Genomic DNA, 56,318 nt, shown 5'->3' on the forward strand with positions numbered 1-56,318 from the left:
CGCACGAGCGCAAGAAGGCGAGCCGCAAGAAGGACGCGGCCTGATTTCCTGCGGTGTGCCCTGCGCGGCATGCCTTCCCCGAGACGCGATGACGCTGCCCCGCTAGCCGAAAGGCTTGCGGGTGCGGTTGCTGCGCCCTAGTCCTCCGGCCCGAACAGGTTCCCGGAGTCGTCCATGAAGCGTACCTTCGCCGCTCTTGCTGCAACTATCGCCAGCCTTGCGCTCGCCACGCCCCTCGCAGCGGACGACCATGCCTCCGCCCGCCCCGTAGCCGAGCAGATCGGCGCCGGTGGCCGGCCCATCGGCGCGGACTGGTCGCGCAGCCCGGTCCATGCGCAGCACGGCATGGCGGCAACCGCGCATCCGCTGGCGACCCAGATCGCGCTCGATATCCTCAAGGCGGGCGGCAATGCGGTCGATGCAGCGATAGCGGCCAATGCCGCGCTGGGCTTGATGGAGCCGACCGGCAACGGGATCGGCGGCGACATCTTCGTGATCATCTACGATCCCAAGACCGACAAGCTCTATGGCCTCAATGGTTCGGGCCATTCGCCGAAGAACCAGACGCTCGAACAGCTCAAGGAAAAGCTCGGCGGAGCGGACAGCCTCCCGGCCTTCGGCCCCCTGCCGATCACTATCCCCGGCACGGTCGATGGCTGGTTCGAAATGCACAACCGCTTCGGCCAATTGCCGATGGCCGATGTGCTGGCGCCGACCATCAAATACGCGCGCGAGGGGCATCCCGTTGCACCCGTCATCGGAATGTATCTGGCGAGTGCGCTACGCAATTTCGAGCGCAATTCCAGCAAGTTCGATTTCAGCAATGCCCGCGCCACCTGGTTCGCCAATGGTGCGCCCGAGGCTGGCGAGATCTTCAAGAATCCCGACCTTGCCAATACGCTCGAGCGGATCGCGCAGAACGGCCGTGACGAATTCTATCGCGGCGAAAGCACGAAGATCATGGTCGACTACCTGCAGCGCCAGGGATCGGCCTTCACGCTGGAGGATTTCGCCGAGCATCGCAGCGAATGGGTCGACCCCGCCTGCGTGCATTATCGCAAGGGCTATGAGCTTTGCGAACTGCCGCCCAACACGCAGGGCTTTGCCGCGCTGCAGATGGTCAATATCCTCAAGAATGTCGATCTGGCGCAATGGGAACGCGGCAGCCCCGAAGTGATCCATTACATCACCGAAGCCAAGCGGATCGCCTATGCCGATGTCGCGAAATTCTACGCCGATCCGGACTATGCGCCCTTCCCGATGGAATTGCTGAGCGACGAATATGGCAAGGCGCGCTTCGAGCTGATCGATCCGGACAAAGCCACGCCCGAATTCGGGCCGGGCGAGCCCAAGCTGGAGGGGCCGGGCGACACGACCTACATGACCGTGGTCGATGGCGACGGGCTGATGGTCAGCCTGATCCAGTCGAACTATCGCGGGATGGGCGGCGGGCTTACGCCTGACGGCATGGGCTTCATGTTCCAGGATCGCGGCGAACTCTACAGCCTCGATCCCGCGCATGCCAACGCCTATGCGCCGGGCAAGCGCCCGTTCCACACCATCATCCCGGCCTTCGTGAAGAAAGACGGCAAGCCCTATATGACGTTGGGCCTTATGGGCGGCGGGATGCAGCCGCAGGGCCATGTGCAGGTGCTGATCAACCTCGTCGATTACGGCATGAATTTGCAGGAAGCGGGCGACGCCGCGCGGCTCAACCACGATGGCGGCCGCCAGCCGACCGAAGCCACCAGCGGCCCCTCGGCCGATCCGCTCGGCACTTTGTTCGTCGAGCCGGGCATCCCGGCAGCGACTGTCGAAGCGCTGAAGAAAATGGGCCACAAGGTCGAAGTCATCGACAATGGCATCATGTTCGGCGGGTATCAGGCGATCGCGCGCGACCCTGAAACCGGCGTGCTGACCGGCGCGACCGAGATGCGCAAGGACGGGCAGGCACAGGGATACTGAGGCGGTAGCCCCCGCTATCGCAGTAGCCAGCGTGGCTGCGGCCTGATAATTCCCGACCGATGCAGACCGGAACCCTGATCGCGCTCGCGCTCTACTTCGCCCTCATGCTCGCGATCGGCTTCTATGCCTGGCGCCGCTCGACTGCCGATAGCGAGGGATATTTGCTCGCCGGGCGCAACCTCCCCCCTGCGGTGGCCGCGCTCAGTGCAGGCGCTTCGGACATGTCGGGCTGGTTGCTGCTGGGGTTGCCGGGCGCGCTCTATGCCGCAGGGCTGGTCGAGGCATGGATCGGGATCGGCCTGTTCGTGGGCGCGCTGGTCAATTGGATCGTGGTTGCGCCGCGCCTGCGCGAACAGACCGAGACGCTCGGCAATGCGCTCACTATCCCCGAATTCCTCGCCAACCGCTTCCCCGACAAGGCGATCGCCTTGCGGCTCGTGTCGGCGGTGGTGATCGTCGTCTTCTTCGCGGTCTATACCTCGGCCGGGCTGGTGGGCGGCGGCAAGCTGTTCGCGACGACTTTCGCCGGATTGTTCGGCGATATCGGCATGAGCGACTACATGCTGGGCATCTGGATCACAGCGGGCGTGGTGCTGGCCTATACGATGGTGGGCGGCTTCCTGGCGGTGAGCCTGACCGATTTCGTGCAGGGCCTGATCATGGTGACGGCGCTGGTGGTGATGCCTCTGGTCGTGATGTTCGGACCCGGCGGAACCGCCGGTGCCTCGCTCGTCGCGGTGCCGCAGGAAGGCTTCCTCAGCCTCACCCACGGGCTGACCTTCATCGGGTTCCTCTCGGCGGTGACATGGGGCCTCGGCTATTTCGGCCAGCCGCATATCATCGTGCGCTTCATGGCTGTGCGGAGCGTGGCGGACGTCCCCACGGCACGGAATATCGGCATGAGCTGGATGGCGGTTTGCCTCATCGGCGCGATCGGGATCGGGCTCGCAGGCCGGGCCTATGTCGAACGCAACGGGCTGGTGCTCGAAGATCCCGAAACCATCTTCATCGTGCTTGCCAATTTGCTCTTCACACCCTTGGTGACCGGCTTCCTGCTTGCCGCCCTGTTGGCCGCAATCATGAGCACGATCAGCTCGCAGCTGCTGGTCGCTTCATCCTCGCTGACCGAGGATTTCTACCGCCTGTTCCTGCGCAAGAACTGCAGCGAGCGCGAAGCGGTGAACGTGGGCCGCATTTGCGTGGCGCTGGTCGCGCTCGCCGCCATCGTGATCGCGAGCGACCCCGACAGCCAGGTGCTGGGGCTGGTGTCGAACGCATGGGCCGGATTTGGCGCCGCCTTCGGCCCGCTGATCGTGCTGGCGCTGACATGGGGCCGGATGACCGGTGCGGGCGCGGTGGCGGGCCTGGTGACGGGCGCGAGTGTCGTGATCGGCTGGATTGCGCTGGGCTGGAACGCAGTCTTCATGGGCGGCCCCGGGGTTTACGAGATCATTCCGGGTTTCATCGCGGCATGGATCGCCATCGTTGCAGTGAGCCGGATGACATCGAAGGAGAGTTGAAATGGCGCGTGTGACCGGCTTGGGCGGCGTGTTCTATGTCGTGAAGGACCCGGAGGCGACGCGCGCCTGGTATCGCGAGAAGCTGGGGATCGACGGCCCCTATGGCCCACAGCTCGCCTGGGCCGATGAGCCCAAGGCCAATCCCTATTCGCTGATCAGCCAGTTCGCCGACGATACCTATGTGAAGCCCGGCAAGGGCGGCTTCATGATCAATTTGCGGGTCGACGACCTCGACGGCTTCGTCAAAGTCCTGAAGAAGCGCGGGGTGAAGATCCTAGACAGCATTGACGAGGGCTATGGCAAATTCGCCTGGCTGCTCGACCCTGACGGGGTGAAGATCGAGTTGTGGGAACAGGTGGCAGACGAACTGCCCGAATAATGCGCCGGGCCCGCGCTTCGCGGGCAGCATCTTTACCTTTTATTAAGCACGATTTCGCACACTCCGCGGCATGTTTCGACGCGCGATCTTCCTTGCTCTCGCAACCGCCACGCTGGCAGCTTGCGGCGCGGTGCCCAGCGGGCCCACGCGCAGCCCGCAATCGGCACCCCGCCCCGTCGCGATCAGCCCTGACGCGCAGATGTGCCTTGCGGGCCTGAGCGACGCGGGTTCGCGCTTTTCGCCCTTGCCTGACCGCTTTGACGGGCCGGGATGCGCGGTGACCGGCGCGGTGCAGCTTTCCGCCGTTCGCGGCGACCGGACACAATTGGGAATCAGCAATATCGGCCCGGTCGAATGCGCCACAGCTCAGGCCTTTGCCGCATGGGCCCGCTTTGGCGTCGACCGTGCCGCACGGCAGATCCTCGGCAGCCCGATCGAACGGATCGAGACCATGGGGAGCTATGTCTGCCGCAATGTCGCCGGCACTGAGCGCCGCTCGGCGCATTCCCGCGCCGAAGCAATCGATATCGCCGCTTTCATCCTCGCCGACGGGCGCCGCATCAGCGTGTTGGGCGACTGGTCCGGAGACAGCCGCGAGGAACGCGAATTCCTGCGTGTCGTGCATCAAAGCGCGTGCAAGCGTTTCGGCACGGTGCTGGGGCCGGACTACAACGCGGCGCATCGCGACCATCTGCATCTCGAAATCGGCGGCGGAAGCTTCTGCCGCTAAAGCTGGCCTAGAGCCGCGCTTCGATTTTCAGTCGCACTGCATCGGCGGGGTGCGTGGCACCCAGTTTGGTCATCATGTTGGCGCGGTGGATTTCGACCGTGCGCGGGCTGATCTCCAGTTCGCGTGCGATGGTCTTGTTGCTGCTGCCCTGCGCCAGCCAGTCCAGAACTTCGCGCTCTCGATTGGAGAGGTTGGCAATGCGACTGCGGGCTTCGATCATGCGCCTGCGCGCCTCGCAATAGGCTTCGATTTCATCGGAAACGCGCGCCAGGCACTCTTCAAGCCCCGTTGGATCGAACGGCAACGTAAGATAATCGAGCGCGCCTGACTTGATTGCCGTGACGATCTGGTCCGACCGGGGTTCTTCATCGACCGCGATGAGAGGGAGCGAAACGCCCAGCGCCGCCAGCCGTTCGAGTATCGCGCCAACGCTCCTCTCGCCTTCCCCGTCGCGCGCGATTATGATCCCGCTGCGCGGCGGATGGTCGGCCAATTCTTCGAGCGTGCCATAGACTTCGCAATGATGGCCCAGGCCGAATGCTAGGCGAGAGAACTCGGCGCGAGAGCGGCTCGATGGTTCGATATAGTGGAGCGTTGGTTTCGTTGCCATGCACCGATTCTGGGCAAAAAATAGAACTCAATCACGTCTGATCGGGTCCGAATTCGTACCAATATCCCTGAAAACCTGAAATTTATCATAATTTCATTTGCAAATACTCATCCATTATCGACCAGATATAGACAATTTTCCTTCCTGTATTTTCACAGATCGCCCAGAAATCCCGAAAGCGGATAAACCCCAGGACGCAAACAGGCAGCCAGAGCCGATCTTCAACTGGACTGAAATCGGCCAAAGCGCCGTTGCGGTCACGGCATTTGTGCCCCATATGTTCGCACATGGCGGAATTGGTGATCAGGCGCGGGCTGGAAGAACCCGACACCAGCGGCGAGTTTATCCCGCACAAGCCTGCACGCCCGGAAAAGGCCGATGGCGGAAGGCCGTTCAAGCTGATTTCGGACTATGAGCCCAGCGGCGACCAGCCGACCGCGATCGCCGAACTGGTCGGTGCGGCAAGCGAAGGCGAACAGACGCAGGTGCTGCTGGGCGTAACCGGCAGCGGCAAGACCTTCACCATGGCCAAGGTGATCGAGCAAATGCAGCGGCCCGCGCTGGTGCTGGCGCCGAACAAGATCCTCGCCGCGCAGCTCTATGGCGAATTCAAGAGCTTCTTCCCGGAGAATGCGGTCGAGTATTTCGTATCCTATTACGACTACTACCAGCCCGAAGCCTACGTCCCGCGCAGCGATACATACATCGAGAAGGAAAGCTCGGTGAACGAAGCGATCGACCGGATGCGCCACTCGGCCACGCGCGCCTTGCTCGAACGTGATGACGTGATCATCGTCGCATCGGTGAGCTGCCTCTATGGCATCGGCTCGGTCGAGACCTATTCGGCCATGGTGTTCGACATCAAGGCAGGCAGCACGGTCGACCAGCGCGAACTGATCCGCAAGCTCGTTGCCCTGCAATACAAACGCAACGACACCGCCTTCGCGCGCGGCAGCTTCCGCGTGCGCGGAGACAATCTGGAGCTGTTCCCCAGCCACTATGAAGACATGGCCTGGCGCATCAGCTTCTTCGGCGACGAGATCGAGGAGATCGCCGAATTCGACCCGCTCACCGGCAAGAAGGGCGCGACTCTCGAAAAAGTTCGCGTCTATGCGAACTCGCACTATGTCACCCCCGGCCCGACGATGAAGCAGGCCACCGAAGCAATCAAATTCGAACTGCAGGAACGGCTCAAGGAACTGCATGAAGAGGGTCGGCTGCTCGAAGCGCAACGACTGGAGCAGCGCACCAATTTCGATCTCGAGATGATTGCCGCAACCGGCAGTTGTGCAGGGATCGAGAATTACTCGCGCTTCCTCACCGGGCGCCTGCCGGGCGAGCCGCCGCCGACCCTGTTCGAATATCTGCCGGAAAATGCACTGCTGTTCGTCGACGAAAGCCACCAGACGGTGCCGCAGATCGGCGCGATGGCTCGCGGCGACCATCGGCGCAAAATCACGCTGGCCGAATATGGCTTCCGCCTGCCGAGCTGCATCGACAACCGCCCGCTGCGCTTCAACGAATGGGATGCGATGCGCCCGCAGACCATCGCCGTTTCAGCGACGCCCGGCGGCTGGGAAATGGAGCAGACCGGCGGCGTCTTCGCCGAGCAGGTTATCCGCCCTACCGGCTTGATCGATCCGCCGGTCGAAATCCGCCCGGTCGAGGACCAGGTGCAGGACTGCATCGAGGAGTGCAAGAAAACCGCCAAGCTCGGCTACCGCACTCTCGTCACCACCCTGACCAAACGCATGGCGGAGGATTTGACCGAGTTCATGCATGAAGCGGGCGTCAAGGTGCGCTACATGCACTCGGACGTGGAGACGCTCGAACGCATCGAACTGATCCGCGATCTGCGCCTTGGCGTTTATGATGTGCTGGTGGGGATCAACCTGCTGCGCGAAGGGCTCGACATCCCCGAATGCGGCCTGGTCTGCATCCTCGACGCCGACAAGGAAGGCTTCTTGCGCTCCGAAACTTCGCTCATCCAGACGATTGGCCGCGCCGCGCGCAATGTCGATGGCCGCGTGATCCTCTATGCCGATCGCGTCACCGGCAGCATGGAGCGCGCCATGGCAGAGACCGAGCGCCGCCGCGAAAAGCAGCGCGAGTATAACGAAGCGCACGGCATCACTCCGCAGACTATCAAGCGCGCGATCGCCGATATCGTGGCGCATACCGCATCGCAGGACGGGGTGACAGTCGACACGGGCGACGAAGAGCGCAACAACCTCGTCGGGCACAATTTGCGCTCCTACATCGAGGATCTCGAGAAGCGCATGCGTGCCGCCGCCGCCGATCTCGAATTCGAGGAAGCCGGGCGATTGCGCGACGAGATTCGCAGGCTCGAAAACGAAGAGCTGGGGCTGTCGGACGGCGAGAAATTCGCGCCGATCAGAGGCAAGTCGACCGAAGGGCGGCCGGGCACGCGCAAGATGCGCTACGGCAAAACGCAGCGAAAAATGCGCTGACGCGAGCTCGCGATTGCGTCGCGGTCCGGCTTGAAATAGCTAGAGTCGCATGATCAACAAAAAGATGCTCGCGGCGCTTGCAGCCGCTTCGCTCGTCCCGCTCCCTGCCGCTGTGCATGCCGAGAAGGAGGCTGACGCGAAGAGCGCTCCCGGCGCCTACACGCCGAACTCGGCATCCAAGCGCTTCACCGGCAATTTCGGCGGCAAGAGCGTCAGCTACACCGCGACGATCCAGGAGCAGGTGCTCAAGGATGACAAGGGCACGCCCAAGGCGGCGATCGTCACGACGTCTTATGTCGCGGAACCGCGCAATCCCAATCGGCCGGTAACCTTCCTGTTCAACGGCGGGCCGGGTTCGGCCTCGCTCTGGCTGCAAATGGGCGCTTTCGGACCCAAGCGTGTCGCTATCCCCTCCGATGCGCGCGATGACAGCGGCCCGCCCTACCCGCTGCTCGACAATCCAGATTCGATCCTCGACGTTACCGACCTCGTCTTCATCGATCCGGTCGGCACGGGCTGGTCGCACACGATCGGCGATACCGATCCCAAGGACTATTGGGGCGTGACGCAGGACGCCAAGTCGGTCGCACAGGTGATCCGCCAGTGGCTGTCCGAGAACGGCCGCTGGAACAGCCCCAAGTTCCTCGGCGGCGAAAGCTACGGCACCACGCGCTCAGCCGCGGTCGTGAACGAGCTTGAGGGCGGGTATAACGACGTCGCGCTCAACGGCGTGATCCTGATTTCGACCGTGCTCGACTTCGGTGCGGGAGCGGATACCGAAGGAAACGAGCTCAGCTACATCACAAACCTGCCGAGCTATGCCGCAACCGCGCTCTATCATGGCAAGGCCAGTGCGCCTTCGGTCGAAGCGTTCGTCGAGGACGCGCGCCGTTTCGCGATCGGCGCCTATGGCGCATTCCTGCTCAAGGGGCAGATGGCCAGCACCGAGGAACGCACCGCTGTCCGCAAGGAACTTGCCCGCTTCACCGGCCTGTCCGAGCAATATCTCGAGAATGCCGACCTGCGCGTGACGCCCTATCGCTTCTACAAGGAGCTGCTGCGCGATCGCGGGCTCACCGTCGGCCGGCTCGACAGCCGCTACACCGGCAAGGACTATGACAATGCCGGCGAAGGGCCGGACAACGATCCGAGCTTCTACGGCATCGACGGCGGCTACACCGCCGCCGCCAACAGCTATTTCCGCGACACGATCGGCTATTCGACCGAGCGCAATTACTCGACGATCGGCGGGGTCCGCGACTGGGATTGGCGCCTGCGGGGCGGGCGGGACACCAATGCCTATCTCAACGTTGCGCCCTATCTGGGCAAGGCGATGCGCGAGAATTCGGGGCTGCGCCTCCTGGTGGCGCAAGGCTGGTACGATTTCGCCACGCCCTTCTTCGCGGCGGAATACTCGCTGACCCGCACCGGCATTCCGCAGGACCGCGTCAAGTTCACTTACTATGATTCGGGCCACATGATGTATGTGCGCGACGAAGACCGGCAGAAGCTGTCGGCCGACGTCCGCGAGTTCATCCAGTCGCGCTGATTATTCGGCAGCTTCCTTGACCGGAGGCTCGGGATAGCTGGCCATCTGCCAGAGCACTTCGTCTGGCAGGGCCAGCACCTGCTTGTAACGGTCGAGGTCCATCGCCTGGTGCGGCTTCGCCGGGTCATAGGGCGGCTGCGGCACCGCCCCACCCTCGCCCGCATAGGCCTTGGGTGCGGAATAGGCGGCCATGTCATCCGCATCGATCCCGACCTTGGCTGCGGCACTGGCGTCAAGCCAGCGCGCAGGCTCGATCGCGCTGTCCGACCATGCCACTTCGAGCGTCAGATTTTCCGGCCCGGCGAAATAGATCGACTGGCACATGCCGTGGTCGATCGGGCCATAGACGTTCACTCCGCGGCTGCGGATGCGGTCGCGCAGCGCGATCAGGTCTTCGCGGCTGTCGGCCTTGAACGCCAGGTGCTGCATCGTGCCCGGCGCGGCATTGCCCCCGCCCCAACCCGCATGGGTCTGGCCGATTACCGTTTCCACGCCCGCAGTCTCGGGCAGCTGGACCAGGCTGAACTGGCAATCTTCGGACAGTTCGAGGAAGGCATGGATACCGCCCGGCACGCCATGCATATCGAAGATCGCGACCAACCGGCACCCCAGCACATCGCTGAAGAATTCGATCTGGCTCTTCATGTCCCCGGTCATCACCGCCAGATGATGAATACCGGTGGGATGCACATTTACGCTCATTGCGCTTCTCCTCGCCCTCGGTCTAACCCCGTGTCAGCGGGAGGATGCCTGACATGATGCCAATTCGCCAGCCCTATGGTGTAGTCTACAAGGAAGAAAGCGGCTTCAAGGACGTCTATGGCGGAACTTCCGGCATGGTTTTCGTCGAATGCATGCGGATTGCCGCAAGCGAAGAGCCTGCCAAAAGAGCCATCGTGTTTAGCCATCCGATCGGCGGCGGATCCTTCCTGCCGCTGGTGAGCGCGCTGGCCCGCGCCGGGCAGGACGTGATCTATGTGAACACGCGCTATCGGGGGAACGACAGCGCGCTGGTCATGGAAAAGTGCATCTCCGACCTCGGTGCGGCGATCAAGAACGCCAAGGCGCGCTTCGGCTATGAGAAGATCGTGCTGGGCGGCTGGTCGGGCGGCGGGTCGCTCTCGTTATTCTACCAGGACCAGGCGGAGAACCCTACGATCACCCACACGCCCGCGGGCGATCCCTTTGACATTGCCGCGCTCAAATTGCCGCCGGTCGACGGCATCATGCTGCTCGCAGCGCATATCAGCCGCGCGATCACGCTCACCGAGTGGATCGACCCGTCGATCACCGACGAGACGCGCCCGTTCGAGCGCGATCCCGAACTCAATATCTACGATCCGGCCAATCCGAACCAGCCGCCCTATACGGAGGAATTCGTTGCCCGTTTCCGCGCGGCGCAGGTGGCGCGCAACCGCCGCATCACCGACTGGGTAAAGGGCCAGTTGGAGGAGCTGAAGGCGTCGGGCCAGCCCAATGCCGAACGCGGCTTCGTGGTCCACGGAACCATGGCCGATGTGCGCTGGACCGATCCCACGCAAGACGCATCCGACCGGCGCCCGCATGAATGCTATCTCGGCGATCCCAAGGTCGCCAATGACGGGCCGGTCGCGCTGGCGCGTTTCTGCACGCTCAGGAGCTGGCTCTCGCAATGGGGCCATGACACCACCAATGCCGACGGGCTGGGCAATGCATCACGGATTTCCTGCCCGGTGCTGGTGATCAACAACACCGCCGATCTTGCCTGCACCCCCAGCCATGCGCAGCGGCTGTTCGATGCGGTGGGCCATGCAGACAAGGAATATCACGACGTCGTGGGGGCGGATCATTACTACATCGAACGGCCCGACCTTTTGCCGCAAGCGGTCGAAATCTGTTCCGAATGGCTTTCGCGAAAGTTCGATTGATGCGCCATTTCCTGCTGCTCTTGCCTGTGCTGGCGCTGGCCGGATGCAAGCCGCCGCCGACCGATGCCGATATCGCCGCGAGCGAAGCGGCTGCACCGGTGAGCCCGTCCGAGCCGATCGACTCGCCCGAAACCGAAGGCGCGGTGTGGGCGGACAGCCAAACGGCGGGCCGCATCCTCTATGGCATTCCCGGCGAGCCGCCGCTGATGGCGCTGGCATGCGGTGAAGCCAACGGGCAGCCGAGCATTCGCCTGACCCGCTTCGCTATCGCCGACGAGGGGGCACTGGCCTTCGCCGCTCTGATCGGCAACGGCCATGTCTCGCGCATTCCGGTCGATGCGACCGAAGTTGACGGCGCATCGATCTGGCAAGGTGACATCCCCGCCTCTGACCCGAAGCTCGAAGTGCTTACCGGGTCGCGCGAAGTGGGGGTGACGATCCCGGGCGCCGGCAGGCTGGTACTCAACCGCAGTTCGCGCCCGGGCGAGCTAATCGAGGCTTGCCGCGCTGCAGCCGAACCCATCGATCAGGCTAACGAGAGCGCTGCGCCCGATCAATAAGCATGTCGGCGGTGAGCACCTGCGGTAGCTGCTCGGCCTCGGCGCCGGGCTCGTACCACAGATAGAGCGGCACGCCCGCGGCACCCTGTTCGGTCAGGAAGGTGCTGATTTCCGCGTCCCTTCGGGTCCAGTCGCCCACCATCGGGATCACACCCGCCTTGTCGAAGGCAGCCTTGGTTGCCTCGCGCTCGATTGCGACGCCTTCATTGACCTTGCAGGTCACGCACCAGTCGGCCGTGAACCACACGAACACCGGCTTGCCGCTGGCGCGCGCTTCGGCGAGTGTAGCCGCGCTGAACTCGCGCGGAGCAAGGATCGATTGCGCAGTGCCCGATTCCTGTTCTGCATAACTCGACGGCAGCGCAAATGCGCCGAAGATCAGGAAGGGCGCAGCGATCAGCCCGAAGGCGGGCCAGGCCATCTTGCCGCGCTTCTGCAGCCGCCCCGTCACCATCAGCGCCATGATTACGCCAGCGGTCGTAACCAGCGCGAACATGGCGAAGCCTTGGCCGCCGAGCCGCGCGGTGAGCCACACCAGCGCCAGCGCGGTTAGCCCCATCGGCAACGCCATCGCCTTGCGGAAGCGGTCCATCCACGGGCCGGGCCGGGGCAACATTCCCCGCAACGCGGGTACGAAGCCGATCAGGAGGAAGGGCAGCGCCAGTCCCAGCCCCAGCGCGGCGAACAGCAGCAGCGCTTGCACGGGCGGCAGCAACAGCGCCGCACCCAGCGCCACGGCCATGAACGGCCCGGTGCAAGGCGTCGCGACAAAGGCCGCAAGTAGGCCGGTGGCAAAGGCGCTGGCAGGTTCCCCGCTGCGGGTGAACGAGAGCGAAGGCAGTTCGAAAAGCCCCGCGAAATTGGCGGTGATTGCAGCAGCCAGCACCAGCAGGAACACCACGACTCCCGGTTCCTGAAGCTGGAAGGCCCAGCCGACCTGAGTGCCCGCCGCACGCAGCGCCAGCATGGTCGCGCCCAGCGCCATGCAAGCGAGCACGACACCGGCGGTATAGGCAATGCCCTCGCGCCGGGCCTGCGCCTGGCTTTCGCCCGCGCGCGCAAGGCTGAGCGCCTTGATGCTGAGGATCGGGAAGACGCAAGGCATCACGTTGAGCAGCAACCCGCCCAGCAGCGCGCCGATCAGCAGCGCCCACACCGGAGGCGCGGCATCGCCCTGCCCCGAAACCAGCGTGCCGCCGCCGGGCACTTCGCCCGGCAGCGCTTCGAAACGAATGCCATTGCCCCCTCCAAGCGCAAGGATGCCTTCGACGGCTTCAGGCTCGGCCCCGCCCTTGAGCTGGATTTCGGCGACCAGCATGTCGCCATTGCGGCGGAAAACCTGTGCGGCGGCATAATCGACCAGTCGCTCGGTCCGCATGAACACATGCGGCGCATCGAGCTGCATCGCAGCGGGAATGGGAATGGCCAGCCGCAGCAGATTTCCTGCGATCTCATAGCGTCCCTTGCGGTCAAGCGGCGGAGCGATCGCCGCGCGCCAGATCGGAAAGCGCTCATCCGCTATGAAGAACGCGGGATCGGTCTGCACCAGCGCTGTCATGCGCGCCTGTTCTGGAACGCAGATCGCATCGGTGCATGCCAGCCATTGCCCCTCGACCGCGATCGGGACCGGGCCCGACGCTGCAAAGCCTTCGGGCACCGACACCGGCACGAGGACCGAATAGGCGCCTTTGTAGACATGATTCATCAGCCCGCTGATGCGCAGGGTCTGCGGCACAGGGTAAAGCGGCTCGCCAGCCTGCCAGCCTTCGGGCAATGCCCAGTTCAGCTGCATGCCCAGCCCCGCATCGCCCGGATTGGACCAATAGCCGTGCCATTCGTCCGACACTGGCTCGAAATGGATCGCAAGGGTCAGGGTTTCGCCCGCCCGCGCGGGTTCTTCCGCATGCAGGCTGGCGACCAGATTATTGTCCTGCGCGCGCAGCGGCACCGCAAGCGCGACAATCAGCAGCAGGATGAAAGCCTTGAATATGCGTAACGTGCTTGCGCGCATGGTGGCGCTCGCTCTAGGGCTCTTCGCCATGAGCGACAAGCGTGACCTTTTGATCATCGGCGGCGGGCTGGTCGGCATGACGCTGGCCTTGGCCGCCGCGCGCCGCGGTTTTTCGAGCCATGTGGTCGACAGCACCGACCCTGCGGAACTCACCGCCCAGGGGTTTGACGGACGCGCCTCGGCCATCTCCACCGCGAGCTGGAACCTGTTCACCAATATCGGCATCGCCGGTGCGCTCGAGCCCTATGGCTGCCCGATCGATTCGATCGCGGTGAGCGACCAGCTCAAGCCGGGCCGGATCGACTTCACGCCCGCGCCACATGACGGGACGCTGGGGCGGATGTTCGCCAACCGCCAACTGCGGCTCGCATTGTTCGAAGCCGCCGCGAAAGAACCGCTGATCGGCTGGCACGCGCCCGCCAATGTCGTGTCGCGCGAACGCGGCGAATTCGGCGTTTCCGCCACGCTGGCCGACGGCACAGTACTCGAAGCCGCGCTGATGGTGGGCGCCGAAGGCCGCCGCTCACCCACCCGCGAGGAAGAAGGGCTCAAGATGGCCAAGTGGGACTATCACCACCGCGCCATCATCGTCGGGCTCACGCACAGCAAGCCGCATGACAATGTGGCGTGGGAGATTTTCTATCCCGACGGCCCGTTTGCGCTGCTGCCCATGCTCGACGATCCCGACGGAACGCACCACACCGCACTGGTCTGGACCGTCTCCGAAAAGGATGCCGCCGGCGTGCTCAAGCTGTCGGCCCGGGCATTCCTCGACGAAGTGATCAAGCGCATGGGCGACCTGCTGGGCGATGTGACGCTGAACAGTCCGCGCTCATCCTATCCGCTGAGCCTGCAGCACACCGTCCGGATCACCGGCGAGCGGCTGGTGCTGGTGGGCGATTCCGCACACGGCATGCACCCGATCGCGGGCCAGGGGCTCAACCTCGGGCTGCGCGATGTCGGCGCGCTGGTCGAAGTGATGGAGGAAGCGCGCCGCCTGGGCCTCGATATCGGCGATGCGCAGGCGCTCAAGCGCTTCGAAAACTGGCGCGCGCTCGATTCGCTGATGGTGATGAGCGCAACCGACGGGCTGACCCGGCTGTTCGGCCTGAAGGGCAAGGCGGCATCGGCGGTGCGCCGCCTCGGCATGGCCGGGGTCCAGCGCATGCCCGTGCTGAAGCAATGGTTCATGGACGAAGCGCGCGGCGTATCGGGCGACGCGCCGCAATTGCTACGCGCCTGAGCCAAGCGTCAGTTGCCCGGCGAATCGACCGGGCTGCGCTGTTCTACCGGATTGCCCGCACCGTCGCGCAAGCGGCCCGGATCGAGCACTGCGGCGGTTTCGATCGTCTCAAGCGCATCCATCGCAGCGGAATAGCGCTGCGCATCGGCGATCCATGCCTCGGCCTTGTCCGCACCCGGCAGGTTCTGCACTTCGGCAATCGCGGAATCGATCCGGCCGCTTTCGAGGAACTGGCGCGCGCGCTCAAGCCGCCGCTCGGGCTGCGGCGAAGGGGTGCTCTCGCGCCGCACGACGAAAAGCTGGCCCAGTTCGCGGCGCAAATCGCTCCATGAGCGGACACCCTTTTGCTCGCGCAGTTCGGGGGCCAGCCCGTCGAGCCGGGCAAGCAGCACGTCGAGCGTGATCGGATCGCGCGAGAAAGTGATGATGGTCCGCACAGCATTGGGCCAGCTGTCGCCAAATCGCAGCCGCAACTGGTCGGCAAGATAGCCCAGCTCCGCTCCGCGTTCGACCGCGCGGCGGGTAGCAAAGGCGATCAGCAGCCCTTCGGCGCGCGCGGCATTACCCGCTGCAGCCTGGGCCTGGAGGTCGAGCCGCGCCAGCCGCTGCTCGGCGGCGGCCAGTCGCTGGTCGAGCCCGCCCTGCTGCTCCGCCACGCGCTCGACCGCTTGCGCCGCGCCTGCGGCTGCGACGCTGGCGGCAGCGGCTTCGCTGGCGATGGCGGTGGGGGTCGGTTCGGGCACGCCGGAACCGTCATCGAGTGCGGGAATATCGGCATCGGCACCGGCTTCCGGCGCAGCCAGTTCGGTTGGCGTTTGCTCTTCGCCGTCAGGCCAGAAGTAATAGGCGACCAGCGCCGCGCCGAGCAGGAACGATGCCACGACTGCGAACATTATGGGCCGCATCGAGGGCCCTTTGCGGCGACTGCCAAACCTTGATTCCATACCCGTCCGTTCCGCGACCTAGTGGCGGCACCCCACCCCTTTATGTTTTGTTCCGCCTCATTGGCACATGTCCTGCGCCAAGGCCAGCAACTCGGCATCGGAGGGGCTGGCAGCCGCGCGAACGTCGCGCCAGCCGCTTCCCACCATGCCCAGCACGCGCGGTCCGATGGCCGCCAGCGCAATCCTGTCCCGCTCCAGTCCCAGCCTGTCGCATTCGGAAGCGAAATGAGCGGCCGCCCCCGCCGAATGCAGCAAGACGACCGCGCCATTACTCAGCCTGTCAGCAAAATCCTCTGAAATATATGTATTTTGCACGCGATAGACGACACGGGTTATCACATTCACGCCATCGGGCAGATCAATCGGCACATGGTCTTCTCCGGCCAGTCGCAGCAAATTGCGATAGGGCGGACTAAGCACATCGATCAGCGACTGCAGCCCGCCCGAACCGGTTTCGGCGACCGAAAATCCGGCGAGCCTCGCGGCATTGGCGGTGGCCTCGCCCACGGCCAGCACAGGCAGGTGTGAAAGCGATTCCAGCTTCTCCCCGCCGAAACGAATTGCATTCGCGCTTCCCACCAGCAGGGCATCGACCGATTTGAGATCGGGCAAGGTCCAGCCCGACGGCCCGACCGCCGAGAGGGGATATCCTGCAATCGGAAGGCCGCGCGCGGCGCCGGCGGCGATGGTCGAGGAAAGCCCCGGCTCGGGCCGGATGGCAAAAACCTGCATCAAGTGCCGTGATGCCCGAAGTGCGGCGCCATGTTCGAAGTGAGGCGCGCAAGGAGGCCCGCCCCCATCGCCGCAACCCAGTCCAGCTCGCCAGCAGGGCCGCTCGCGCATTCCTCGATCCGGTCCGCGCCGTCGGGGCTGAACAGCGCGCAGCGCAGTGTCAGCTGTCCGCCGTCCGCTTCGGTCAGCATGGCGATCGGGCTGTGGCAATTTCCGCCCAGCGCGTTGAGCAGGGCGCGCTCGGTCATCACCGCGTGGCGGCTGGGTGCGTGATCGATCGCGGCAAGCAGCTCGCGTGCGGCGCTGTCCTCCGCGCGGCACTCGATCCCGATTGCGCCCTGCGCCGGAGCCGGAAGCCATTGCTCGGGATCGAGCCGCGCGCCCACGCTATCTTCGCCCAGCCGGTCGAGCCCGGCGGCGGCCAGCAAGGTGCAATCGGCCTCGCCATTTGCGAGCTTGCCGAGCCGGGTCGCGACATTGCCGCGAAAGGTCACCACCTTGCAGTCCGGCCGCGCATGAAGCAGCTGCGCCGCGCGGCGCGGCGCGCTGGTCCCCACCGTCGCCCCATGCGGAATTTCTTCGATGCTGGCTGCCCCGACCAGCCGGTCCGCCGTGTCTGCGCGCGGCAATATCGCTGCGATTGCCAGCGTGGGCGGGCGCAGCGTCTCGACATCCTTCATCGAATGGACCGCGGCATCGATCCGGCCTTCATGCAGCCATTGGTCGAGTTCCTTGGTCCACAACGCCTTTCCGCCGATTTCGGCAAGCGGGCGGTCGAGCACCTTGTCGCCGCTGGCGACCACCGGGACCAGTTCGACCGCCGCCTGATCCCATCCATGCGCCGCGCACAGCCGGTCGCGCGTCTCATGCGCCTGCGCCGTCGCCAATGGCGAATTGCGCGTGCCCAGTCGCAAAATCGGCGCGTCGGGATAATGAGTTGCGGGCGAAGCCTGTGTCATGGCGGTGCTTGCTCTAACCCCGCAAACCTCTAAGGGAAAGCGGCATGAGCACAAAGCCCCGCATAGTCTTGGGCATAGAATCCAGCTGCGATGAAACCGCCGTGGCACTGGTCGCGAGCGACCGGACGATCCGTGCGCAACGGATCGCGTCGCAGCATGCCGAGCACGCGCCATATGGCGGGGTGGTACCGGAAATTGCCGCGCGCGCGCATGCCGAACGGCTCGCCCCTATGCTCGAAGCGGTGATGGAGGAAGCGGGCGTCACGCTGGCCGATTGCGACGCGATTGCCGCCACGGCCGGCCCTGGCCTGATCGGTGGAGTGATGGTCGGGCTGGTTGCCGCCAAGGCGCTGGCGATGGCATCCGACACGCCGCTGATGGCGATCAACCATCTGGAGGGCCACGCGCTGAGCCCGCGCCTGGCCGATCCTGAACTCGAATTCCCCTACCTCCTCCTGCTGGTGTCGGGCGGGCATTGCCAGATCCTGCTGGTGGAAGGCGTGGGGCGCTATCGCCGCCTTGCCACGACGATCGACGATGCGCTGGGCGAAGCCTTCGACAAGACTGCGAAGATATTGGGGCTCGGCTATCCGGGCGGCCCGGCGGTCGAGAAGCTGGCGCAATCGGGCGATCCGCGCGCGGTGCCGCTGCCACGCCCGCTGGCCGGATCGAGCGAACCGCATTTCTCCTTCGCGGGCCTCAAGAGCGCGGTGCTGCGCGCCAAGGAAAGCGGGGCGCATGCCGATGCCGATATTGCTGCGAGCTTCCAGCAAGCCGCGGTCGATTGCCTCACCGATCGCCTTTCGCATGCGCTCGCACGGATCGATCCGGTCCCGAATTTGGTGGTGGCAGGCGGCGTCGCGGCCAACCGCACGATCCGCACCGCGCTGGAACGGCTTGCATCGGGCCTCGCGATGGGCTTCACCGCTCCGCCTATGGCACTGTGTACCGATAATGCCGCGATGATCGCCTGGGCAGGCTGCGAACGCCTGCAACTGGGCCAGTTCGACCCGCTCGACGTGTCTGCGCGCCCGCGCTGGCCGCTCGATCCGGATGCGGCGCCGGTGCGCGGCGCGGGGGTGAAGGCATGAGCGCGCATCGCCCGGTCGGTGTGCTCGGCGCCGGCGCCTGGGGCACTGCACTCGCGCAGATGCTGAGCAGTGACGGGCGCGATGTGCTGCTGTGGGCGCTTGAGCCCGAGGTTGCGGACGAGATCAACCGCAGCCATCGCAATACGCCCTATCTGCCCTCGGCTTCTCTCAACCCGACAATCCGCGCGACCGGCGATCTTGCCGAATTCGCAGGGGTAGAGATCGTGCTCGCGGTCACGCCCGCACAGCACCTTGGCAGCGTGCTGGCGAAGATGGCCAGCGCCCCGCGCGATCTCGTGCTGTGCAGCAAGGGGATCGAGGCGGGCAGCGGCCGGTTGATGAACGATGTCGCCAAGGAAGCCCTGCCCGGCAGCGATGTCGCCGTGCTTTCCGGCCCGACTTTCGCGCATGAAGTCGCAGCAGGCCTGCCTACAGCCGTCACGCTCGCCTGCAGCGGCGGACGCGCGCAATGGGATCGGCTGGCTCCCGCCATCGCCCGGCCCGCCTTCCGCCCCTATTTCTCCGAAGACGTGACCGGCGCCGAGATCGGCGGATCGATCAAGAACGTGCTCGCGATCGCTTGCGGCGTGGTGGAAGGGCTCAGGCTCGGCCAGAACGCGCGGGCCGCGCTGATCGCGCGCGGCTATGCCGAAATGCTGCGTTTCGGCGAAGCCATGGGAGCAGAGCCCGAGACGCTCGCCGGCCTGTGCGGCTTGGGCGATTTGGTGCTGACCTGCAGCTCCACCTCGAGCCGCAATTTCTCGCTCGGCAAGGCGCTGGGCCAAGGCGGCGACGCGGCAACGCTGATGGCCGACCGGCGCACCGTAGCGGAAGGCGCGCATACCGCGCCGGTGCTGCACGAGCTCGCTGAAAAGCGCGGCATCGCCATGCCGATCGTCAGTGCGGTCAACATGCTGCTGGGCGGTGCTGCGCCCGCGCGAGTGGTCGAGAAGCTGCTGGCCCGCCCGCTGACCGCCGAGCGGGACGAATCTGCGTGAGCGCCTCGGCCACTCCCGAAAAACCGGCGCAAGGCGACCAGGGCGATATCGCTGCCCTCGCCAAGGGCGGCCGCACCAATTTCTTCGGCTTCCTGCTGCGGCTTGCCGCGCGACTGCCGTTCCTGTTCATCGCCGGGCGGCTTTACGGAGCCGATGCGCTGGGCCGCTTCGCCAGCGCACTGGTGGTGATCGAACTGATCGCGCTAATCTGCTCGATGGGCGAGAAGCGCGGGCTGGCGCAGCGCCTCACCGACGGGGATGATGAGCCGGTCAACCTTGTGCTCGACGGGATGCTGCTGGCGCTGATGCTGTCGACCGTGGCGGCAGTGGTGCTGTGGTTCTTCCCCGCACCGATGTTCCCCTCGGGCAATTACACCGCACTCGACAAGCTGCTGGTGATCGCCATCCCGGCCTATGCGCTGACCGAGATCCTGCTGGCGGCGCAAGCCTATCGCTTCGATATCGCCACCACTGTGCGCGCCCGCGCGGTGATCGAACCGTGGACGATCTCGATCATGGCAGGGGTGTTTTTTTACACCGCCTGGTCCGACAGCGGGCTGGCGCTGGCCTATATCGCCTCGATCTTCGCCGGGCTGGCGGCGGCGGCATGGCCCTTCTTCCGGACCTATGGACTACCCAAGGGATGGAGGCCGAACCCGGCCAAGATGGCTCGCCTGAGCGCCCGGGCATTCCCGCTGGCGGTGGCCGATGCGGTCGAATGGGGTACGCGGCGGCTCGACATCTTCATACTCGGCTTTTTTGCGGCACCGGTCGCGGTCGGCATCTATTACGTCGCGCAACAGGTCGCGAGCCTGCCGCAGAAGCTAAAGACCAGCTTCGAGCCGATCCTTGGCCCGGTCATCACGCGCAACCTCAAGGAAAAGAACTATGGCGCGATCGCCGCGCAGGTGCGGCAGGTCGGCTTCTGGATCATCGCCGCGCAGGCCGGGATCGCGCTGGCGCTGGGCATTCCGGGCGAAGCGGTGATGGGGCTGGTCGGCCCCAACTTCGTCGGCGGCACCGGCGCACTCGCTTTCCTGCTGCTGGCCGAAGTGGTGGCCGCGACCGCCGTCGTGTCCGAAGCCGCGCTGGTTTACGTCGCGCGCAAGCGCAACCTCGCGATCTCGCTCGGCACGATCGCGCTGCAGGCCGCGCTGACGGTGGGCGCGATGCTGCTGGTCGAGCGGCTGGGTTATGGCGAGCCGTTCAAGGCGGCGGGCGCGGCGATCGCGCTGATGCTCGCGCTCGGCAGCGCCAGCCTGGTCAAGGCATGGCTGCTCGCGCGCATCCTGGGCTATCCGGTAGGCAACTGGCGCTGGCCGCTGGTATGGGCGGTCGCCCCGGCAGTGCTGGTCGGCTATCTCGCCACGCTCATGCCCGAATGGGCCGAGCTGATCATCGGCATTCCGCTGATCCTCTGCACCTATGGCTGGGTGATCTGGCGCCGCGGCTTCGGCCCCGAGGATCGCGTGCTGTTCCGCCGCAATATCGGCGGCGACAAGCCCGATAGCTAAACTTGGCTTCCCTGCGGGCGCGCTGCTATGGGCCGCTCGCCTGAATTCGAGCGAATGGAACACGCATGGCTGAAACGATCCAAACCTATTGGCCCTATCTGCTTGCCACCCTTGCTGTCGTGCTGGCGGTGGGCTGGTTCCTGTTCCTCTCGAACCGCAAGACTTCGGTCGTCACCGACCGGCGCGACGTGCTCGACGAAGGCGCCGCTCCGGCCCAGCGCAACCAGGCCCTGATCGACGCGCCCCGCAGCGCAGCCGATCCGGCGACCGCCGAACTGCCGAAATCGCAGCCAGCGACTTCGGGCGACGACCTGACCCGCATCAAGGGACTCGGCCCCCGGATCGCGACCATGCTGAACGAAATGGGCGTGGCCCGATTCGCCGATATTGCCCGCTGGGACGATGCCGAGATCGACAGAATCGACGCGCAACTCGGCAAATTCCAGGGTCGCATCCGCCGCGACGCCTGGGTCGAGCAAGCCAAGTTCCTGAGTCAAGGCGACGAATCCGGCTTCGTGGCAAAGTTCGGCCAGAACGGCTGAATCCCTGCCGGATTTGGCCGATTCCTGTGTTAAGCTCGCTGGCTTGGAAAGGGTCGGGGAAAGGAGCTGCGCATGCCACAGCCATGCATCCTTGTGGCCGAAGACGAATGGATTATCGCCGCTGACCTGTGCGAAACGGTCGAAGAGGCCGGCTTTCATGTCGAAGGCCCGCATTGCGATGTTTCCTCCGCCATGCGCGCATTCAAGAAGCACAGGCCCGATGTCGCGATCCTCGACGTGCAGTTGAGTGACGGCACGGCCTATGCGCTGGCGCGCAAGCTGGCCGACGAACATGTGCCGATCATCTTCCATTCGGGCCGTTACACGCGCGACGAAGTGCTCGACAAATTCCCCGGCGCGACCACGCTGGCCAAGCCCTGCCCGCCGGCCCAGATCATCGCCGCAGTGAACGAGGTGCTGCACACCGCCTGACGATTCCCGCCGCGATCTGCCCTGCACGCGCCAATCCCCTTTCGGACTTGGCCAGCGCCCGCTACTGAGCCCTTGCTGCTTTGCCTCAACCCTGCAAAGTGGGACAGCAAACTAGTTACGGGAGATACTTGTGGCGGGCATGGTTCCCTTCAATTGGGAAGATCCTTTCGACCTCGAAAGCCAGTTGACCGAAGACGAACGCATGATCCGCGACGCGGCGCATGGCTTCGCGCAGAGCGAGCTGCAGCCGCGCGTGATCAAGGCATTCGCTGAAGAGATCGACGCGCCCGAACTGTTCCCGCTGTTCGGCCAGGCCGGCCTGCTGGGCGCAACCATCCCCGAGGAATATGGCGGCGCTGGCGCCTCTTACGTCGCCTATGGCCTGATTGCGCGCGAGATCGAACGGGTCGACTCGGGCTATCGCTCGATGGCTTCGGTCCAGTCGAGCCTCGTGATGTTCCCGATCTATGGCTATGGCTCCGAAGAACAGCGCCGCAAATATCTGCCCGGCCTCGCTTCGGGCCAGTTGATCGGCTGTTTCGGCCTGACCGAACCCGATGCCGGTTCGGACCCTGCAGGCATGAAGACCGTCGCCCGCAAGGATGGCGACGGCTACGTCATCAGCGGATCAAAGACCTGGATTTCCAACGCCCCCTTCGCCGATGTCTTCGTGGTCTGGGCCAAGAGCGAGGAGCACGGCGGCGGCATTCGCGGCTTCGTGCTCGAAAAGGGCATGAAGGGGCTTTCCGCGCCCAAGATCGAAGGCAAGATCTCGCTGCGCGCCAGCACCACCGGCATGATCATGATGGACGATGTGAAGGTTGGCGCCGATGCGCTGCTGCCCAATGTCCAGGGGCTGAAGGGCCCGTTCGGCTGTCTCAACCGTGCGCGCTACGGAATCAGCTGGGGCGCGATGGGCGCTGCCGAATTCTGCATGCATGCCGCGCGGCAGTATGGCCTCGATCGCAAGCAGTTCGGCCGCCCGCTGGCCGCGACGCAGCTGTTCCAGAAGAAGCTCGCCGACATGCTCACCGACATCGCGCTGGGCCTGCAGGGTTCGCTGCGCGTTGGCCGATTGATGGACGAAGGCCGCTTCGCACCCGACATGATCAGCGTGGTCAAGCGCAACAATGTCGGCAAGGCGCTCGAGATCGCCCGGCAAGCGCGCGACATGCATGGCGGCAACGGGATCAGCGAAGAATACCAGGTGATCCGCCACATGGTGAACCTCGAAACGGTCAATACTTACGAGGGCACGCATGACGTCCATGCGCTGATCCTTGGCCGCGGCATCACGGGCATCCCGGCGTTCTGAACCGTGAACCGGGGTCGCAAACCAGCGCTTTCCTACCTGCCGCTCCGCTGGCATGGTTCGCCCATGCAGCAATTCCTGCCGCCCGCTGACCGCACCCTGCCGATGGCAGGCTTCGGCGGGGCAGGTTTTTTACTTCAAGACAGTGTCGCATGTGTCGCACGGCCGCAGCGGGGGGCATGCGCATGAAGCTCTACGGATATTACCGCAGCTCGACCAGCTATCGCCTGCGCATCGCGCTCGAGCTGAAAGGCATCGCCTACGAATATGTCCCGGTGAACCTGCTCACTTCCGAGCAGAAGGGCGAGGCATTTACCAGCCGCAACCCCTTCGGCAGCGTGCCGATGCTCGAGGCGGACGGGCGCGACCGGGCGCAATCAATGGCGCAACTCGAATGGCTCGACGAGGCCCATCCGCACCGCCCCCTGCTGCCCGCCGACATCGAAGACCGCTACACCGCGCGCGAGCTGGCCTATGCGATCGCCACGGAAACGCATGCAGTAAACAATCTGCCGGTTCTCAAATATCTGAAGGACCCGCTGGGCCATTCGCAGGAAGAGATCGACATCTGGTATCGCCACTGGCTGGCGCGCACCTTCGCGCCGCTGGAAGCGCGGCTGGCACAGCTCGGCACAGGCGATTTCCTGTTCGAACGCCCCGGCTTCTTCGAGGTCGTGCTGCTGCCGCAGGTCTATAACGCGCGGCGCTTCGACTTCGATTTCAGCGACAAGCCGCATATCGAGCGGATCGAGCGGGCCTGCCTTGACCTGCCCGAATTCCAGCGCGCGCACCCCGATAACCAGATAGACGCCCCATAATTTTTGGCCCGAGAGGACTTCATGAAACTAGCTACGCTGAATGACGGAACCCGTGACGGAAAGCTGGTCGTCGTTTCAAAGGACCTGACGCGCTATTGCGCCGCAGACAATATCGCGCCCACGCTTCAGGCGGCGCTGGACAATTGGGACCGGGTCGCGCCCGAACTCGAAGTGCTGGCGCGCGATGTCGAACACGAAGCGGTGCCGTGCGAACGGTTCCACGAGCGCGAAGCGATGTCGCCGCTCCCCCGCGCCTACCAATGGGCGGACGGTTCGGCCTACATCAACCACGTCGAGCTGGTCCGCAAAGCGCGCGATTCCGAAGTGCCCGAGAGCTTCTATCATGATCCGCTGATGTACCAGGGCGGCAGCGACAGCTTCCTCAGCCCGCGCGATGATATCCCGCTGGGCGACATTGCCTGGGGCTGCGACATGGAGGGCGAAGTCGCCTGCATCACCGATGACGTGCCGATGGGCCTGTCGGCTGAAGAAGCCGCGGGGCACATCAAGCTGCTGATGCTGGTCAACGACGTCTCGCTGCGCGGCCTGATCCCGGGCGAGTTGGCCAAGGGGTTCGGCTTCTTCCAGTCGAAGCCCGCCAGCGCCTTCTCACCCGTGGCGATCACGCCCGATGAGCTTGGAGCGGCCTGGGCCGATTGCCTGATCCACCTGCCCCTGATGGTCGATTACAATGGCGAGCCCTTCGGCCGCGCCAATACCGGGGTGGATGCCACCTTCAACCTCGCTCAGCTGGTCGCGCATGCCGCCAAGACGCGCAATCTCTGCGCCGGCACGATCATCGGCACCGGCACGATCAGCAACAAGGGCGCAGACGGCGGACCGGGCAAGCCGGTGAGCGAAGGCGGGCTGGGCTATAGCTGCATCGCCGAAATCCGCATGATCGAGACGATTTATGACGGTGCGCCCAAGACGCGCTTCATGCATCCGGGCGACACTGTGCGGATCGAGATGCGCGACGACCACAACCATTCGATCTTCGGCGCGATCGAGCAGAAAGTGGTGCAGGCCTAGATCTCGATCGGTTTGAACGCGGTTGCTTCGTCCCCGGTGTTGGGCGTGCCATCGGCGTCCATCACGAACAGCTTGACCTCACCCTTGCGTGCGCAGGGGCGGTGTTCGGTCCCTCGCGGCACAATGATCAGATCGCCTTGCACCATACGCTCTGTATGGTCGCGAAACTCCATGTCGAGCTCACCCTCAATCACTAGGAACAGCTCATCCGTGTCATCGTGCTGATGCCAGTGGTATTCGCCTTCAACCTTGCACAGGCGAACTTCGTTGCCATTGTAGCGCGCGGCCAATCTGGGAGCCCAATGATCTGAAAACAGGGCGAATTTTTCGGAAAGATTTACCTTAGAAGCCATCAATATACCACCACGCTGCGGATGCTCTCGCCTGCGTGCATCAGGTCGAAGCCCTTGTTGATCTCTTCCAGCGTCAGCACATGGGTAATCATCGGGTCAATCTGGATCTTCCCGTCCATGTACCAGTCGACGATTTTCGGAACGTCGGTGCGACCCTTGGCTCCTCCGAATGCTGTGCCACGCCAATTGCGCCCTGTCACGAGTTGAAAGGGGCGTGTGCTGATTTCCTTGCCCGATTCGGCCACGCCGATGATCACACTGGTCCCCCAGCCGCGGTGGCAGCATTCGAGCGCGGTGCGCATCACTTCGGTATTGCCCGTGCAATCGAAGCTGTAGTCCGCCCCGCCATCGGTCATCAGCAGCACCTTGGCGATAATGTCGTCGCGACTCATGCCCTTGGTATTAAGGAAGTCGGTCATGCCGAACTTGCGGCCCCATTCCTCACGATCGGGGTTGATGTCGATGCCGATAATCTTGCCCGCCCCCGCCAGCTTGGCACCCTGGATCACGTTGAGGCCGATCCCGCCCAGGCCGAACACCACGACATTGTCGCCAACCTGCACCTTGGCCGTGTTGACCACGGCACCCACGCCGGTGGTGACGCCGCAGCCGATGTAACAGCTGGTCTGGAACGGCGCGTCCTCGCGGATTTTAGCGACCGCGATTTCGGGCAGCACGGTGAAGTTCGAGAAGGTCGAACAGCCCATGTAGTGGAAGATCGTCTCGCCCTTGTAGCTGAAGCGGCTCGTGCCGTCGGGCATCAGCCCCTTGCCTTGCGTCGCGCGGATCGCAGTGCACAGATTGGTCTTGCCGCTGAGGCACGATTTACACTGGCGGCATTCGGGCGTGTAGAGCGGGATCACATGATCGTCGGGCTTCACCGAAGTGACACCGGGCCCGACTTCGCGCACGATCCCCGCGCCTTCATGGCCCAGGATCGAAGGGAAGATGCCTTCGCTGTCGAACCCGTCGAGCGTGTAGGCATCGGTGTGGCAGATGCCGGTCGCCATGATCTCGACCAGCACTTCGCCTTCTTTCGGCCCCTTAAGGTCGACTTCGACGATTTCGAGCGGCTTCTTCGCTTCGAAGGCAACGGCGGCGCGGGTCTTCATGGTCGATTCTCCTGTTCGTCACCCGATTGGAGCGACTCGGCCAGCGAGGCAAGTAGTACACAAATCTTGTGGCGGGCGAGGTTGGCCCGGCATATTGCAACCCGCATGAACCGCAAACGCTTCCCACACTCCTTCCTTGCTGCCTTGCTTGCATTGATCGGCGGAGCCGCGGCCACTGCCGAACCGGCAGAAATCGATCTGTCGAACGACCCGAGCATCCTCCAGTTTCGTGCCTGGCAGGAAGCCCATGCCCTACCCGCAGTAGCATTGATCCCGGAAGGAGAGGCGCCGCGCGCTTCAGGGGGTAGCCGTATCGGTGGGGCCGTATGGCTGGCTGAGGGCGAGGCTTGGCCGCTCGACCGGGCTCGCAAACCAATGGTGTTCCTGGCGCAGGTCGATTTTGCGGAGATGCCGCCCTTGCCGGACTATCCAACGTCAGGTGTGCTGCAATTTTTCATCAGCCGCACCGGTGACCTGTATGGCATGGATTTCGAGAAGCCCGAGAATGGCGATTTTCGCGTGATCTACCGCGAGGTGATCAATGAACGGGGGCGACTGGTATTCGGCAGCACCAAAGGGATCCTGAAGTTCGACGACTACACGCCGATCTTTCCCGAAACGATTGCGAAGGGTGTGCGGCTCGTGCCCTATGCGACTCTACACAAGCCTTCGACAGATTCCTGGTTGATGGAACGTGATGCAGCGCAATTGCCGTCTGCCAACGAGAAGGATGCTTGGGACCGGATTTACAAATACGCCGACAGTCGATCAATCGAAGACGGATTTGGCCAGAGCCGGGTCGGCGGCCATCCGGAATTCACACAGAATGACTGGCGCATTCGGCCTGAGTATCAGGACGTTGACCGCGTGCTCCTGCAGCTATGGACCGATGATGAAAATTTGATGTGGGGCGACAGCGGCCAAGGCCAATTCATGATCCGGCGCGAAGACTTGCTGAAGCGGGACTTCAGCAAGGTCTTCTACCAGTGGGATTGCTACTAAGCGGTTTCGTGGACGGTCTTCGAGACCATGCAGGCGGTGACGCCTTCTGCGCCATCCTCGAGACCATAGCCCGACCATTTGATCCCGCCGAAGGGCGCGTCAGCCGCACTCACCGTGCCGCTGTTGATCGCGATCATGCCGGCCTCGATTTCGCTGGCGAGCCGCATCCGGCGCTTGGCATCCTGCGTCCAGGCATAGGCGGCAAGGCCATAGGGCAGCCTGTTGGCTTCCTCGAGCATCGCCGCTTCGCCCTTCATCGGGTTGATCAGGGCGACCGGGCCAAACGGCTCTTCGTTCATGATCGTCGCATCCACCGGCACTTCGCTCAGCACGGTCGGCTCGTGGAAGAATCCCTGGTTGCCGATGCGGTTGCCGCCTGCGCCCAGCTTTGCACCCTTGTCGAGCGCGTCGGCAAGCTTGGCCTGGATCCCGTCCGGACCGCGCTGGCTCGCCATCGGACCCATTTGCGTGTCCGCATCCATCCCGTTGCCGACCTTCACCGCCTTCGCACGCTCGATGAAGCCGTCGCGGAAGCGCTCGAACACATCTTCCTCTACCAGAAAGCGCGTCGGGCTGACGCAGACCTGCCCGGCATTGCGGTATTTGTTGCCCGCCATGGTATCGAGCGCCTTGTCGATATCGGCATCGTTGAAGATCAGCACCGGCCCGTGCCCGCCCAGCTCCATCGTGGTGCGCTTCATGTCTTCCGCCGCGAGCTTGGCGAGATGCTTGCCCACCGCGGTCGAGCCGGTGAAAGTGACCTTGCGGATGATCGGGCTGGCCAGCAGGTGCCGGCTGATCTCGTCGGGAACGCCGAATACGCATTGCAGCACATCGCCCGGAACGCCTGCGTCGAGCAGTGCCTGGACGATGCCGAGGCCGCCCGCGGGCGTCTCTTCCGACGGCTTGACGATCACCGGGCAACCCGCAGCGAGCGGTCCGCCGACCTTGCGCATGACGTTGAGCGCGGGGAAGTTCCATGCCGAGAAGCCCGCCACGGGGCCAACCGGCTCATGCCGCACCTCGACGCGCTGGCCATCGGGACGCACCAGCGTGCGGCCATAGAGCCGCTTGCATTCGCCCGCGTAGAATTCGAGCAACATGGCGCAATAGATCGTCTCGCCCACCGCTTCTTTGAACGGCTTGCCCTGCTCGCGCGTGATTGCGGCACCGATCACCGAGGCGCGTTCGCGGATCAGCGCCGCACCCTTGCGCAACACCGCCTCGCGCTCGTCGGCCGAGGTCGCGCGCCAGCGCCGGAAACCGTTCGCCGCCGCCTCGAGCGCAGCATCGAGATCGGCAGTAGTCGCCTTGGGAAGCGCAGCAATGGCTTCGCCCGTCGCAGGGTCGAGCACGTCGATCGTTTCGCGGCTCGGGCTGCCGATTTGCTCGCCTGCAACCAGCAGCTGAAGTTCGGGATAATTGCTCACATTGCCTCCTTCGACTCTTGGCGCCTTCCTTACCAGCCGCGCACAGCAGGTCCATGCCTAGACTCGGCGGACTGGCGAAATGCTTCCCGTAACAGCATGTTGTCTTGGCCCCGAAGGCCATCTATCCTGCACGGCGGTCGCATTGGAGAGGTGGAAACAGCTTGACCGACGTCTTCGTCTCCTATGCTCGCAGTACATATCCGCAGGCACGGCAGGTCGCCGACGCGCTGATTGCCGACGGCTACAAGGTCTGGATCGACGACGACCTGCCTGCGCATCGGGTGTTTTCGACCGTCATCGAGGAACGGCTGAACGAGGCCAAGGCCGTGCTGGTGCTGTGGAGCGAAAATGCACGGGCGTCGCGCTGGGTACCTGCCGAGGCCGACCTTGCGTTCAACGCCGACAAGCTGGTGCAGATGAGCATTGACGGCGTCCTGCCGCCCTTGCCGTTCAACCGCGTCCATTGCGAAATGGCCGCCGGATGGAATGGCGAGACCGATAGCCCTCAATGGCGCAAGGTTGCCGCCAGCATCGCCGCTCTCACTGGGACAAGGGGCGCAGCAAATCCGCGCCTTGCAGGAACCCTGCCGACGACGGGCTGGGTCATGCAAGAGCAAAGCGACCCGCTGCTTGCCATCCTGCCTTTCGACAATCTCTCCAGTGACGAGGAACTCACCTATTTTTGCGACGGCGTATCGGAGGAAATCCAGCGCACCGTCAGTGACGGGAGCAATCTGAGAGTAGTGGCCCGGTCATCCAGCTTCCAGTTTCGCGGCAGCGACAAGGATACCGCCAATGTTTCGGCCGCGCTGGGTGCATCGCACTTGCTCGATGGATCTGTCCGGCGTGGCGGGCAACGCTTGCGGATCAGCGCCGAACTGGTCGAGTGCCGATCGCTGCGCGTGCTGTGGGGCGACCGTTTCGACGGCGACTATGACGATGTCTTCGCGCTCCAGGAACGCATAGCCGAACAGGTCGCGAATGCGCTCAAGGTCGCGTTGGCGCGGCAAGCGGGAGACGTCAGCCTGTCCAATGATCTTTACGAGAAATTCCTGCGTGCGCGCGGCAAACTGGCCGAAGGCGACGCGACTTTCGACGATTCCGCCGAACGTGCCATTCCGCAGCTTGAGGAAGTGACCGGGGCTGCGCCCGATTTCGCACCCGCTTGGGAAATCCTCGCCTCGGCGCGGGCAGCCGCGCTTCGCTCGGGCCATTTCGAAGGCGACTATGCAACCCTGCGCGACGATGTGCTGGAAGCGGCGCATACTGCTCTAAGGCTCGATCCCAGGCGCGGGGGTGCATATCTCGCGCTGGCGCTGCTCGAGCCATGGGGAGCCTATCGCCAGCGCGAAAGGCTGCTGCTCAAGGCGCTTGAGCTGTCGCCCAACGATCCGGCCACGCTGACGGAAATCAGCGATTTCTACTGGAGCGTCGGTCGGTTCCGCGATGCGCTTTCGATGGCGCAAAAGGCGTGCGAGCTGAACCCGCTGATGCCCGCCGCGCGGCTCCATGTCGCGCAGATGCATGCCTATATTGGCGACTATGCCGGTTCCATTTCGATGACACGCGATCTGGCGCGGCGCTGGCCCGACAATGCAGGCATCCTGCTGTCATTGCTCAACACCGCTGGCACGCTCGGCTTCTGGGAGGCGCATGACGAAGCCGTGCGCGAAATCGATCGCTTTGACGGCTGGCAGGCGAAAGACATGCGCGCGGCGCGCGCATTCCATCATGCCCGGCGGACGATGGATCCTGACCTCATCGAACGCAGGATCGGCCGTTACAAGGAACTGCTCGAAGAAACCGGTACGATGCCGCTGAACATTGTCGTTTCGATTGCCGCGTTCAACCAGGTCGACCGTGCCCTCGATCTCGCCGAGAAGGCCTCCTACGACTATATTTTCGATCCCAAGGGCGATCGGCCCAGCCTCTATTACCCTGGAACCATCTTGGGCCCGTGGAGCGACGCGATGAAGCAGCCGCGCTTTGCCAGTTTGTGCGTGCGGCTCGGGCTGTCGCAATACTGGATCGAAACAGGCGCCTGGCCGGACTGCGTCGAATGGACGCCCTACGATTTCAAGGCCGAAGTACAGCGCGCGCATGAAGAAGCGCAGGCCGCGGGGTGAACAGGCGCTATTTCGCGCCCGCCGCTCCATAGGTATGTAGCGTCTCCAGGACTTCGAACAGGGCATCCGAAGTGAACGAGACAGCGAACTCGACGCGCTTTCTTTGCCTCTTCAGTTTCCAGTCGGCCTTTAAATCGCCCGGCGGAGGGGTTTTCCCTTCATGGCCGAAGCGCACCTTTTTACCGCTCGGTTCGGTCAGGCCGAACAATTGCTCGAACTGTTCCTTCATCGTGTCCGACCACATGAAGTCGAGTTCGATCTGGTCGCTCGAATAATAGATTACATCCTCGACATTCTTGCGAGTGACCTGGGAAGCGACAATGGCGCGATAGACCGCAGCGCGCATGTCGAACACGTCGCGAAACTGCTTGAGCGTATTGATTTCCATGCCGTGGCGGATGTTCGGAATGTTCGCCGTCTTCTCGCCCAGGAGTTCGAACTCGGCCAGCAATGTACCGGCAAAATCCCCCATCCCGTCCGCAAGGAAGATTTCGGCGAGGTCGATTGGCTTACCGCTCTTCCTCGGCTTGATCTCGATATGCAAAACCGCAAGGTCGCGCGCCTTGGTTCGAGGTGAAAACTTCGCAAATCCCTGGGTGGCCAGATCGATATGAAGGTGATCCGGCGTTTCCCCTTGCTGGAGTGTGATCTGGCCTACCTGCTTCTCGCTGCCCCAGATTTCCCGGCTGGAGAACATGACCGAACTGCTGTCGTCGAAATAGAACGGCTGAATCCACACGGGGTGGCCGCGCCCAAGCAAATTGTCCTTGGTCACTTCGTGGCGCGTGGCAGGGAAGGACCAATATATCTCCTTGTGCGCCAGCGTATCCCACCCTTCGACTCCTTTGCGCGCGCCGCTCGAGAAATTCGGGTGATCCGCCACCATCAGCAGGCCGTGCCCGGTCTGGTAGGAGCAAAGGTAGTGATAGGGCGAATAATCCGGGCCGGGCGAATTGAAACGCGTATCGAGGTAATTCTGCATGCAATTCAGATCTGTTTCGATAACGAAAGCCCATACCCGCGCGCCTTTGCTTATCCAGGGCGGGATCAGTTGCTGCGTCGTGAATGACTCGACGAATTTGGTCACGGCATCCTCCGCTTTCCGAAGAAGCCCTTGAGCGGCCGGAACCAGCGCGCGGACAGGTCGCTATGCGCCGGCCTGCCAACGATCCCATCTCCGCCCGTAATCGGAAATTCGTGCACGACGCGCATATGGTCGTAATCGATGTCCGCTTTGAACCGGAGCGCGGCGATGGGCTTGGCCTTGATCTTCTTCCCGCTCGGCGATGGGCCCACTTTCAGCAATACCTTGAGTATCTGGTGGAAGCTGCCCGTATCGCGGAACCTGATCTTGACGTTCTTCTCGTCATACAGCCGCAAGTCGCGCAGATTTCCGTATTGCGATCGGCACGAAACCAGCGCTTGGTAGATCGCGCGTTCGGGATACTTCGCATCACGATACTGCTTTAGCCCAAGCGAGCGCATCGCGGTGGGGAACAGGCCGGCCGATGCAAAATCGATGAAATTGCCAAAATCGCTCATGGTTGAAATGCCAAGGCTCGCAGCCGGGCTTTGGAACAGCGTTGCTAGCGATTTCTCAGGGGCCTTCTCGAGCCGAAATGTCGGCAGCGCCGGGCCGGTCTTGACCTTGAGGAACGTGTGCTCCTGCAGATACTCGCCAGGGTGGCCGGTTTTCCATCCTGGCATCCTGACCCGGCTCTGGAAGCTGTCAGGGTAATACCCCTCATCCATTTCGATCTTGGCCAGCAGTTTGCCCAGGCCCAGCATTTCACGGCCGCAGATGCACGACCAGGGCTTGTCGACGACAATGAACGGCAGCACGCATTCGATGTCGCTATTAGCGATCAGGCCCAACGGCCCATTGCCGTAACGAACGACCGGCAATGATACGAAGACCTCGCGCTGGGTGGTAATCCCGCGCTCCGGATAGGGGCATTCGCCGATGTCCTGTGGCTCGCGGTTAGAACTGATCATCTCTGGATAATCGAGAAAAAACAGCATGGCATATGGCCATGCCGCGGCCGGGCGATATTCGAAGCCGCGTTCGTCTCGCGTGCCAAGGTTGAGAAAGGTGTCACAGTAATTTTGTACCGCTTCGACCTGGGCCGGCCAGATGAAGGCGTTCACCGTCACATCGGGAAAGTGATACGGCGGCGGGACGTCCTGGCTGGATGAAGACTGGACATAAGGAATGGATGGGCGAACATGTTTCATGCGGCGCTGCTCCCTCTCGAAGGTTCGAACACACCGCCGCCGGATTGCTCGATGAAGGCCGAGCCGAACAGCGCCCCCGGCGTTTGGAAACCGGGCCGCGCGGCGCCGGCGAGGACGCGCCGAAGCGCCTCTGCGGCGACCAGCACGGTAGTGCCATAGCCGTCGCGCGTGTGCAGCCGCAGCTGGCGCGGACGGCGCCAGCGGTCGAGCGCTTCGACAACCATGATATAGCGCCCCTCTTCGCGAACCTTCGCGCCGGGGTCCTGCGGCCAGGCCTTTGAAATCGCACCACCTGCCGCGCGCCAAATGCCTGCCCCGGTGAGAGAGGCGTAGACTCCGGAAGCGCGCCAGCCCGCACGCTGCCACCACGGCAATTCGGAATAGACCTCGATATCGCCGACCCCGGTGGTGTGCTCGCCAGTCACGACATCGGCCCAGCTCATCGCAGTCGTCTCGCGCAAGCCTTCGCCGAAATCGAACGAGCGCGTAAGGCTGCCAAGCGGCACGCCCTTGAGCTTGCCCTTGCGGCGCACCATCACCTGCTTCTCGAACAAACGTGCCGCTGTCGCCGCGCTGCCGCGGCTCATTGCATGCGCACGGGAAATGCCCAGGCACAGCCGCACGGTATCGGGCCATTGTTCGATCGCGCGCTTGAGCAGGCAATCGCTGGCTGCGATCGTCAGCCCCAGCCCCGGCATCAGCATCGCTTTCGCCGTTCGGGCCTTCTCGCTCTCACCCATCAGAGCTTCGAACACCGGCCACTCGCCCCCGACATCGAGGTAGTGCGTGCCGCTGGCAATGCAGGCCTGCGCCAGCGGCATTGCCGTATCGGCATAGGGGCCCGCGGCGTTCAACAACACGGGGCAACCCTTGAGGCCAGCCACCACTGGCGCGGGATCCGCAAGGTCGAACGCGCGCCACGGCAATCGCAATTCATCACCAAGCTGCGCCAGCCGCTCTGCATTGCGCCCGGCCAGCACCAGCTCGATCGTTCCGGCAAGGTGCTGCGCGATTATCCGCCCGGTATATCCGGTCGCACCATATAGGAGTACCGGGCCGCTCATTTCCGGTCGAATATCCAACGCACCAGCCCCAAAAGGAAGGCACGGTTGTCGTCATGCGGGCAGCCCTCATAGGCGATTGCAAATTCTTCGAGTGCGCATCCTGCCAGCGCTGCAGCCACCCGCCGTGCATGGTCGACAGAACCCTTTCGATGCATCAGATCGGCGAGCCACAATACCTCGCCGTCCTTGCGCTGTTCGCGGCGCAACCGCAGCAAGGCATCGATCCGCTTGCGCTCCGCTGCTGTGGCATGCGCCCGCACATGGATCAGCATCAGCGTGCGCTTGGCTTCGTAGAGATCGCCGTTCTTCTCCTTGCCGTACCCCGGATCGTCCGAAAGATTGCGCAGGTCGTCCTCGATCTGGAATGCCACGCCCAGGAAATGGCCGAAGCGGATCACGCGCGCCGGATCGACTCTTCCGCGCGAACCGATGATCACGCCCAATTGCGCCGGCCAGATCATCCCCATCCACGCGGTCTTCTTGAGTGCCATGCGGATATAGTCGGCTTCAACCAAATCGGTGACGTTGCGGTCGCGCCAGCCAAGTTCGAGCGCCTGCCCCTCGGCGGTCTGGCGGGCCATCATCATGGTCGCTTCGATCACCTGTTCGGCGGCTTGCTGGCCGAGCGGACGGATCGACTCGAGCAAGGGCTGGAAGGCCGTGAACAACAAGGCATCACCGGCATTGATGGCCAGCGGCACGCCATGCATCGCATGCAGCGTGGGCTTGCCGCGACGCAGGTCGCTGCCGTCCTGGACATCGTCATGGATCAGCAGCGCATTGTGCAGCATTTCCACCGCCGCAGCGCAGCACACCGCTTCCTCGACCCGCCCGCCAAACAGGCAGGCATTGGCGATGCAGATCGCGGGGCGCATCATCTTGCCCCCGCGGCCGGGATATTCGTTCATCAGCGGATCGAGGAAGGGGGCAGGTGCCTCTGCTGAGAGATACCGCCTGAGCTCGGCGCGCGTGGCTTCTGCGTAATCGTCGAGCAATTGCTGGGGGAGACCGTCGGGCGGCGGCGCTTCGAAGCGATGTTCCCCCCGCGCCATCGCCTACTTGCCCAGTTCGATGACAAGTGCGCCCAGAGGCACGGTCTGATCCTTGGCAAAGACCAGCCCGCTATAGGCGCCGGGTGGCTGCCCCTTGGGCACGGCGATCGTCGCGATCACCCCGCCATGCGACAAATCCGCTTCGAATTCGATCTTGCCGATCGGAGCTGCCTTCCCGGCATTAGGCTGAAGCGGGGTGGCCGTAATTTGCCAGACGGCAGTCGGGTTATCCGGACGTGCCAGCATCGGGGTCAAAAGTTTCGCCTTATTGGTCCCGGTGAATTGGGCAGAAAGCGCCATGCCGCCAGCCGGGGGCGCAGAAGCAACCGGTGCGGCAGTGCGCGGCGCGCTCTGCATCAGCCCGCCCTCGATCGGCGTCGAATCCTCCGGATCGCCGGGCTTATAATCGCGGAATGGCGGGTTTGCGGCGGCGACTTCGCCCGGAGGAGGAGGGCCGCCGGTGGTAGGAATCTGGCGTACCAGCTGTTCGCACAGGTCAAGCGTCGTCGCGCTGAGCTGCCGCGCCAGCCCCAGCAGGTGCAGGGTCAATTTCTGCAGATCGTGCGGGACATCGCGGATATTGTATTCGCCCTGGCGGAAATGTTCGGCTGCCTGCCGACCCTGCGCAATGGTCTGCGACAGCACATCGTATCCTGACTTGACCGCTTCGGCCACGGCTTCGTCGATCGCCGCCTGCGGGCCATCATTGCGAGGCGGCGGTGGTGGGGGAGGAGGGGGAGGTGATGGTGGCGGCGGCGCAGACGCATTGCGACGTGCCGCAGCCTCTTCCTTGGCTGCCTTCCCCGAACGGTCCGGTCCCTTTCGCGTAGCCTTGGGGCGAACAATGCGCTTGGCAGGCGCGCTCTTGCCAGACGGTCCGGGCTTACGGGTGGTCATACGCGGTAATATCCTCCAGCCTGGGGGACCCGCACAGGGCATGTGCGGCCAAAAGCCCCGACATCACGGCACCTTCGACGCAACCCGAATGGAAACCGCTATCGGTCCAGTCGCCTGCAAGAGTCAAATTGTCATAGCTGCGGTCGAGTGGTGAAATGCGATGCCGCCAGCTGCCTGGCGTGTGAATTACATAGCGATCCGAAGGGTTTACATTCGCTTTCCAGAATTGCGTGGCGAAGCGGGCCGGGCCGGTAAGATCGGCGCCCGACGTCCCGTCATCGGCTGCCTTGAGAATCTCCCAACGGAAGTTCCCGTCTGCCTCGAATGCGCCGGGCCAAACAGCTCGGATCGGACCTTCGAGATAGTTTGCTGCATTTTCGCGCACTTCGTCGGTCCGCCGCTGAAGATAACCGATGTCGTCATCCGAAGGCGGCTCTGGCGGGTCGGGCAGAACTGCGCAGAAATAGACCGCCGTCGCCGGTGGCTCGGACCATACTTCTTCAGGCACCACATGAGCCATGTCGCACCAGGTATCGAATGGCTTGGCGAAGGCTCCGGTAATATAGGTCGGCCCGGGCCATCCGAGGGTTTCCAGATCCTCGGTCAGCCAGACCTGGAACGCTTGCGAGGCGACGCTGGCCACATTGGCGCACATGTCTCGCCACCGCTTGTCATGCGCCAGCAATTCGCTTGCAACGTGCGGCACCGCGCCGACGCCAACCGTCAACGCGACGAAGTCGAAGTCCTTGCCCACACGCAGGGTCTCTTCTTCCGCGCGCCTACGGTCCCAGTGCGATTCGAAGTTCCAGCCCTGTGCACGCATCCGGCTGCCTTGCAGCAGTTGATCGTAATCTGGTTCCGAAGGCCAGCACGGCTTGCCGTGCACCGGCACCAGCGGATCGTATTCGCGCCCGCGCTTGATCTTTGCCTGGACGTCGAAAGTCAGTGTGTCGATGTGATCCTTGGAACTTGCTAGCCCCATGTTGGTGAGTCGGTGGAAGAATTCGAACTTTACCCCGCGCGCCTTCATCGCGGTGTAGAGCGGCGCAAAGACGACATCGCCCATCCCCGCCCGCATCCGCCACATGAAAGCGCCGCGATAGCCGAAAAATGTGCGCAAGGTCCCGCGCAACCCCTGCCCCGCCGAAAGCGCAGGCCGGTCGGGGTCGCCATTCTCATAGCCCATCGACAGGTCGTATAAGCCGCGCAGGAAGGGTGATTGCAGCGCGCGCACCGATGCGCCGTTGATCCGCATCCATTCGCGGCACTCGTAATCGTCGATCGCGTCGAGCCCGCGTGGATCGGCCATCACGCCATAGCGCATCAGCCCGGTGATCGTCGCGAGTGTAAGGTCGGCGACTTCCCACATAAAGCGGTTGGGATCATTCGCGATCCAGCGATCCTCAACCCATTGCCGCAAGCGCCCCAACAATCCGTCGGCGGCCCGCATCAGACCGTCTGCACCTTGCGGCGTGACTGATCGAAGAAGTGCTGCAAGCACACCCAGTCCTTCGGCCAGAGTGGCCGCACCGGCAAAGGTGCCCAAGCGGGCCAGATAGGCGAGCCGCGCGACGACATCGCCTTCCGGTGGGCGCTCGAAGCCGGAAAGGACGGTTGCGCCATCGCGGCTGGTGTCCATGATCAGCGCCCGGAACAGCTCAAAGGCGCGCGCCATATAGTAGGGCAGAGTGAACACGACGTCTGGCGGCAACGGATCGCCGGGCAACCCGTCGCGCGGGGGCATGTGCACCGCCCATTTCTCGAACCCGCCACCTTCGCGCGGCGAACACAGTGCAATGTCGTTCTCGGGCGTCCATGCTTCGCGCCAATCGCCGTAAAGCGCGCCCTTGCCTGCCGATTCTAGCTCGGCATGGCATTCGCGCATCATGCGGAAGGCGTTGTCGTAGAAGCCCAGCCAGATATGCAGGCCGTGCTCCTCGATCCGCCCGCTGGGACCGCGCCCAGACGCCCCCTTGCCGCCCAGCCGCCAGCCTTCCTGGTAGATGGTAACTTCGTAGCGATCTTGCAGTTCACGGCGGGAAAGTTGCCAGGCCAGAGCCATGGCCGCACAGCCGCCGCCGATAACGGCGACACGTGTCTTTCGTGTCGCCACCTAGCAGCCAAGCCCGGGCGCTGTGCCCAAGCCGCGAACTCTTGTCATGAAAGACAATTCTGCCATCGCTCCCCCCGGAGCGGGCATAACATACCATCCGCCAAACTATTGCAAGCATTCGACATCGCAGGACTTATGTGTCGAGCGCATGCCGCACCATCAACAGGAGCGTTCGGCTTTCGAGCATGGCGCTTGCGCGCCGCTTGCCTACTTTTTCTTGTGCTTGCGCGAATTGTTCCAGCCGTCGAGGTGCCAGAACTTCTCCATGTAGAGATAGGTCATCGAGGCGGTCCAGCCGACCATCACCAGTCCGTTGAGCGCTTCCGTTCCGCTAATCACACGCAGCTCGCCGGTGGGAACGAGGTCGCCGATCCCGAGCGTGGTATAGCTTGTGATCGAGAAATAGAACGCGTCCTCGAGATTATGCCCGCGGTCGCCGTCGATCGTGCCGAACCCGCCAAAATCTTCGAGGAACAGGAAAGTCATCGCATAAAGCAGCACATGCAGCAGGTGCGAAGCGAGCGCCGCAGTAAGGATGATGATGATCCGCATGCGCCCCGGAATCTTGAGGTGCGTGAGCCGCAGCGAGGTTACTCTCAAAACCTCGTAATGAATCGCGATCGTGGCCGCGATAAGTAACAAAGCGATCAGAGCGGTTTGCATGGAGCGCGTGCATCGCAAGACGCGCGAAAAAGGGCAAGCTGTTTGATCAATCGCGAGACTGGGTTATGGGACCTCTATGGACGTGTTGAAAAGCGCTGCACCCTCGAGTTTCTGCGACACCTGCACGGTGCGCAACCGGGCGATCTGCTCGGATCTGAGCCGTGACGAACTCAATGCGCTCAACAGTATCGGCCGCCAGCGCAAGCTGCGCGCAGGCGAACAGCTGATCTGGGAAGGCGATGAAGCCGTGCTGGTCGCCAATGTGATCGACGGGCTGTTGAAGCTTTCGAGCCAGACTTCGGATGGGCGCGAGCAGATCCTAGGCATTGCATACCCGTCGGATTTCCTCGGTCGACCCTTCGGCGGCTCGACCCCCTATGGCGTCGAAGCGCTGACGGAAGCGCAGGTCTGCGTGTTCGAGCGGCGCGACTTCGACCGGTTCGCGCGCGAACACCCGCGGCTCGAGCACAAACTGCTCGAACGAACGCTGTCGGAACTGGACCGAACGCGAAAGTGGATGCTCCTGCTGGGGCGTATGAACGCCGAACAGAAGATCGCCAGCTTCCTGTTACAGGTCGCCGATCGCGCCGGAGAAAGCGATTCGGGCGAGGAAGATCGCATCACCTTCGACCTGCAGCTCTCTCGCCAGCAGATCGCCGACGTCCTGGGGCTGACGATCGAAACAGTCAGCCGGCAGATGACGCGCATGAAATCGCAAGGGCTGATCGACCTGCCCTCGCGCAGGACGGTCACGATCCTCGACCGCTATGCGCTCGAGGATCGTGCCGAATAGTTTTGATGGCGCTGCGCGTCAGAACGTGAAGCTTACACCCGCGCTCAGCACCCAGGGATCGAGCTTGTGCTCGGTCTGGATCACGGTGGTGCTGCCTGCACGCCAGGTTGCAGTCGTGTCGACGAAGTAGCGCTTGGCGTCGAGGCTCAGGCCAAAGCCATTGTCCGACAGCGGAATGTCGATGCCGGCCTGAAGGACGAAGCCAAACTCGTTCGAAAGATCGGTGTCGGTCACGTTGAACGGAGCGGGCGTGGTCGCCGCGCCGGGCTTGTCGCTGACCCACAGGAAGTAGGTCGCCCCGGCGCCGACATAGGGCTTAACGCCGCCGGCATCGAAATGATACTTGGCGGTGAAGGTCGCCGGAATAACGCGCGCGTTCGAAACCAGTTCGGCGCCCGGCAGCCCGGTGGTGCCGTCGACATCGTGCTGTGTCATGCAGCAGATGGTTTCGACCGAGAAATTGTTTGTGAAGAAATATTCGATCGCGACGGTCGGCACGACATTGTCATTGGCCGCGGTCTGGGTGCCATTGGGAAGGCCCGGATCAACTTTGACGTCGGTAATCTTGCCGTCAGGCAGGACTGCGGTGCCGAGCAGCTTGACCTGGATGTCGCCCGTGCGATCGTCCTGCGCCATTGCGGGGCTGGACAGCACTGCCAGCGCGGCGGTGGAAGCAATCAGTAGGATCTTCATCTGTCATATTCCTAAGCTGCAGCGGCCACCCCTTGCGGCCCAGGATTTTTGCAGCTTGGGCGAATCAATAGTGGCACCAGTGACCTCCATTCATTGATCCTGATCAAAGACTAATCCCGGTCGATGCAGCACAAGCGCTCCAGTCACCAAAGCGGAGTGCCCGTGCCAGTTTCATCATTCGAGAGGTTTCGCAGGTCGATCCTGTCGCGCTGCCAATCGCGCGATCTGCCTGTTCGCCTGTCCGAAATCAGCGAATTCAGGCGGGCAAGTCGCGGCCACGAAATCATGCTCGATCCCAACGTCGACCAGTTGGTGTTCCTGGCCGATGGCGCGACCAAGCTGGTGGTGCAGATGCCCGATGGCAGCGAGCAGGTCCTTGCATTCCACTTTGCCGGGGACATGGTCCATGTTCCCCATCGGGAAGGCGACCGGCTGCAGTTGGTGGCACTTGACGATTGCCGCGCAATCTCGTTTCCTGCCAATGCTTTCCTTGACGCTGCCGAGAAGGAACCTGAAGTTTTGCGCACCATCCTGGCCCGGTCCCTGCTTGCGCTTCAGCGCAGCCGCAACAAGGCCATCCGGCTCGGGCGCAAAGCCGCGCAGGAGCGAATCGCAGACTTCCTGCTGGCGATGGCCGAACGTATCGGCATTCCCGATGGCACGGACATTCGGATCGACCTGCCCATGTCGCGCCGTGACATCGGCAACAGCCTTGGTCTTACGATTGAAACCGTCAGCCGCCAGTTCACCGAATTGCGCGACAGCCATTTGATCGCGACTTCGGGCCGGTCGCTAGTCTGGCTTCATGATCTGGACGGGCTTGCAGTACGGGCGGGGCAAATCGCTTCACAGAAAGTCGAAACCGAAAATTGCGCAACATCAAACAAAGACCTAGCATCGCCGACTATGGTCGGGTGAGTAACGGGGGTTGAACCAATGCAAGCTGTTTTAGGCCGTATCGGCATCTGGTCCGTCGTCCTGCTAGCCGCGATCGCTGCGATCGTAGGGGCGAAGGACGCGGCATTTGCCGTTCACATGACGATCGTCGCAATCGTCGCCTTCATCTTTATCGTAGTGACCGCAAGGCAATACGATCCGCTGGCGAAGGCGCAGAGCATCTTCCGCATGCCGGAAGGGCCCTCGCGCTATGACGACGACACCATCCGCTGGGGTGTCATCGCGACCATTTTCTGGGGCATGGCCGGTTTCCTCGTCGGCGTATTCATCGCGCTGCAGCTGGTCTTCCCGCAGCTCAACCTCGAACCCTGGTTCAACTTCGGGCGCTTGCGGCCGCTGCATACCTCTGCGGTGATCTTTGCGTTCGGCGGCAATGCCCTGATCGCGACAAGCTTCTATGTCGTGCAGCGCACCTGCCGCGCCACGCTGGCCTTTCCCTCGCTCGCCCGTTTCGTGTTCTGGGGTTACCAGCTGTTCATCGTGCTGGCGGCGACCGGATATTTGCTCGGGGTGACCCAGTCGAAGGAATATGCCGAACCCGAATGGTATGTCGACCTGTGGTTGACGCTGGTCTGGGTGGCCTATTTCATCGTCTTCGTCGGCACGATCGTGAAGCGCCATGAGCCGCATATCTATGTGGCAAACTGGTTCTACCTCGCTTTCATCATCACCATCGCCATGCTGCACATTGTCAACAATCTGGCGATGCCGGTCAGCCTTCTCGGCTCGCGCAGCTACAGCGCCTTTGCCGGGGTACAGGACGCGCTGACGCAGTGGTGGTACGGCCACAACGCCGTGGGCTTCTTCCTGACTGCCGGCTTCCTGGCGATGATGTATTACTTCGTGCCCAAGCAGGCGCAGCGGCCGGTCTATTCCTACCGCTTGTCGATCATCCACTTCTGGAGCCTGATCTTCCTCTACATCTGGGCCGGGCCGCACCACTTGCACTACACCGCCCTGCCCGACTGGGCGCAGACGCTGGGCATGGTGTTCTCGATCATGCTGTGGATGCCCAGCTGGGGCGGCATGATCAATGGCCTGATGACGCTCAACGGCGCGTGGGACAAGGTTCGCACCGATCCGATCATCCGCATGATGGTGATGGCGCTGGCCTTCTACGGAATGAGCACGTTCGAAGGCCCGATGATGAGCATCAAGGCTGTGAACAGCCTGTCGCACTATACCGACTGGACCATCGGCCACGTCCATTCCGGCGCGCTGGGTTGGAACGGCATGATCACCTTCGCCTGCATCTACTTCCTCGTCCCGCGGCTGTGGCAGCGCGAACGGATGTATTCGCTGAGGATGATCAACTGGCACTTCTGGCTCGCGAGCGCTGGCATCGTATTCTATGCGGCCAGCATGTGGGTGGCAGGCATCACCCAGGGCCTGATGTGGCGCGAATATGGCGCTGACGGCTATCTGGTGAACAGCTTTGCCGACACGGTTGCCGCGCTGAAACCGATGTACAGCCTGCGCGTCTTCGGCGGCCTGCTCTACTTCGCCGGTGCCGCAGTGCTCGTCTACAACGTCTGGATGACGCTGCTCGGCAAGCTTCGCGACGAAGCGCCGATGGCTGTGACGCCGCATGACGAGAACGCCGACCGTCCTGTCAACGCAGTTCCGGCCGAATAGGAGCGCGATCCATGAGCAATAAGAACGAACAAGTCTCGACGCGCCACCAGAAGCTGGAGCGTAACGTCACTCTGATGGCAGTCGCCACTCTGGTGACGGTCGCGATCGGCGGGCTGGTGCAGATCACACCCCTGTTCTACCTCGACAATACGATCGAGAAGGTCGAGGGCGTGCGTCCCTACACCCCGCTGGAACAGGCCGGGCGCGACATCTACATCCGCGAAGGCTGCTATGTCTGCCATAGCCAGATGATCCGCCCGTTCCGTGACGAGGTTGAGCGCTACGGTTTCTACAGCCTTGCAGCGGAAAGCATGTACGACCACCCCTTCCAATGGGGCTCAAAGCGCACCGGTCCGGACCTGGCGCGTGTCGGCGGGCGTTATTCGGACTCCTGGCACGTCCAGCACCTTACCGACCCACAAAGCGTGGTGCCGGAAAGCGTGATGCCGCAATACGGCTTCCTCGCGGAGAATACGCTCACGGTGGCCGATCCGTCGGCCATGCTGACCGCACTCAGCCGCGTTGGCGTGCCCTACACCGAAACGGACATCGAAAAGGCCGCTGCTGACATGATCGCACAGGCAGATCCCGATGCCGATCCGGGTGACTTGGCCACACGCTATCCCAAGGCGCAAATCCGCGACTTTGACGGCGATCCCTCGCGCGTCACCGAAATGGATGCCCTGGTCGCCTATCTCCAGATGCTCGGCACGCTGGTCGACGTGAACAGCGCCGCTGCGCAGCAGGAACTGGCCGAGGAGAAAGGCCGATGAGCGACTACGACACCTGGCGCCATTTCGCAGACAGCTATGGCCTGCTGACCATGATGGTCCTGTTCCTGGTGCTGTGCGCATGGCCGTTCCGCCCGGGAGCGAAACACCGCAACGATGAAGCCGCCCACTCGATCCTGAAGGACCATGACGATGGCGAATGATCCGAACACCCCGAACCGCATCGACGAGCCCACCGGCACCGAATTCGTCGGCCACGAATGGGACGGCATCGAAGAGCTCAACACTCCGCTGCCGCGCTGGTGGCTATGGACTTTCTACGCGACGGTCGCCTGGGCGGTCGCCTATTCGGTAGCCTATCCGGCCTGGCCGATGCTGAGCCAGGCCACAGAAGGCATGATCGGCTGGACCAGCCGCGGACAGCTGGCCGACGAACTTGCCAAGGCAGAGGAAGGTCGCAGCGCCGTTCGCGCGCAGATCGCGGCGATCCCGACTGCAGAGCTGGCCGCCAATCCCGAGCTGCTGCAACAAGCAGCTGCCGGTGGCGCGGCCGCCTTCAAGGTCAATTGCGTGCAATGCCATGGCTCTGGCGCAGCCGGATCGGCTGGCTACCCCAACCTCAACGATGACGATTGGCTGTGGGGCGGCGATCTGGAAACGATCGAGCTCTCAATCCGCCATGGCATCCGCTGGGAAGGCGACGAGCAGACCCATCTGAGCCTAATGCCTGCATTTGCTGGCATGTTCAGCGATGCGCAGGTCAACGGCCTTGTCGGGCATGTCCTCTCGCTCAGTGGGCAAGGCCAGTCGAATGCCGCCGGGGCGCAGCTTTATGCGGACAATTGCCTTGCCTGCCACGGCCCCGCTGGCGGCGGCGACCGTGCCTTTGGCGCCCCTGCGCTCAATGACGCGATCTGGCTCTATGGCAGCACCGCCTCGGACATCCGTTCGCAGGTCCTGAACCCGCGGCATGGCGTGATGCCGGCCTGGCAAGGTCGCCTCGATCCGGTTACGATCAAGATGCTGGCTGCCTACGTCCATTCGCTGGGCGGCGGCGAGGCTACACCGGAGGCTGCGGCTGGGCCAGCGGCAGAGGGCAATGAACAACCCTGACGACCAACCTGCCAATCCCGGCGCTGACCAGCGCTGGGAGAGAGCTGTGACCGGCGCGGAAGCGCCAAAAGCGGCGGGGCGCAAACCCGCTCCGCCGCCTGTTCCCGAACCGCTCTACGAGAAGCATAAGACCGTTCACAACCAGCGGATCAACGGGCCGTTCCGTCGATTCAAATGGTTCGTGATGCTGGTCACGCTGGCGATCTATTACGTCACGCCATGGATCCGCTGGGACCGTGGGCCCTATGCCCCGGACCAGGCGGTGCTGGTCGATCTCGCCAACCGCCGCTTCTATATGTTCGGGATCGAGATCTGGCCGCACGAATTCTATTTCGTCGCCGGGCTGCTGATCATGGCCGGTATCGGCCTCTTCCTCGTCACCAGCGCCGTGGGACGGGCTTGGTGCGGATACGCCTGCCCGCAGACCGTGTGGACCGATTTGTTCCAGCATGTCGACCGGCTGGTCGACGGCGATCGCAACGCCCGCGCGCGGCTGGACAAGGCGCCCTGGACTGCGTCCAAGCTCGCACGCCGATTGTTCAAATGGTCGATCTATCTCGCAATCGCATTTGCCACCGGCGGCGCGTGGATTCTCTATTTCGCCGATGCGCCAACCTTGTTACGCGATTTCTTCACGCTGCAGGCAGCGCCGGTGGCCTATGCGACGGTGGGCGTGTTGACCGCGACGACCTTCACGCTGGGCGGTTTCATGCGCGAACAGGTCTGCATTTACATGTGCCCCTGGCCGCGCATCCAGACCGCGATGCTCGACGAAAAGTCGCTGATCGTCACTTACAAGGACTGGCGCGGCGAGCCCCGCGGCAGCGTGAAGAAGGCAGGGAAGAATCCCGGCGCCTTTGGCGATTGCATCGATTGCCTGCAGTGCGTGGCGGTTTGCCCCACCGGCATCGATATCCGCGAAGGGCCGCAGATCGGCTGTATCACTTGCGCGCTATGCATCGATGCCTGTGACCGTGTGATGAAGGACATCGGTCGCCCGCGCGGTCTGATCGACTACGCCACACTGGAAGATTGCGAGGCAGAACGGGCCGGCGAGCCGCCGCGTTCGGCATGGAAGGCGCTGATGCATCCGCGCACGCTGATCTATTCCGGCATCTGGGGCGGCATCGGCATCGCATTGCTGTTCGCATTGGGCGTGCGCAACCATACAGACTTGACCGTGTCGCCGGATCGCAACCCGCCGTTCATGCTGCTGCGCGACGGATCCGTGCGCAATGCCTACACGCTCAAGCTGCGCAATATGGAAAGCCGCCCGCGCGACATGGAAATCGCGCTGGAGGGACTTCCCGGCGCGGTGCTGTGGACCGACACGATTGCGCAGACCGATGCTGCGCGCAGCCATGTGCTCGAGGTTGGGCCGGACCAGACGCGGACTGTGCGCGCCTATGTCGCCGCACCTTCTGGAACGGCCCGCCAGAACTTCTCCTTTGTCCTGACCTCGCGCGATGAACAGGCCGAGCAAGACAGCTCCGAAACGCTGTTCAACGCACCCGGAGGCGAATGATGGCCAGGAAATCAATCCGAGGCGAGTTTACCGGTCGCCATATGCTGGCAGTGATGGTCACCGGCTTCGGGATCGTCATGGCAGTCAATTTCTACATGGCGGGGCTTGCGACCAGCGGCTTCGGCGGGCTGATCGTCGACAATACCTATGTCGCGAGCCAGAAGTTCAACGGCTGGCTGGATGAAGCCGAGCGGCAGCGCGCACTAGGCTGGGAAGCGCAGGCGACTCGCGCAGACGATGGGCGACTCGTGGTCGAAACCGCAGGACTTCCCGAAGCCGCCAAGGTCCGCGCCTTCCTGCGCCGCCCGCTGGGCGAACTGGAGCCGACCGAGATCGAACTGCAGCAGGTAAACCCGACCGACTTCAACTCGCCCGAGCCGTTGCATCCGGGGCGCTGGATCGTCCGGCTCGAAATCGACGCCGCCGGGCAAGCCTGGCGCGAGGAACAGCAATTGCCGTGAACGCACCGCACGCCTTTCCTGAGGCCGATAGGGGTAAACTTGTCGACAGCCGCTTCACGGTGCCCGGCATGCGCTGCGCAGGGTGCATCGCCAAGCTCGAGCGCGAGCTCCCCAAGGTGGAAGGCATAGCCGAAGCGCGCGTGAACTTCTCCGCCAAGCGGGTCGCGCTGCGCCATGATCCGGGCCTGACGGGCGAGCAGCTGATCGAAGCGATCGAAGCGCTCGGCTTTGAAGCGCAGCGCCTTGAGGACAATCCGCTGGGGCAGGACGATGCCGACCGCCGCATGCTGCTGCGCGCGACCGCTGTGGCGGGCTTCGGCATGATGAACGTGATGCTGCTGTCGGTCAGCGTATGGTCGGGCGCCGGCGGCGTGACCAAGCAATTGTTTCACTGGCTCTCCGCAATCATCGCGATCCCGGTGATCGCCTATTCCGGCAGGCCCTTCTTCGCTTCCGCATGGATGGCGCTGCGCCATGGCCGCACCAATATGGATGTGCCGATCTCGATCGGCGTGCTGCTGGCGACCGCGCTGAGCTTCTACGAGACCGCCACCGGCGGCGTGCACGCCTATTTCGACAGCGCGGTCATGCTGCTGTTCTTCCTGCTGTGCGGGCGAGCGCTCGACGCGATGATGCGCGGCCGGACACGCGCGGGAATCGATTCCCTGCTGGGACGCATGGGCAAGAGCGCGACGGTGCTGGCTGCAGATGGCAGCACCAGCCGGGTAGCTGCGGAAGATATCCGCCCGGGCATGGTGATGCTGGTCGCTGCGGGTGAAGCACTGGCGGCGGATGGCGAAGTGATCGACGGATCGAGCGCAATCGACAATTCGATGCTGACCGGAGAAAGCCGGCTCGAGCCGGTCGCGCCCGGCGCCCAGGTTCACGCCGGGACGATCAATGTGATGGCGCCGATCCGGGTGCGCGCAACCGAAGTGGCGAGCGACACGAGGATTGCCGAAATCGCGCGCCTGATGGACGAAGCAGGCCAGTCGCGCAGCCGCTATGTCCGCATCGCCGACCGCGCGTCGCGCACCTATGCGCCTGCAGTACACACGCTCGCCCTGCTCGCCTTCGTCGGTTGGATGCTGGCAGGCGTCGGCTGGCACCAGTCGCTGCTGATTGCGATCGCAGTGCTGATCATCACCTGCCCTTGCGCGCTGGGCCTGGCGGTACCGGCGGCGCAAGTCGTTGCCAGCAACACGCTGATCAAGCAGGGCCTGTTGGTAAAGGACGGGACCGCGCTCGAACGCCTGGCTGAGGTCGATTGCGTGCGCTTCGACAAGACCGGCACGCTGACGCTGGGCGAACCGCGCCCTGACCTGAGCGGCTTGGACAATACAGCAAAACCGATTGCTCTTGGCCTCGCACAGCACAGCCGACACCCGCTGAGCAAGGGGCTGGCGAAGGCGCTGCTCGCGCAAGGCGTGCTCCCCGCCCCACTCACCGATGTGACCGAGCGCCCGGGCGAAGGCATTTTCGCGCTGTCCGGCACGACGCCGGTGGCGCTCGCGCGTCCATCCGAGACGTCGGAACACCCGATGAGCGAACTTCGCATCGGCGAGAAACGCCAGCTGATCCATTATGCCGATCCTCTGCGTGAGGACATTGCAGAGACCCTGCACGAGCTGGAGGCGCTGGGGCTCGAATCCGAGCTTTTGTCGGGCGACCGAAAAGATGCTGTCGAGGCGGTCGCAAAGAAGTTCGGCCTGGCGAGCGCTGGCAGCCTTTCGCCGGCGGACAAGCTCGACCTGCTCAATGGCCTCAAGGCGCAAGGGTGCCATCCGCTGATGGTGGGCGATGGGCTCAATGACGGGCCAGCCCTCGCCGCCGCCCATGCAGCCATCGCACCCGGCACCGCAAGCGACGCCAGCCAGCAAGCGGCCGATGCGGTCTTTATCGGCGAGCGGCTGATCCCGGTCGCCAAGGCGGTGCAGGTGGCCAAGGCAACAATGCGGATCGTGCGGCAGAATTTCGTGCTCGCAATCGGCTATAACGTCCTTGCCGTGCCGTTGGCTCTGGCCGGTCTCGTCACCCCCCTCATCGCCGCGATCGCCATGTCGATCAGTTCGGTGATCGTGGTCGGCAATTCGCTGCGCCTGGCAGGAGCGGCGAAATGAACGGGTTGATGCTGCTGATCCCAGTGGCGCTCGGCATGGGCGCAATTGGGCTCGCGATGTTCTTCTGGGCGATGCGCGACGGCCAGTTCGAGGACCTCGACGGAGCGGCGCAGCGCATCCTGATCGACGATGACGAAGAGGACGAACAGTGCTGATCGCGCGCATGGCGGCTCTGGCGCTGGTGGCGGCATCATTGCCCGCGCCGCCCGCGCAAGCCGATGGCCCCTCCATCACCGCCCGGCTCTGCACCGGCGGCACGATCACGATCCCGCTTGGCGACGAACCGGCACCACTGCCCGAGCCCTGCCCGCTCAAGGCTTGCCATGCGGGCAGTTGCCGAAAGCAATTTGACCGATCGCAATGACCTGAAGCGTCCACAGCGGCATCAGGCTCGCATGTGGCCTTATCACCCTGAATTGCTGGCAACGCCGGTACCGCGATACACCAGCTTCCCGACTGCGGCTGAATTTGGCCCGATCCCCGGGCATGCCTTTATCGAAGCGCTTGAGCGCGTCGAGGGAGAGGTCTCTCTCTACGTTCACATCCCTTTCTGCGAAAAGATTTGCTTCTACTGCGGGTGCAACACCGCCGCGGCGGGGCGCCGGCAGCGGCTCGAGACCTATCTCGATGCCTTGCACCGCGAAGCAGCCTTGCTGGCGGATCACCTGCCGCGGGGGGTAACGGTCAAGCGCCTGTCATTCGGCGGCGGCAGTCCCAACGCGATCACTCCGCTCGACTTTGCGCGCCTGCTCAGCTGCCTGACGGTACATTTCCGGCTCGCCAGCCCCGACATCTCGATCGAGGTCGATCCGCGCGCGATGACCGAAGACTGGGCCGAAGCGATCGGCAGTTCCGGCATCACCCGCGCCAGCCTGGGTGTGCAGACCTTCTCGGCAAAGGCACAGGAGGCAATCGGACGCGTCCAGCCGACCGAGATGATTGAGCGAACGGTTGGCTGGCTGCGGCAGGCTGGCGTGACGTCGCTCAATTTCGACCTGATGTATGGCCTCCCCGGGCAGGTGTGGGAGGATCTCGAGGATACGCTGGAGCGCAGCCTGGCGCTGGGCGCAGACCGGATCGCACTGTTCGGATATGCCCATGTACCGCACATTATCCCTCGCCAAAGAGCAATACCGGCGGATGATTTGCCTGGCACGGCGGCACGCTTCGACATGGCCGCGCGCGGCTTCGACTACCTGACCGCTCGCGGCTATGCCCCGGTCGGGTTCGACCATTTCGCACGGGCAGCTACCGATCCGCTGGCCATTGCAGCCGCCACCGGCAGGTTGCGGCGGAATTTCCAGGGCTTCACCGATGACAGTTCTTCAGTCCTGATCGGATTGGGCGCTTCAGCAATCAGCAGCTTTCCCGAACTGCTGGCGCAGACGGAGAAGAACAATGGACGTTATCGCATGCTGCTATCGCAAGACCGCCTTCCGGTGGCGCACGGCATCAGGCGTTCGGCCGACGACCGCTATCGCGGCGCGGTGATAGAGCGGTTACTATGCGATGGAGAGGCGCGGCTGGGTGCGCGGCTCATGGGCGAAGCGCGGACTGCTTTGCAGCCGTTCATTGCGCGCGGGCTGGCCACGGTCGACGACGAATGGCTCAGGATTAAGCCGGACGGCCTGCCCTATTCGCGCAGCATCGCCGCGCTGTTCGATCCCTATCGGCAGGATTCGCAGCGCCGCTTCAGCTCGGCAGTCTAGAAGTTCGCTCGCTCAATCGCGGGCTTCCAGCCCGTGCTCGGCGCGCGCAATTTCGTGCAACCAGGCCGCGTGCTGCGGCGCCTTCTTGGTCTGGCTCCATTCGTCGAGCATCACCGGCGCGACGCGCTTCAGCTCGTCATACTGCTCCTGCGTGCCGATATCCGCCGCCAACTCGACCCGGTGGCCGTTGGGATCGAAGAAATAGATCGACTTGAAGATACCATGGTGGGTCGGGCCGAGCACATCGATCCCCAGCCCTTCGATATGCGCCTTGGCAGCCAGCAATTCCTCTTCCGATGCGACCCGAAAGGCGAGGTGCTGGACCCACTGCGGTGTGTTCTCGTCGCGCCCCATATCGGGCTGGTTGGGCAGTTCGAAAAAGGCGAGCACATTGCCATTCCCCGCATCGAGGAAGACATGCATGTAGGGGTCATAGGCGCCGGTTGACGGCACGTGGTCCTCGGCAAAGGCCGTGGTGTATTCCATCCCCAGCACCTTGCCATACCATTCGACCGTCTCCTTCGCGTCCTTGCAGCGATAGGCGGCGTGGTGGATACCCGAAGGCTTGATCGCGCTCATTCTGCGGGCTCCCCTTCCACTTCCAGCACGCCGCGGCGGATCTGGTCGCGCTCCATGCTTTCGAACAGCGCCTTGAAATTGCCTTCGCCGAAGCCGTCGTCCCCCTTGCGCTGGATGAATTCGAAGAACACCGGGCCGACCTGCGCCTCGGCAAAGATTTGCAGCAGCAGGCGCGGCTGGCCGCCTTCTGTGGTGCCATCGAGCAGGATGCCGCGCATCTTGAGCTGGTCGACCGGCTCGCCATGGCCGGGCAGGCGCTCGTCGAGCATCTCGTAATAGGTTTCGGGCGGCGCGGTCATGAAGGGCACGCCAAGCGACTTGAGATTGTCCCAGCACTTGACCAGATTGTCACAGATCAGGGCGATGTGCTGGATACCCTCCCCGTTGAATTCACGCAGGAATTCCTCGATCTGGCCCTTGCCGCCTTCACCTTCCTCGTTGAGCGGGATGCGGATTTTGCCGTCAGGCGCGGTCAACGCCTTGGACGTGAGACCGGTGTACTCGCCCTTGATGTCGAAGAAGCGGATCTCGCGGAAGTTGAACAGCGTCTCGTAATAGTCCGCCCAGTACTTCATGCGGCCGGTGTAGACGTTGTGGGTGAGGTGATCGATCAGTTGGAAGCCCGCGCCGACCGGGAATTTCTCGACGCCCGGCAAATATTCGAAATCGATGTCGTAGATCGACAGGCCTTCACCTGCGGCATCGGGATAGCGATCGACCAGGTAAAGGATCGCGCCGCCGATCCCGCGGATGGCGGGGATGTGCAGTTCCATCGGGCCAGTCTGGACCTGGACCGGCTCGGCGCCCTTCTCAAGCAAGTGGGCATAGGCCTTGCGCGCGTCGCGGACGCGGAACGCCATGCCGCAAGCCGAGGCGCCGTGCTCGCGCGCAAAGAACCATGCCGCGCTTTTGGGCTCATAATTGGCGATCAGGTTGATCTGGCCCTGGCGCCACAAATGGACGTCCTTCGACCGGTGGGTCGCGACATGGGTAAAGCCCATCGCCTGGAACACGGGCTCCAGAACGCCCTTTTCCGGGGCGCAGAACTCGACGAATTCGAAGCCGTCGAGGCCAGCGGGATTGTCGAACAGGTCGGTCGGGTGCTTGGTCATGCCATTCCTCGGACAGAATCAGGATAGTTTCGTTTGAAACTAAATACGTCAAAAAGCGCCTTTTGTCAAAAGCGCGCCAATCCTGCCATGGTTCCGCCGGTTCAGGCGACGCGGCCGATATTCCGCCCGCGTTCGTCCTGGGTCACCGCAAGCCTTCCCTCGAAGGGCTCTCCGCCTTCGAATAGCGCGCGCGTTGGCTCGTGCGAAAGGTCGGCATTTCCGCAAACCCGTACGCCGACCTCGTTGCGGCCGACAAAGATCGCCGCACTGCCATTCTTGCCGTGGTTGATGGTGTAAGTCTCGACGACAGCACTATCGAAAGCCCCTTCGCAGCGAGCAACGCCATCGTCAGCCTTGGGCAGTTTGGCGAAGCGATCGTTCGCGGACCAATCCGCCGGTGTCGTCGAATAGACGCCGGTCGAATATTTGCTCATCCAACCGCCGTTCGCACCCACCAGCGCATAGGAACCGCGATCCCTACGCACGCGGTCGACCGCTTCACACATCGCATGGGCCGAGTAATTATTGCCGGCCCCGCCGAAGAAAGGCAGCCCGCCGGTAAGGGTCAGCCCGCGCGGATCGTCGATCGCAATGCCGAAATGGTCGATCGCGTTGAACACCGGGATCGCGAAGCATGAGTAGAAGTCGAAGTAGGACATGTCGCTCATGCCCTTGCCTGCACGCCCGAGCGCCGCCTCGAGCGAGGCGATCGACGCCGGGCTGCGGCTGAGGTCGGGCCGCTGCGTCAGGTCAAGCTCGGTCGCGGCCGAGACTGCATGGATATGCACCCACTTGTCCTCCGGAACGCCGAGTTCGCGTGCCAGCTTCGCGCTGGCGACGATGATCGCCGCCGCCTGGTTCACTTGGTCGCGCGCCACCGTCATGCGAGTGTAGGGTTCGGCCACGATGCGATTGCGATCGGTGACGGTGGCAAGCTCCTCCAAACTGCGCTCGACCGGCGCGGCAGAATGGGGGTTGGCCGCAGCAACCCGGCTGAACGGTGCGAAGAGTTCGCCGATTTTCACGCGATATTGCTCGAGCGATAGCCCGAGATTGGCGCGCCGGCGGTTCTCGCACAGCGCATAGAGCGGGATAGCGCCCGCTGCCCCATGTGCCATCAGTCCCGGTTCGAGCAGCCCATCGAGGCCGAAGCCCCGATCCTCGATGCTGCCGCCCACTTCTTCGGACCAATCCGGCTTTATGCCCTTTGCAGACAGAGCCAGTACGGTCGAGATCGCTTCGGACCCGACGATCGCGGCGCATTGGCTTTCGCCAGCGGCGATTTCCGCAGCAAACTCGCCCAACATTTGCTGGTTCGTCTGCCCGCCGGTGGTCGAAAGGATCGCGCGGCGCGGATTCGCCCCCACACGCTTGGCATAGGCACGCGGGACATTGTCCGCACCGCCGAAGGGGCGCTCCGCACCCGGACGCGACATCTCGAACTGGCGGATCGCGGCGAGCGTGTCGATCGAACCCGCCAGATCGCCGCTCGCGCCGCCATCCGCGATCGCAGCCGCGAGCGCCCGTCCGCCGAGGTCCATATAGGACAGCGCTTCGTAGCCCTCGTCTTGAGGACGTTCGGAATACTGCCCTACCCCGATGATTACGGGCGTGTTGTCTGCGATCATGTACGTGCCTCAGTCGACGTAGTCGTCGACCCGCTCGACGATGATCGCCGGAGCCATGCCGCCTGCGGCGCACATGGTCACAAGGCCATAGCGCCCGCCGCGCCGTTCAAGTTCGTCGATCACCGTACCGATGAGGATCGAACCGGTCGCACCGATCGGGTGGCCGAGCGCGATCGATCCGCCATTGACGTTGACCTTGTCCCAGCTGAGCCCGAGATCGCGCACGAACTTTGCGGCGACGACCGCGAAGGCCTCGTTGATTTCGAACAGGTCGATGTCGTCAATCGACAGTCCTGCCTTGGCCAGCACCTTCTTCGCCGCAGGAACTGGCGCGTTGAGCATCAGCGTGGGATCATCGCCCATATTGGCGGTGGCAACGATCCGCGCACGCGGCTTGAGCCCGTGCTTGCGGCCGTAATCCGCGCTCGTCACCAGCACGGCGGCCGCCCCGTCGACCACGCCGGACGAATTGCCCGCATGGTGGAAGTTCTTGATGTCGAGATCGGGATACTTCTGGTTTACCAATTTGCGGAAGGTCGTGCCCTTTGCGTCGAGCGGGGCATCGGCAATCTTCGTGAAGGCGGGTTCGAGCTGCGCCAGGCCTTCCAACGTCGTTTGCGGACGCGGATATTCATCATGGTCGAGCAGGACGTTGCCTTCATCGTCCACGACTGGCACGATCGACTTGTTGAAGCGCCCGGCCGCAATGGCCTCGGCGGCGCGTTGCTGGCTTCGGTAACCGACCTCGTCCAGCTCTTCGCGAGTGAACCCTTCCATGCTGGCGATGGCGTCGCCGCAAATGCCCTGGTGGCTTTGCGGATGCACCTTCTGCAGGCGCTCATTATAGCTACCCATCATTGGCGGCTTGAGGCCGGCCTGCATCTTCTCCTTCGCCATCTGAGCGGTAAGGCTCATCATTTCGGTGCCGCCAGCGACGATGCAGTTTTCCATGCCGCTCATCACCTGCGCCGCCGCGAGGTTCACCGAAGTGATCCCGCCGCCGCAGAAACGGTCCAGCGTGGTGCCGCTGGAAGTGATGTCAAAGCCCGCGTCGAGCGAGGCCATGCGTCCCATGTCGCCTGCCTGCAGGCCATCCTGCGTTGAGACCGACCAGATCACGTCATCGACGGTTGCAGTATCCAAGTGGTTGCGATCCTTGATCGCCTTGAGCACGGTTGCTGCCAGATGCTGCGGGTGCTCGGCGGCGAGCGCGCCCTTGCCCTGCTTGCCAATTCCGCGAGGAGTGCGGACCGCGTCGATGATGTAGGCTTCAGCCATCGATTTATTCCTTTTGATGGGGCCACGGGCTTCCCGTGGACATGCTGTTCCACCTAGTTATATAAGTCGCAAATCGAGACGCAACACCTGCTATATTGGAGAGAGACGGCGCATGAGCGAAGAGCTTCTGACAGAAGAGCGTGATGGCATACTGATCATCACCATCAACCGGCCCGAGGCCAAGAACGCGATGAACAAGGCTGCGGCCGAAGGGATCGCGGCAGCGCTTGAGCGGCTCGACTCGGATGACAATCTGCGCGTCGGCATCATCACCGGTGCAGGTGGTACGTTCTGCTCAGGGATGGACCTCAAGGGCTTCCTGCGCGGCGAATCGCCCAGCATCGAAGGGCGCGGTTTTGGCGGCCTGACGCAAAAGGGCCCGATCAAGCCGCTGATCGCTGCCGTCGAAGGCTATGCGCTGGCAGGCGGGATGGAGCTGATGATCAGCTGCGACCTGATCGTGGCTAACAAAGGCGCCAAGTTCGGCATTCCCGAAACGAAGCGCGGGCTGGCGGCAGCAGCAGGTGGCCTGATGAAATTGCCTAGCATGATTCCGCCCAAGATCGCCATGGAACTGGCGCTTACGGGCGACTTCATCGACGCCCAGCGCGCTTATGA

General features: G+C 63.4%; 53 protein-coding genes and 1 pseudogene (2 of these 54 only partly in view). 33 read left to right on the forward strand and 21 right to left on the reverse strand.

The window, feature by feature from the left end; translation table 11 throughout:
• The 5 genes from typA to ACUJ47_RS06110 form a co-directional block, all read left to right on the forward strand.
• Window positions 1–44, forward strand: partial view of a translational GTPase TypA gene (gene typA / locus ACUJ47_RS06090; RefSeq protein WP_445537522.1) — the 3' end only. 1,792 nt of this gene lie to the left of the window's left edge; 44 of the gene's 1,836 nt are visible here — the last part of the coding sequence; the start codon falls outside the window, past its left edge; its stop codon occupies window positions 42–44.
• Between the two features lie 130 nt (window positions 45–174).
• Complete coding sequence (ggt, locus tag ACUJ47_RS06095) at window positions 175–1,965, forward strand: gamma-glutamyltransferase (protein ID WP_445537523.1); 1,791 nt, start codon at window positions 175–177, stop codon at window positions 1,963–1,965.
• 59 nt (window positions 1,966–2,024) lie between these two features.
• Entirely contained in the window at window positions 2,025–3,485 is a 1,461-nt protein-coding gene (putP, locus tag ACUJ47_RS06100; RefSeq protein ID WP_445537524.1) for a sodium/proline symporter PutP, read from the forward strand.
• A gap of 1 nt (window position 3,486) precedes the next feature.
• Entirely contained in the window at window positions 3,487–3,864 is a 378-nt protein-coding gene (locus tag ACUJ47_RS06105) for a VOC family protein (protein WP_354144222.1), read from the forward strand.
• A 70-nt stretch (window positions 3,865–3,934) separates the two neighbouring features.
• Entirely contained in the window at window positions 3,935–4,594 is a 660-nt protein-coding gene (locus ACUJ47_RS06110) for an extensin family protein (RefSeq protein WP_445537525.1), read from the forward strand.
• A 7-nt stretch (window positions 4,595–4,601) separates the two neighbouring features.
• Here ACUJ47_RS06110 and ACUJ47_RS06115 read toward each other — a convergent pair whose 3' ends face one another.
• A complete protein-coding gene (locus ACUJ47_RS06115; protein ID WP_445537526.1) occupies window positions 4,602–5,204 on the reverse strand; it encodes a response regulator transcription factor in 603 nt (200 codons plus the stop codon).
• Window positions 5,205–5,491: 287 nt separating this feature from the next.
• Here ACUJ47_RS06115 and uvrB point away from each other — a divergent pair, with 287 nt between their 5' ends.
• Both uvrB and ACUJ47_RS06125 read left to right on the forward strand, forming a co-directional pair.
• The gene (uvrB, locus tag ACUJ47_RS06120; protein WP_445537527.1) at window positions 5,492–7,675 is read left to right on the forward strand and encodes an excinuclease ABC subunit UvrB; all 2,184 of its coding nucleotides are present in this window, start codon (window positions 5,492–5,494) and stop codon (window positions 7,673–7,675) included.
• A 49-nt stretch (window positions 7,676–7,724) separates the two neighbouring features.
• On the forward strand, window positions 7,725–9,224 hold the full coding sequence (locus tag ACUJ47_RS06125; protein WP_445537528.1) for a S10 family peptidase: 1,500 nt from the start codon (window positions 7,725–7,727) through the stop codon (window positions 9,222–9,224).
• On the opposite strand, the gene ACUJ47_RS06130 is transcribed toward ACUJ47_RS06125, so the two are convergent.
• A complete protein-coding gene (locus ACUJ47_RS06130; protein ID WP_445537529.1) occupies window positions 9,225–9,926 on the reverse strand; it encodes a VOC family protein in 702 nt (233 codons plus the stop codon).
• A 53-nt stretch (window positions 9,927–9,979) separates the two neighbouring features.
• On the opposite strand from ACUJ47_RS06130, the gene ACUJ47_RS06135 reads away from it, so the two are divergent.
• Both ACUJ47_RS06135 and ACUJ47_RS06140 read left to right on the forward strand, forming a co-directional pair.
• On the forward strand, window positions 9,980–11,131 hold the full coding sequence (locus ACUJ47_RS06135; RefSeq protein ID WP_445537530.1) for an alpha/beta hydrolase family protein: 1,152 nt from the start codon (window positions 9,980–9,982) through the stop codon (window positions 11,129–11,131).
• Window positions 11,107–11,691: a hypothetical protein gene (locus tag ACUJ47_RS06140; RefSeq protein WP_445537531.1), complete on the forward strand. Its 585-nt coding sequence runs from the start codon at window positions 11,107–11,109 to the stop codon at window positions 11,689–11,691. Before ACUJ47_RS06135 ends, ACUJ47_RS06140 begins: the two co-directional genes overlap by 25 nt.
• On the opposite strand, the gene ACUJ47_RS06145 is transcribed toward ACUJ47_RS06140, so the two are convergent.
• A complete protein-coding gene (locus ACUJ47_RS06145) occupies window positions 11,663–13,702 on the reverse strand; it encodes a protein-disulfide reductase DsbD family protein (RefSeq protein WP_445537532.1) in 2,040 nt (679 codons plus the stop codon). The genes ACUJ47_RS06140 and ACUJ47_RS06145 overlap by 29 nt on opposite strands.
• A gap of 28 nt (window positions 13,703–13,730) precedes the next feature.
• Between ACUJ47_RS06145 and ACUJ47_RS06150 the strand changes: the two genes are divergently transcribed.
• Entirely contained in the window at window positions 13,731–14,945 is a 1,215-nt protein-coding gene (locus tag ACUJ47_RS06150; RefSeq protein WP_445537533.1) for an FAD-dependent monooxygenase, read from the forward strand.
• Between the two features lie 8 nt (window positions 14,946–14,953).
• Here ACUJ47_RS06150 and ACUJ47_RS06155 read toward each other — a convergent pair whose 3' ends face one another.
• The 3 genes from ACUJ47_RS06155 to hemC all read right to left on the reverse strand — a co-directional run bounded on the left by ACUJ47_RS06155 (window position 14,954) and on the right by hemC (window position 17,580).
• Window positions 14,954–15,838 carry a hypothetical protein gene (locus tag ACUJ47_RS06155; protein ID WP_445537534.1) on the reverse strand — a complete coding sequence of 295 codons (885 nt, stop codon included), beginning with the start codon at window positions 15,836–15,838 and terminating at the stop codon, window positions 14,954–14,956.
• A gap of 108 nt (window positions 15,839–15,946) precedes the next feature.
• Complete coding sequence (locus ACUJ47_RS06160; protein WP_445537535.1) at window positions 15,947–16,621, reverse strand: uroporphyrinogen-III synthase; 675 nt, start codon at window positions 16,619–16,621, stop codon at window positions 15,947–15,949.
• On the reverse strand, window positions 16,621–17,580 hold the full coding sequence (hemC, locus tag ACUJ47_RS06165; RefSeq protein WP_445537536.1) for a hydroxymethylbilane synthase: 960 nt from the start codon (window positions 17,578–17,580) through the stop codon (window positions 16,621–16,623). Before hemC ends, ACUJ47_RS06160 begins: the two co-directional genes overlap by 1 nt.
• A gap of 44 nt (window positions 17,581–17,624) precedes the next feature.
• Here hemC and tsaD point away from each other — a divergent pair, with 44 nt between their 5' ends.
• The 8 genes from tsaD to ACUJ47_RS06205 all read left to right on the forward strand — a co-directional run bounded on the left by tsaD (window position 17,625) and on the right by ACUJ47_RS06205 (window position 25,319).
• Window positions 17,625–18,671, forward strand: coding sequence for a tRNA (adenosine(37)-N6)-threonylcarbamoyltransferase complex transferase subunit TsaD (tsaD, locus tag ACUJ47_RS06170; protein ID WP_445537537.1), 1,047 nt, complete (start codon window positions 17,625–17,627; stop codon window positions 18,669–18,671).
• On the forward strand, window positions 18,668–19,669 hold the full coding sequence (locus ACUJ47_RS06175) for an NAD(P)H-dependent glycerol-3-phosphate dehydrogenase (protein ID WP_445537538.1): 1,002 nt from the start codon (window positions 18,668–18,670) through the stop codon (window positions 19,667–19,669). Before tsaD ends, ACUJ47_RS06175 begins: the two co-directional genes overlap by 4 nt.
• Complete coding sequence (locus tag ACUJ47_RS06180) at window positions 19,666–21,183, forward strand: lipopolysaccharide biosynthesis protein (RefSeq protein WP_445537539.1); 1,518 nt, start codon at window positions 19,666–19,668, stop codon at window positions 21,181–21,183. The genes ACUJ47_RS06175 and ACUJ47_RS06180 overlap by 4 nt, the downstream gene beginning before the upstream one ends.
• 65 nt (window positions 21,184–21,248) lie before the next feature.
• On the forward strand, window positions 21,249–21,725 hold the full coding sequence (locus ACUJ47_RS06185; RefSeq protein WP_445537540.1) for a hypothetical protein: 477 nt from the start codon (window positions 21,249–21,251) through the stop codon (window positions 21,723–21,725).
• Between the two features lie 72 nt (window positions 21,726–21,797).
• A complete protein-coding gene (locus ACUJ47_RS06190; protein WP_445537541.1) occupies window positions 21,798–22,157 on the forward strand; it encodes a response regulator in 360 nt (119 codons plus the stop codon).
• A 139-nt stretch (window positions 22,158–22,296) separates the two neighbouring features.
• Window positions 22,297–23,472, forward strand: a complete 1,176-nt coding sequence (locus tag ACUJ47_RS06195) for an acyl-CoA dehydrogenase (RefSeq protein ID WP_445538871.1) — start codon at window positions 22,297–22,299, stop codon at window positions 23,470–23,472.
• Window positions 23,473–23,654: 182 nt separating this feature from the next.
• The gene (gene maiA / locus ACUJ47_RS06200; RefSeq protein ID WP_445537542.1) at window positions 23,655–24,287 is read left to right on the forward strand and encodes a maleylacetoacetate isomerase; all 633 of its coding nucleotides are present in this window, start codon (window positions 23,655–23,657) and stop codon (window positions 24,285–24,287) included.
• A gap of 21 nt (window positions 24,288–24,308) precedes the next feature.
• Complete coding sequence (locus ACUJ47_RS06205; protein WP_445537543.1) at window positions 24,309–25,319, forward strand: fumarylacetoacetate hydrolase family protein; 1,011 nt, start codon at window positions 24,309–24,311, stop codon at window positions 25,317–25,319.
• On the opposite strand, the gene ACUJ47_RS06210 is transcribed toward ACUJ47_RS06205, so the two are convergent.
• Window positions 25,316–25,609, reverse strand: a complete 294-nt coding sequence (locus ACUJ47_RS06210; RefSeq protein ID WP_445537544.1) for a cupin domain-containing protein — start codon at window positions 25,607–25,609, stop codon at window positions 25,316–25,318. The genes ACUJ47_RS06205 and ACUJ47_RS06210 overlap by 4 nt on opposite strands.
• A 62-nt stretch (window positions 25,610–25,671) precedes the next feature.
• Window positions 25,672–26,784, reverse strand: a complete 1,113-nt coding sequence (locus tag ACUJ47_RS06215) for an S-(hydroxymethyl)glutathione dehydrogenase/class III alcohol dehydrogenase (protein ID WP_445537545.1) — start codon at window positions 26,782–26,784, stop codon at window positions 25,672–25,674.
• A 105-nt stretch (window positions 26,785–26,889) separates the two neighbouring features.
• Between ACUJ47_RS06215 and ACUJ47_RS06220 the strand changes: the two genes are divergently transcribed.
• Complete coding sequence (locus ACUJ47_RS06220) at window positions 26,890–27,786, forward strand: YwqG family protein (RefSeq protein WP_445537546.1); 897 nt, start codon at window positions 26,890–26,892, stop codon at window positions 27,784–27,786.
• Here the strand turns inward: ACUJ47_RS06220 and ACUJ47_RS06225 are convergent.
• On the reverse strand, window positions 27,783–29,216 hold the full coding sequence (locus ACUJ47_RS06225; RefSeq protein ID WP_445537547.1) for an NAD-dependent succinate-semialdehyde dehydrogenase: 1,434 nt from the start codon (window positions 29,214–29,216) through the stop codon (window positions 27,783–27,785). The two genes, ACUJ47_RS06220 and ACUJ47_RS06225, sit on opposite strands and share 4 nt — an antisense overlap.
• 161 nt (window positions 29,217–29,377) lie before the next feature.
• Between ACUJ47_RS06225 and ACUJ47_RS06230 the strand changes: the two genes are divergently transcribed.
• A complete protein-coding gene (locus ACUJ47_RS06230) occupies window positions 29,378–31,342 on the forward strand; it encodes a TIR domain-containing protein (protein ID WP_445537548.1) in 1,965 nt (654 codons plus the stop codon).
• Between the two features lie 7 nt (window positions 31,343–31,349).
• Here the strand turns inward: ACUJ47_RS06230 and ACUJ47_RS06235 are convergent, their stop codons facing one another.
• From ACUJ47_RS06235 to ACUJ47_RS06265, 7 genes and pseudogenes are all read right to left on the reverse strand, one after another.
• Window positions 31,350–32,324: a hypothetical protein gene (locus ACUJ47_RS06235; RefSeq protein WP_445537549.1), complete on the reverse strand. Its 975-nt coding sequence runs from the start codon at window positions 32,322–32,324 to the stop codon at window positions 31,350–31,352.
• Window positions 32,325–32,425: 101 nt separating this feature from the next.
• Window positions 32,426–33,577, reverse strand: coding sequence for a hypothetical protein (locus tag ACUJ47_RS06240; protein ID WP_445537550.1), 1,152 nt, complete (start codon window positions 33,575–33,577; stop codon window positions 32,426–32,428).
• A gap of 716 nt (window positions 33,578–34,293) precedes the next feature.
• Window positions 34,294–34,641, reverse strand: a pseudogene (locus ACUJ47_RS06245) (saccharopine dehydrogenase NADP-binding domain-containing protein); the annotation flags it as partial.
• Window positions 34,638–35,693, reverse strand: a complete 1,056-nt coding sequence (locus ACUJ47_RS06250) for a polyprenyl synthetase family protein (protein WP_445537551.1) — start codon at window positions 35,691–35,693, stop codon at window positions 34,638–34,640. The gene ACUJ47_RS06250 and the pseudogene ACUJ47_RS06245, both read right to left, overlap by 4 nt.
• A gap of 3 nt (window positions 35,694–35,696) precedes the next feature.
• A complete protein-coding gene (locus tag ACUJ47_RS06255) occupies window positions 35,697–36,590 on the reverse strand; it encodes a hypothetical protein (protein ID WP_445537552.1) in 894 nt (297 codons plus the stop codon).
• Window positions 36,577–38,703 (reverse strand): FAD-dependent oxidoreductase, encoded by a 2,127-nt coding sequence (locus ACUJ47_RS06260; protein WP_445537553.1) that lies wholly within the window; start codon window positions 38,701–38,703, stop codon window positions 36,577–36,579. The genes ACUJ47_RS06255 and ACUJ47_RS06260 overlap by 14 nt, the downstream gene beginning before the upstream one ends.
• 207 nt (window positions 38,704–38,910) lie before the next feature.
• A complete protein-coding gene (locus tag ACUJ47_RS06265) occupies window positions 38,911–39,366 on the reverse strand; it encodes a potassium channel family protein (protein ID WP_445537554.1) in 456 nt (151 codons plus the stop codon).
• Between the two features lie 76 nt (window positions 39,367–39,442).
• Here ACUJ47_RS06265 and ACUJ47_RS06270 point away from each other — a divergent pair, with 76 nt between their 5' ends.
• Window positions 39,443–40,159 (forward strand): Crp/Fnr family transcriptional regulator, encoded by a 717-nt coding sequence (locus ACUJ47_RS06270; protein ID WP_445537555.1) that lies wholly within the window; start codon window positions 39,443–39,445, stop codon window positions 40,157–40,159.
• Between the two features lie 18 nt (window positions 40,160–40,177).
• Here ACUJ47_RS06270 and ACUJ47_RS06275 read toward each other — a convergent pair whose 3' ends face one another.
• Window positions 40,178–40,852, reverse strand: a complete 675-nt coding sequence (locus ACUJ47_RS06275) for an OmpW/AlkL family protein (protein WP_445537556.1) — start codon at window positions 40,850–40,852, stop codon at window positions 40,178–40,180.
• Window positions 40,853–41,137: 285 nt separating this feature from the next.
• On the opposite strand from ACUJ47_RS06275, the gene ACUJ47_RS06280 reads away from it, so the two are divergent.
• From ACUJ47_RS06280 to hemN, 11 genes are read left to right on the forward strand one after another with little or no spacing between them, the layout of a single operon-like run.
• Window positions 41,138–41,770 carry a helix-turn-helix domain-containing protein gene (locus ACUJ47_RS06280; protein ID WP_445537557.1) on the forward strand — a complete coding sequence of 211 codons (633 nt, stop codon included), beginning with the start codon at window positions 41,138–41,140 and terminating at the stop codon, window positions 41,768–41,770.
• Window positions 41,771–41,788: 18 nt separating this feature from the next.
• Window positions 41,789–43,444, forward strand: coding sequence for a cytochrome-c oxidase, cbb3-type subunit I (gene ccoN, locus ACUJ47_RS06285; protein WP_445537558.1), 1,656 nt, complete (start codon window positions 41,789–41,791; stop codon window positions 43,442–43,444).
• A gap of 11 nt (window positions 43,445–43,455) precedes the next feature.
• On the forward strand, window positions 43,456–44,217 hold the full coding sequence (ccoO, locus tag ACUJ47_RS06290) for a cytochrome-c oxidase, cbb3-type subunit II (RefSeq protein WP_445537559.1): 762 nt from the start codon (window positions 43,456–43,458) through the stop codon (window positions 44,215–44,217).
• Complete coding sequence (locus ACUJ47_RS06295) at window positions 44,214–44,378, forward strand: cbb3-type cytochrome oxidase subunit 3 (protein ID WP_445537560.1); 165 nt, start codon at window positions 44,214–44,216, stop codon at window positions 44,376–44,378. Before ccoO ends, ACUJ47_RS06295 begins: the two co-directional genes overlap by 4 nt.
• Window positions 44,368–45,288, forward strand: coding sequence for a cytochrome-c oxidase, cbb3-type subunit III (ccoP, locus tag ACUJ47_RS06300; protein ID WP_445537561.1), 921 nt, complete (start codon window positions 44,368–44,370; stop codon window positions 45,286–45,288). Before ACUJ47_RS06295 ends, ccoP begins: the two co-directional genes overlap by 11 nt.
• Window positions 45,275–46,813 carry a cytochrome c oxidase accessory protein CcoG gene (gene ccoG / locus ACUJ47_RS06305; RefSeq protein ID WP_445537562.1) on the forward strand — a complete coding sequence of 513 codons (1,539 nt, stop codon included), beginning with the start codon at window positions 45,275–45,277 and terminating at the stop codon, window positions 46,811–46,813. Before ccoP ends, ccoG begins: the two co-directional genes overlap by 14 nt.
• Window positions 46,813–47,274, forward strand: a complete 462-nt coding sequence (locus tag ACUJ47_RS06310) for a FixH family protein (RefSeq protein ID WP_445537563.1) — start codon at window positions 46,813–46,815, stop codon at window positions 47,272–47,274. The genes ccoG and ACUJ47_RS06310 overlap by 1 nt, the downstream gene beginning before the upstream one ends.
• A complete protein-coding gene (locus ACUJ47_RS06315) occupies window positions 47,271–49,394 on the forward strand; it encodes a heavy metal translocating P-type ATPase (protein WP_445537564.1) in 2,124 nt (707 codons plus the stop codon). Before ACUJ47_RS06310 ends, ACUJ47_RS06315 begins: the two co-directional genes overlap by 4 nt.
• Window positions 49,391–49,549: a cbb3-type cytochrome oxidase assembly protein CcoS gene (gene ccoS / locus ACUJ47_RS06320; RefSeq protein WP_445537565.1), complete on the forward strand. Its 159-nt coding sequence runs from the start codon at window positions 49,391–49,393 to the stop codon at window positions 49,547–49,549. Before ACUJ47_RS06315 ends, ccoS begins: the two co-directional genes overlap by 4 nt.
• Window positions 49,543–49,758 (forward strand): hypothetical protein, encoded by a 216-nt coding sequence (locus tag ACUJ47_RS06325; protein WP_445537566.1) that lies wholly within the window; start codon window positions 49,543–49,545, stop codon window positions 49,756–49,758. The genes ccoS and ACUJ47_RS06325 overlap by 7 nt, the downstream gene beginning before the upstream one ends.
• Before the next feature lie 31 nt (window positions 49,759–49,789).
• On the forward strand, window positions 49,790–51,103 hold the full coding sequence (gene hemN, locus ACUJ47_RS06330) for an oxygen-independent coproporphyrinogen III oxidase (RefSeq protein WP_445537567.1): 1,314 nt from the start codon (window positions 49,790–49,792) through the stop codon (window positions 51,101–51,103).
• A 12-nt stretch (window positions 51,104–51,115) separates the two neighbouring features.
• Here the strand turns inward: hemN and ACUJ47_RS06335 are convergent, their stop codons facing one another.
• The 4 genes from ACUJ47_RS06335 to ACUJ47_RS06350 form a co-directional block, all read right to left on the reverse strand.
• Window positions 51,116–51,682, reverse strand: a complete 567-nt coding sequence (locus ACUJ47_RS06335; RefSeq protein ID WP_445537568.1) for a VOC family protein — start codon at window positions 51,680–51,682, stop codon at window positions 51,116–51,118.
• Entirely contained in the window at window positions 51,679–52,794 is a 1,116-nt protein-coding gene (gene hppD, locus ACUJ47_RS06340) for a 4-hydroxyphenylpyruvate dioxygenase (RefSeq protein WP_445537569.1), read from the reverse strand. The genes ACUJ47_RS06335 and hppD overlap by 4 nt, the downstream gene beginning before the upstream one ends.
• Before the next feature lie 101 nt (window positions 52,795–52,895).
• Window positions 52,896–54,422: an acetyl-CoA acetyltransferase gene (locus ACUJ47_RS06345; protein WP_445537570.1), complete on the reverse strand. Its 1,527-nt coding sequence runs from the start codon at window positions 54,420–54,422 to the stop codon at window positions 52,896–52,898.
• Window positions 54,423–54,431: 9 nt separating this feature from the next.
• Window positions 54,432–55,700, reverse strand: a complete 1,269-nt coding sequence (locus ACUJ47_RS06350; protein ID WP_445537571.1) for an acetyl-CoA C-acetyltransferase — start codon at window positions 55,698–55,700, stop codon at window positions 54,432–54,434.
• A gap of 112 nt (window positions 55,701–55,812) precedes the next feature.
• Between ACUJ47_RS06350 and ACUJ47_RS06355 the strand changes: the two genes are divergently transcribed.
• Window positions 55,813–56,318: the 5' portion of a crotonase/enoyl-CoA hydratase family protein gene (locus ACUJ47_RS06355; protein WP_445537572.1), read on the forward strand. The gene runs 256 nt beyond the window's last position; only the first 506 of its 762 coding nucleotides appear in the window; the start codon lies at window positions 55,813–55,815; the stop codon falls past the right edge of the window.

This window comes from Altererythrobacter sp. Z27 (genome assembly GCF_052683155.1).

Coding starts and splice junctions, on each gene's coding strand:
- ggt (WP_445537523.1), top strand. CDS start 175: ATGAAGCGTACCTTCGCCGCTCTTGCTGCAACTATCGCCAGCCTTGCG.
- putP (WP_445537524.1), top strand. CDS start 2,025: ATGCAGACCGGAACCCTGATCGCGCTCGCGCTCTACTTCGCCCTCATG.
- ACUJ47_RS06105 (WP_354144222.1), top strand. CDS start 3,487: ATGGCGCGTGTGACCGGCTTGGGCGGCGTGTTCTATGTCGTGAAGGAC.
- ACUJ47_RS06110 (WP_445537525.1), top strand. CDS start 3,935: ATGTTTCGACGCGCGATCTTCCTTGCTCTCGCAACCGCCACGCTGGCA.
- ACUJ47_RS06115 (WP_445537526.1), bottom strand. CDS start 5,204: ATGGCAACGAAACCAACGCTCCACTATATCGAACCATCGAGCCGCTCT.
- uvrB (WP_445537527.1), top strand. CDS start 5,492: ATGGCGGAATTGGTGATCAGGCGCGGGCTGGAAGAACCCGACACCAGC.
- ACUJ47_RS06125 (WP_445537528.1), top strand. CDS start 7,725: ATGATCAACAAAAAGATGCTCGCGGCGCTTGCAGCCGCTTCGCTCGTC.
- ACUJ47_RS06130 (WP_445537529.1), bottom strand. CDS start 9,926: ATGAGCGTAAATGTGCATCCCACCGGTATTCATCATCTGGCGGTGATG.
- ACUJ47_RS06135 (WP_445537530.1), top strand. CDS start 9,980: ATGATGCCAATTCGCCAGCCCTATGGTGTAGTCTACAAGGAAGAAAGC.
- ACUJ47_RS06140 (WP_445537531.1), top strand. CDS start 11,107: ATGGCTTTCGCGAAAGTTCGATTGATGCGCCATTTCCTGCTGCTCTTG.
- ACUJ47_RS06145 (WP_445537532.1), bottom strand. CDS start 13,702: ATGCGCGCAAGCACGTTACGCATATTCAAGGCTTTCATCCTGCTGCTG.
- ACUJ47_RS06150 (WP_445537533.1), top strand. CDS start 13,731: ATGAGCGACAAGCGTGACCTTTTGATCATCGGCGGCGGGCTGGTCGGC.
- ACUJ47_RS06155 (WP_445537534.1), bottom strand. CDS start 15,838: ATGTTCGCAGTCGTGGCATCGTTCCTGCTCGGCGCGGCGCTGGTCGCC.
- ACUJ47_RS06160 (WP_445537535.1), bottom strand. CDS start 16,621: ATGCAGGTTTTTGCCATCCGGCCCGAGCCGGGGCTTTCCTCGACCATC.
- hemC (WP_445537536.1), bottom strand. CDS start 17,580: ATGACACAGGCTTCGCCCGCAACTCATTATCCCGACGCGCCGATTTTG.
- tsaD (WP_445537537.1), top strand. CDS start 17,625: ATGAGCACAAAGCCCCGCATAGTCTTGGGCATAGAATCCAGCTGCGAT.
- ACUJ47_RS06175 (WP_445537538.1), top strand. CDS start 18,668: ATGAGCGCGCATCGCCCGGTCGGTGTGCTCGGCGCCGGCGCCTGGGGC.
- ACUJ47_RS06185 (WP_445537540.1), top strand. CDS start 21,249: ATGGCTGAAACGATCCAAACCTATTGGCCCTATCTGCTTGCCACCCTT.
- ACUJ47_RS06190 (WP_445537541.1), top strand. CDS start 21,798: ATGCCACAGCCATGCATCCTTGTGGCCGAAGACGAATGGATTATCGCC.
- ACUJ47_RS06195 (WP_445538871.1), top strand. CDS start 22,297: ATGGTTCCCTTCAATTGGGAAGATCCTTTCGACCTCGAAAGCCAGTTG.
- maiA (WP_445537542.1), top strand. CDS start 23,655: ATGAAGCTCTACGGATATTACCGCAGCTCGACCAGCTATCGCCTGCGC.
- ACUJ47_RS06205 (WP_445537543.1), top strand. CDS start 24,309: ATGAAACTAGCTACGCTGAATGACGGAACCCGTGACGGAAAGCTGGTC.
- ACUJ47_RS06215 (WP_445537545.1), bottom strand. CDS start 26,784: ATGAAGACCCGCGCCGCCGTTGCCTTCGAAGCGAAGAAGCCGCTCGAA.
- ACUJ47_RS06220 (WP_445537546.1), top strand. CDS start 26,890: ATGAACCGCAAACGCTTCCCACACTCCTTCCTTGCTGCCTTGCTTGCA.
- ACUJ47_RS06235 (WP_445537549.1), bottom strand. CDS start 32,324: ATGCAGAATTACCTCGATACGCGTTTCAATTCGCCCGGCCCGGATTAT.
- ACUJ47_RS06240 (WP_445537550.1), bottom strand. CDS start 33,577: ATGAAACATGTTCGCCCATCCATTCCTTATGTCCAGTCTTCATCCAGC.
- ACUJ47_RS06250 (WP_445537551.1), bottom strand. CDS start 35,693: ATGGCGCGGGGGGAACATCGCTTCGAAGCGCCGCCGCCCGACGGTCTC.
- ACUJ47_RS06255 (WP_445537552.1), bottom strand. CDS start 36,590: ATGACCACCCGTAAGCCCGGACCGTCTGGCAAGAGCGCGCCTGCCAAG.
- ACUJ47_RS06265 (WP_445537554.1), bottom strand. CDS start 39,366: ATGCAAACCGCTCTGATCGCTTTGTTACTTATCGCGGCCACGATCGCG.
- ACUJ47_RS06270 (WP_445537555.1), top strand. CDS start 39,443: ATGGACGTGTTGAAAAGCGCTGCACCCTCGAGTTTCTGCGACACCTGC.
- ACUJ47_RS06275 (WP_445537556.1), bottom strand. CDS start 40,852: ATGAAGATCCTACTGATTGCTTCCACCGCCGCGCTGGCAGTGCTGTCC.
- ACUJ47_RS06280 (WP_445537557.1), top strand. CDS start 41,138: ATGCTCGATCCCAACGTCGACCAGTTGGTGTTCCTGGCCGATGGCGCG.
- ccoN (WP_445537558.1), top strand. CDS start 41,789: ATGCAAGCTGTTTTAGGCCGTATCGGCATCTGGTCCGTCGTCCTGCTA.
- ccoO (WP_445537559.1), top strand. CDS start 43,456: ATGAGCAATAAGAACGAACAAGTCTCGACGCGCCACCAGAAGCTGGAG.
- ACUJ47_RS06295 (WP_445537560.1), top strand. CDS start 44,214: ATGAGCGACTACGACACCTGGCGCCATTTCGCAGACAGCTATGGCCTG.
- ccoP (WP_445537561.1), top strand. CDS start 44,368: ATGGCGAATGATCCGAACACCCCGAACCGCATCGACGAGCCCACCGGC.
- ccoG (WP_445537562.1), top strand. CDS start 45,275: ATGAACAACCCTGACGACCAACCTGCCAATCCCGGCGCTGACCAGCGC.
- ACUJ47_RS06310 (WP_445537563.1), top strand. CDS start 46,813: ATGGCCAGGAAATCAATCCGAGGCGAGTTTACCGGTCGCCATATGCTG.
- ccoS (WP_445537565.1), top strand. CDS start 49,391: ATGAACGGGTTGATGCTGCTGATCCCAGTGGCGCTCGGCATGGGCGCA.
- hemN (WP_445537567.1), top strand. CDS start 49,790: ATGTGGCCTTATCACCCTGAATTGCTGGCAACGCCGGTACCGCGATAC.
- ACUJ47_RS06335 (WP_445537568.1), bottom strand. CDS start 51,682: ATGAGCGCGATCAAGCCTTCGGGTATCCACCACGCCGCCTATCGCTGC.
- hppD (WP_445537569.1), bottom strand. CDS start 52,794: ATGACCAAGCACCCGACCGACCTGTTCGACAATCCCGCTGGCCTCGAC.
- ACUJ47_RS06345 (WP_445537570.1), bottom strand. CDS start 54,422: ATGATCGCAGACAACACGCCCGTAATCATCGGGGTAGGGCAGTATTCC.
- ACUJ47_RS06350 (WP_445537571.1), bottom strand. CDS start 55,700: ATGGCTGAAGCCTACATCATCGACGCGGTCCGCACTCCTCGCGGAATT.